The sequence below is a fragment of the Flavobacterium sp. H4147 genome (assembly GCF_029360735.1).
Lineage (GTDB): Bacteria > Bacteroidota > Bacteroidia > Flavobacteriales > Flavobacteriaceae > Flavobacterium > Flavobacterium endoglycinae.
The window spans coordinates 288,358-346,028 of sequence record NZ_JARKNB010000005.1; the positions used below are offsets into that span (position 1 = coordinate 288,358).

Genomic DNA, 57,671 nt, shown 5'->3' on the forward strand with positions numbered 1-57,671 from the left:
ATAACATTCGCGGTGTTTTTTAAAAATATATTCTTTAACCTCAGCTGCATGATTAGAAACCGTATTGACTAGCATTGATTTTTTAGCTTTTCGATAGTAAAACAAAAATTCAGGAATTATTTTATATTTTAATCCTGTTTTTGTTATGGCAATCCAAAACTCCCAGTCTTCAAACCCTTTTTTCATGCTTTCGTCATAACCGCCAACTTCTTCCCAGTTTTTTTTACGATATAGTGAAGTCGCTACCAATTGGTTTACATATAACAAATTGATGCATTCACTTCCTTGAGGTTTCAGTTCGTAAACGACATTTGTTTTCTCTTTTATAAAAAACTTACTGTAACTGGAAACGATTGCTAGTTCTGAATTTTGTTCTAATTCAGGAATTGTTTTACTTAAATATTCCTCATGTAAAATATCATCGGCATCAAGGGGCAAAATATATTTTCCTTTCGCTGATTTGATTCCAAAATTTCTAGCACTGCTTAATCCTCCGTTTTCTTTTTCTAGATAAATAAATCGTGAATCTTTTTGACTCCATTGCTGAACAATTTCAGAGACATTATCAGGACTGCCGTCATTTACAATGATACACTCCCACTCTGCATAAGTCTGGTCTAAAACCGACTGCAAGGATTCTTTAAGAAAATGCGCCTGTTTGTAACATGGAACAATTACTGAAACAAGAGGATTCATTTTTTAATTATTTTTTTTAGAAATCGTATCGGTTCAAAAATGGCATTTCCAATTTTAAAATCAATAGAGTTTTTATGTTTATTCTTGTTAGTTCTAAAAATAGAATTCTGTCTTAAAAGTTCAAGAGCGTAAAACTCAAAATGTTCTTCGAATAGTTCTTTATGTTTTAAAAATATATATTTTTTCAGATTGAAATCATGTTGGGCAGCAGCTTTTTGATCTCTTGATTGTGGTTTAATTCTGTACACAAACAAAGGCTCCTGAATAATATGCATTTTCCAATTATGTTTTAAAATGGCAATCCAAAATTCCCAATCTTCATAACCGTTTTTCATATTTTCATCGTAACCCGAAACCTGTTCCCAGCATTGTTTTCTAAATAATGAACTGGCAATACCATTATTTTTTACAATAAAATCTTTCACGACTCCTCCTAAAGGTTTTTTTATTTCCGTATCGATTCGATTATTGGTTAGCGTTTTTACCAAACAGCCTACTACCGCAATTTCTTGATTATGGTTTAAGATATCTATAGCTTTTTCAAGAAATGTGGGTTCGAAATAATCATCGGCATCAAGATTAAGAATATAATCTGTTTTGGCCAATTGAATAGCATTATTTCTTGCTTTACAAACTCCTTGATTTTCTTGATAAATAATAGTTACTTCATCATTTTTGATGTTTTCTAGAACTTTTTTAGTTTCCTGATTTGATCCATCATCAACAATAATAATTTTATCTGCTTTTACTGTTTGTTTCAAAACTGAATTGAGTGCCTGCATGATATACAAACCGTCATTATAACACGGAATTATTACAGTTACATTACTTTTTGCGCTCATTTGTTTATAGAGTAAATTTAATTTTGATAAAGAAATGGAAAAAGTTCTTTTCTTTTTCGGACTATCGGAAAATATTTAATTGTTAAGATCGAAAAAAGAAACTTTGGGTTTGGAAAAGTCAACTTTGCCCAATACCCAATATACTGAAGCAATGTTTTATTTTGCTTGAATTTTATAAGCCAGATCCATTTAAATAAATCATCAATAATGTAGAAATCGACATTATTATGACTGCACCAAATGGCTAGTTTTTCAAACATTTTAATTGTGTATTCTTTATATATATCCGATTGATCGAATACATTACTGTCATGAACACCTCTAATTGCCAAAGGTTTATCTATTATACCGGTTTCTAAACGAGATTTTATAGCCATTTTCCAGAAAATATCCGTGTCTTCGGCCACAACTAATTCTTTGTTGAACAAACCGGTTAGATTAAAAACTGATTTTTTAACTGTTAATCCGTCAATATGAAAATGTCCGCATTTACCATATAATAATGATTTAAAAAGTTCTTCCGGTTCAACTTTTCTTGTAACTGTATATAATTGATGCCTCTGAAGTTCTTCTTCGGTTGCTTCTCGATAAAAATGAAATCCTACTGCATTGTAAACGCCATCGCAATTACTATCTGCTTCAAACATTATTTTATCATTTACAAAACGATCGGCTAAATAAAAATCATCTGCATCTAAAAAAGCTATGTAATCACCTTCAGCTTTTTGTATTCCTAAATTTCTACTTGCTGAACGTCCTTGATTGGATTGATTGGGATGATGGTATATTTTTACAACTGGATATTTTTTTTGCAGCTCTTCCAAAATGTTTTGTGAACTATCTGTACTTCCATCGTTTACAATTACTATTTCAAAAACTTCAGGTTGTTGTACAGCAGAAAGTACTGCCTTTTCAATGAAACGCTCACAGTTGTAAACCGGAATAATTACAGATAAAAGAAAACTCATGTTTAGGTATTAAATTTTGCCCGATATATTCTTCTTATAAATTTTGCAAAAGAATAAAATAAACCGTTTTTTAACAAGCCTAAGGCAATTAAAAAACAAGTGTCAAAATCAAGTTGTTTTGTTTGTTTCGCTGCAATGCCTAATTCTAGAAGAAATATTTTTTTTTGTTCTAAAGTACATTCTGAAAGATGATTTTTGATGAACTTTTTATAAAACAAAAATTCTGATTTTTCTTTTTCTTCTAAATTATCTTCTCTTCCTGAAATATTATTGAAGGACAATCTAAAAAATACAACTGCATCATTTATCGTATAAATGGGTTTCTTATCTGAAAATTCGAGCCATGCCATGTCATCAGAATACCAAGCGAGCGGAAAGTCATTAAACCCAAATTTATTATAAACTTCTCTTGTAAAGATATACTCTGACAAGGAACTTCGGCTAAGCCATTGGTATTTTCTGTAATAAGAATCTGTTGGTTTTTCCCAAACCGGATGAGTATATATTTCTGACAGCGAATTTAATTCTTGTTTGATAATTTTTGAAGCATATCGAATTACATTCGACTTTTGATTAAAAGCTTCAAAATGTATATAAAATGATTCTACAACATTATCACTCAATACATCGTCGTCACCTAGAATCATTAGATATTTTTCATCATTAGTCAATTCAATACATCTTTGCCATTGTTTTACTAATGAGTTACCTCCAAAATTGGCTTCAAACCGATGATAAATAAAATCGAATTTTTGCTTGTATTTTTCTAACAAATACTTTGGATCTTCAGGGCTTGCATCGTCACCAATATAAACTCTAAAACGCTGATCTGTTTGAGAAGCCAGAGATTCTAAAGTTTCTTCAAAAAAAATAAGTTTGTAAAAAGGGATTATTATCGCAAGCATTATTTAAAAAACTGATTTAAAAATTTAAAATGAAACTTGCTTTTCGGCTTTAGCCAAATTAGTTGAAACCAAAGCGATAATGCTTCTTTTTTCATTTTGTGACTCAACAAATCAAGAATGAATTTACTTCCATTTTTAAATTCATTTTTTTTCATATCGGTATTTGAAAAATTGATCGGAAGTATTTCTTTGTATAATTTATGCAGACGAATAGTCGAACTATACCAATCTTTATTTAAGGTTCCTAATGAATAATGCTCTAACAGGATTTCTTTTGTGGTAACAACTTTATATCCTTTTTTCTGGTATTCAAATGAAAAGTTCAAATCGTAATTATGAAACCCTTTTAATTCTGTACTGAAAGTTATTTCAGCATCTTTTCTTGCAGCCATAAATACACCGTCTATTGCAGCTACACTAGTTGTATTATTTTCAGTTAATCCTTTCTGCCAATGTTCTTCTATTTTATCTGAAAAATGTTGAATGATATTTATTTGAAGATTTTCGTCATTACAATCCCACCAAGCCGAAGGCATTTTGGTTTTTATTTTTGCTCCCGCAACACCAACAAGTCCAATTTTTGAATCGGATTCGAAAATATTTTCAATTACATTTCCCCAATTTTGCGTATGAAAAAAAATATCGTCGTGAATAAAGCATAAATAATTTCCATTGCTTTGAGAGATGCCATAATTATAGGCTTCAAAAATTGAATAGCTATTGAGAGAATTGTCAACAATAATTAATTCATATTCTGTACCGATAGTTTTATCTATATTTTCGGCCAGCTCATGTTTTATTTTTTTTTCTCTACTGCAAATAATTATGGAAATCAAAATTTAAATTTCTTTTTTATCCTTTTTAAAAATAATTTCGGGTTCTTACTATAAAAATTGATTTTTTTGATTGTTACAAAAACGAAATTGCGTGAAACGAAAGCATTATGATAACTCGCTTCTATCTGTTTATAATGTTCTGTAACAACTTTTATCTGTTTATCGATAATAATTTTTTTAACATTTTCATCTTTAATGTATCCAATCATACAGGAGTACATTTTAACATTGTTATTAGCAATATCTATATTTGACATTTTGGATATTACACCAACATTGTATCGGTAAACTGCCATTTTTTCTTCTAAATATTTCAACTTACCATATTGAGCAAGAATTATATAAAGAAAATAATCTCCTATTGGAGTTAATTGAAATTCAAAAGGAAGTTCTGCAATAACATTTCTAAAAACTACCGAAGGAGTATGTATGTAATTACCTAATCTTGCAAGGGTTTCTATTGTTTCATAATCTTTTGGCACATTTGTAATAAAATCATCTACAATAGTTCCATCATTTTTTAAAATACTGATAGGATGAAAAGACAAAACATATTCCGGATTTGCTTCCAAGAAATCAACTTGTTTTTGAAGTTTTAACGGATCTGTCCAATAATCGTCTCCTTCACAAAGTGCAACATATTTTCCAGAACATTGATTAAAAGCAAAAGTCCCATTTGCCTGCATACCAATATTTTGTTTATGTCTGAAATATTTAATTTTATCTCCTTTCGGATGGTTTTTTTTTATTTCTTCAATAATTTCTTGAGTATTATCTGGAGAACAGTCGTCGGATATGATTAATTCATAATCGAAACTAGTTTCCTGCATTAAAACTCCTTCTATAGCCTGTTTGATAAACCTTTCATGTTTATAGGTTATCATATCAACTGAGACGGTATATTGTGGATTGGTATACATTAATAAAAAACTACTATTTACTGTGTATTTATAATCTGAGAATCAATAAAACCATTCTTTCTAACAAAAACGAGTTCTACCAGCCATAAAACTTTTAAGTCAAAAGGTCTATTTAAATCGGTTATTTCAAATAATCTGTAACCGTTTTCATCCATATAATTTATTAGTTTTAGAAAACTATTGTCAAATGATTTATTAACTACTCCAGCTTCTACCATGAATATTTCAGTTTGTCCAAAATAATTGCTAGACCCTTTTAAAACTTCTATATCCAATCCTTCTGCATCAATTTTAATAATATCTGGAACAGGAAATTTGCTTTCAAAAAGTAGTTCATTTATAGTTGTTACTGGTATCTCAATTTGTTTAAATCCAAATTTGGCAGCTTCTTCTGTAGTATATCTAAAAGAACAGCTGTCATCTCGATCGACAATAGTAAAAAGAAAAGAGCCTTTTTTTTCACCTGCACCCACAGGATAAAACTGAACTTGAGAATTTGTTTTTAAAATATCATTAAAAGATTCTTTTAACCATTCTTGAGGCTCTAAAAGTGTATAATATGCCTTTGGAAAATGTTTCAAAGCTTCACGTGTCCACGTTCCTCGATTTGCTCCAACATCGACTATATGCTTAGGCTGAAAATTAAATCTCTTTAAAGTATCATAAAAATTAAACAATAAATAATCTTTATCATTATGATATGAAGGAATATTATTAGCAGTATTTATTTTCGTTAAATTATATCCTAGTTTCTTAAATAGTGACTTGAATATTTGTTTAATTTTTTTCTTCATTTTTTTACTAATTGTTCTCGATTGACCATTCAAATTTTGGTTTTATAAAACCAGGTTCTCTACCCATCCAAGAACCTATTGGTCTTTCTCCTTCCTGAATAATAAATGACATGATATCTTTTTCAATGAAAAGTGCAGACGCTGCATTCTCAATAACATAAAAACTTAAGTAATAAGTTCCAATGTTTAAGAATCCTTTTGGGAGGGAGCACTTTATTTTATTTAATCCTTCTTTTAATGTCAAACCATTGTTAATATGAGAAAAGGTAAAAAGTGGTTCTCCTGTATCGTTATTCAGAACAAATGTCACATGCAGTTTTTTTGAACTATCTTTTAACGTAAATAAAGTATTTATTTCAATTTCTTGATATTCGTCTAATGGTTCTTCAAATAATTTGTCTACTGCATTTAAACTAATTTCATGAAGCGTAAAATCTTTTTTATCATATTCAGAAGAGAATACTTTTCTATTCATAGCTTCAGAATCCTGACTTAAATAATAGTTAACCGCATTTTCGACATTCCCTGTCATAGCAACTTTACCATTAACTAAAACTAGACCTTTGGTACACAAACTTTTTACCGCTGCCATATTATGACTCACAAATAAAACTGTTCTACCACCCTGCTTCGAAATATCCTGCATTTTACCTATTGCTTTTTTCTGAAATTCAGCATCTCCAACAGCTAGAACTTCATCAATAACCAAAATTTCAGGTTCCAAAAAGGCTGCGACAGCAAAAGCGAGACGAACTGTCATTCCAGAGCTATATCTTTTTACAGGAGTGTCGATATAACGTTCACAGCCAGAAAATTCAATAATTTCTTTTAATTTTGAGGTAATTTCTTTTTTTGTCATCCCCAAAATAGCGCCATTAATATATATATTTTCACGGCCAGTCATTTCGCCATGAAAACCCGTTCCAACTTCTAAAAGAGAAGCGATGCGTCCTCGTGATTTTATACTTCCTGTAGTAGGCGTTGTTACTTTAGAAAGAATTTTTAAAAGTGTAGATTTTCCTGCTCCGTTTTTGCCAATTATACCTAAAACTTCGCCACGTTCTACTTCAAAATTAATATCCTCTAAAGCCCAAACATAATCAGATATACCTTTAACCGATCGATCATTAGTATCTCCGATTTTTAAATAAGGATCTTCTTTTCCTCTTATTTTATGCCATAATCTGTTTAAATCATGACTTAAAGTACCGGTTCCTACTTCTCCCAAACGGTATTGTTTAGAAATATTTTCAGCCTTTAAAATTATGTCTTTCAATTTAGAATTATTTATAAGTAGTGATTTGAGATTTTAAATCTTTAAAGAATAAGTCTTGATTAAACTGTATCAATAAATGTTTTTTCGGTTTTATTAAAAATTAATATGCCTCCAAAAAACACTCCAGCTGTTACAATGAATGTATAGATTAATCCTAAAGGTGAAATTTGTCCTATGCCAAGCAGCATATAGCGTGTTGTTTCAATTATATATGCCAGTGGGTTATATTCTACAATCCAGCCGTATTTAGGCAGTTTTGTTTTAATTAATTCCATAGGATACATTACAGCAGATAAATACATTAACAACTGAATTCCAAAACCAACTAAATAAACAAGATCTCTATATTTTGTTACTGTAGAAGAAATTAACATCCCTAATCCCAAACCTAGAACTCCCATTACTATAATTAAAAAGGGAAAAAATAGAAGAGTAATATTTAAACTTAAATCTGCACCTTGAGCATAGTAATAAATATAAAATACAATAAAAATGAAAAATTGGATTCCAAACTTAATAAGATTAGAAATTACAACTGAAATAGGTGTAATCAATCTTGGAAAATATACTTTTCCAAATATTCCTGCATTAGCTTTAAACGTATCTGAAGTACCATTTAAACAAGAGGTAAAATAATTCCAAACTGTAATTCCTGCCAAATTGAATAAAAAAGGTGGAACAGACCCTGTATTAATACCCGCAACATTATTAAAAATGATTGTAAATGTTATTGAAGTAAATAAAGGTTGGATTAGATACCAAAGGGGTCCTAAAACGGTTTGTTTATAAACTGTAATAACATCACGTTTTACGAATAGGAACAATAAATCTCTGTATTGCCAAACCTCTTTAAGATTCAGGTAGAAAAATTTATTTTTGGGTGTTATTTCAAACAGCCAGTCATTTGACGAATTTGTATTGTTCATTCTAATTAAATTATGTTTGAATTTAAAATCCAAAACCTTATCCTTCTAAATTAACAGGATTTTTACTCTTTCAAATACTTCTTAAAATGCAAAAAAGGCGTTTTGAAAAAACACCTTTTTTATTATTCATTTATAATTTTAAATCATTTATCTCTAGAAGATTATTTATCCAAAACTTCAAAAGCAGAATTCATACTTTTAAATTCAGGGACAATTTTTTTCATCTTTGCCACAATATCTTCATTATCATAAAAATCAGCTATACCAATCAGTTCGTCAATATCGGTATGCAGATCTTCATATCCATCTTGTATTTCCTGAGCAATCATAATTTTATTGTGATAAGTTGGCAACGTTTTAGAAGTATCATTTAACAATTCTTCATAAAGTTTTTCACCAGGTCTGAGTCCAACAATTTTAATTTTGATTTCCTTATCAGGAATAAAACCAGCCAGTTTAATCATTTTCTTGGCAAGATCAATAATCTTAACTGGTTTACCCATATCAAATATGTAAATCTCTCCACCGTTACCCATTGCACCTGCTTCTAAAACCAGTTGACAAGCTTCTGGAATCGTCATAAAATAACGAATAATATCTTGATGTGTTATGGTTACAGGTCCTCCTTCAGCTATTTGTTTAGTAAATAAAGGAACAACAGATCCATTTGAACCTAGTACATTTCCAAAACGCGTTGTAATGAACTTTGTTACGCCAGGTATATTTTCTTTTTGATTTTTTAAGAATAAAGACTGTACATACTTTTCGGCTATACGCTTGCTTGCTCCCATCACGTTACTAGGATTCACAGCTTTATCTGTCGAAACCATTACAAATTTCTTAACATGATACTTACAAGCTAAATCTGCTAAATTTTTTGTCCCTTTTATATTAGTCAAAATAGCTTGTGATGGATTTTCTTCCATCAAAGGAACATGCTTATAAGCCGCAGCATGAAAAACTACATGTGGATTGTAGTTTTTAAATACTTTTTCTAATGCTTTTTTGCTTTTTATATCAGTTATTACAGCCACAATTTTAGCTGTTGAGTTCATACTCAAAGTTTCTAGACAAAGATTATGCAAAGGAGTTTCTGCATGATCTAAAATGATAACGGTTTTTGGATTAAAACCCAGTACCTGTCTTACGATTTCACTTCCTATAGAACCTGCTGCACCTGTAATAAGAATGGTTTTATCTTTTAATTGTTTCGAAATTGACTTACTATCTAATACAATTGGTTTTCTTTCTAGTAAATCTTCAATTTGAATATTTTTTACTTTTTGAGAAATCTCTTTTTGATTTTCCCAGTCAGAAATCAAAGGAACCGTGTAAACCCTGTAATTAAATTCAAGACATTGATCAACTATAATTAATTGCTCATCTTTTGTTAAACTTTTATCGGCTATGATTACTCCTTCTGCAGCTACAGAACGCATTAGAGCTGGTAGTTTTTTTCGTAATATCAAAATAGGCAAATCCAGCATTCGCTTAGAGGCATTTTGATTGTTCTTATCTACGAAACCAACAATTTTAAATCGTGATGGTGTTTCAAATTTTAATGCATTAGCTACAGAAATGGCATTGGCGTCAGTTCCGTAAATAACTGTCCTAATAAGTTTTGAATTCGTTTTTTCAGAAAAGTATAATTCGAAAGTTTGTTTTACAATTACACGATACAGAAACAATCCACAGAAAGAAAGCACTAAATTGATAAAAAGTGCCGTATTAAGAAATGCTTTGTGTCCAGAATATAACTCAAAAACTAAATTGAAAAATAAAAAAAACACTAAAACTGACATTTGAGAAAACAACAGTTTTATGGCATCTATATATGAGGAGTGCCTGATAATTCCCGAGTAAGTCCTAAAAAGCCAAAAGAAAAATACATTGACAATTATTAAACTCGCAACAAAATAAAAGTCATGAGAAATAATAATATAACCCAATGCTGTTCCTTCAAACAACATATATGTAAAGGTGAAGGAAAAAATAAGCACCATTATATCAATACCAACAATTATCCATCTAGGTAGATAACTTAGGTTATTAATATTAGCCCTTAAATTCCTTGGCGAAAAGGAATTGTACAACAAAGATGCTAATTTGGTTGATTTATCTGTATCCAATTTGGTTTAGTGTTAGTTTTAAAAACTTGTATAATAAACAAAAATACGAATTAAAGAATTCAAAAAAGTATTTTCAAGGAAAATTAAACTCCTATATTATTTTTCTTTTGTTTTAAAAATTCAATTAAGTACGATCCATATCCAGATTTTACCAATGGTAATGCTAAATCTTCCAGTTGTTTATCATTTATAAATCCTTGTCTCCAAGCTATTTCTTCAATACATCCAACTTTTAATCCTTGTCTTTCTTCAAGAACCTGAACAAATTGTCCAGCCTGCATCAAACTATTAAATGTACCTGTGTCAAGCCATGCAGTTCCTCGGCTTAATATACCCACTTTTAATTTTTTTCTTTCTAAATATATTTTATTTACATCGGTAATTTCATATTCACCACGAGCACTTGGCTTAATGTTTTTTGCAATTTCGACTACAGAATTATCGTAAAAATACAATCCTGGCACTGCAAAATGAGATTTAGGATTTTCTGGCTTTTCTTCAATAGAAATGGCGTTTAAATTTTCATCAAATTCAACTACTCCATAACGTTCTGGATCTGAAACGTGATAGGCAAAAACTACTCCTCCTTGAGGTTTAGTATTTGATTTCAATAATTCCTGCATATTAGATCCGAAAAATATATTATCTCCCAGAATTAGTGCAACATCATCGTCTCCAATAAATTCTTCTCCAATTACAAAGGCTTGTGCCAAACCATTAGGAACAGCTTGTTCTGCATAACTAAATTTGCATCCTAGACTAGAACCGTCACCTAATAATTTTTTAAAATTTGGTAAATCATGCGGAGTTGAAATGATTAATATTTCATTGATTCCAGACATCATCAAAGTTGACAATGGATAATAAATCATAGGTTTATCATATACTGGCATCATTTGTTTACTCATAGCTAATGTCAACGGGTGTAAACGTGTGCCAGAACCTCCTGCTAAAATTATTCCTTTCATAATATTTTTTAATTTTTAAAGATTATTCGAAATCAGTTTATACAAACATTTTTTTCAAACTCTCTTTATAATAAGGAACATCCAAATTATAAATTAATTTTATTTTTTCTTTGTTTAGTAATGAAAACTTAGGGCGTTTTGCTGGTGTAGGATATTCTGAAGTTGGTATTCCTTCAATATTACACTTGTATCCTCCAAATTCTTTTATTGCCAACGCAAATTCATACCAACTTATTTCTCCTTCATTTGAAAAGTTATATATTCCTGGAATCCATTCAGCTGACTCAAATATAGTTACCATCGCCTGTGCTAAATCAGCGGCATATGTAGGTGATCCAATCTGATCATTTACTACATTAAGTTCATCTCTTTGGTCCATTAATCTTTGCATGGTTTTAACAAAATTGTTTCCATATTTACTGTACACCCATGAGGTTCTTATAATAATTGAATCTGGATTTTGCTGCATACATGCAATTTCACCAGCCAATTTACTTTCGCCATAAACATTAATGGGATTTGTTTCAGCTTTTTCATCTAAAGCAGTTGAAGATGAACCATCAAAAACATAATCTGTTGAAACATGTATTAATTTCACATTATTTTCTGCTGTATAGCGTGCTATTACTTCAACAGCAAGATGATTAATTTTAAAAGCCAATTCTTTGTCTGTTTCTGCTTTATCAACTGCTGTATAAGCCCCTCCATTTAAGATAATGTCAGGTTGAATTTCATTCAATTGATTATTCAGAAGTTTTAAATCATCTAAAGTGATTTTAGTTCTATCTGCAAATATCCACTGATATTTTGGGTACTGTGCGGATAATTCAGCTAATTCAGAGCCTAATTGTCCTGTTGATCCCGTTACAAGAATTTTTTTCATTAAAAGAGACTATTACAGTTTTCTATAAAAGGAAGAATTTGGTCTTTTTCAGAAACTATAGCATCTTTCAAATCCATTCCCCAATCAATATTTAAGGAAAGATCATCATACTTAATTCCACCTTCTGAAGCTTTGTTATAAAATTGATCGCATTTATACATAACAGATGCAGTCTCACTTATTACTGAAAATCCATGGGCAAATCCTTGTGGAACTAATAATTGCTTTTTGTTTTCTGATGAAAGTAAAATACTAAAAGATTTTCCGTAAGTAGGTGAATCTTTTCTTAGATCTACAGCAACATCAATAATTTCACCTTCTAAAACTCGTACTAATTTGGTTTGAGCAAAAGGAGGATTTTGATAATGTAATCCTCTCAAAGTTCCATATTTAGAAAATGATTGATTATCTTGAACAAAATCAATATTAATTCCTAGATCTTCAAATTTTGTTTTACTATAAGATTCAAAAAAATATCCTCTTTCATCTCCAAAAACGGTAGGTTCAATAATTACTAAATCTTTTATAAATGTTTCTTCAATTTTCATATGAAATATACTCTACTTTTTTGTTTATTTATTAAAAAAGGTTTTAACCACATTTCCAATTCTATCTTTATCTTCATCTGTGAGATTGGATCCTGAAGGAAGGCAAAGACCACATTCAAACAATTTTTCAGATACTTTATTACCATAATAGGGATATTTCTCAAAAACTGGTTGTAAATGCATGGGTTTCCAAATGGGTCTTGTTTCTATATCTTTTTCTTCAAAAGCTTTCATAAGATTATAATTACTGTATTTAGCTTGATCAGAATTTACCACAATTGTAGTTAACCAATAATTAGAAAAGTAATCTTCACTTTTAGTTTCAAAGAGTTCAACCTCTTGAATGGATTTAAACAGATTTTTATAAAAAGAATGATTATTTCTTCTTGCTGTGATATTTCCTTCGAGTGTTTTTATTTGTCCTAGTCCAATACCTGCACAAATATTACTCATTCTGTAATTATAACCTATTTCGCTATGTTGATAATGAATCGCATTATCTTTTGATTGTGTGGCATAAAAAATAGCTTTTTGTTTTAATTCATTAGAATTAGACACTAGAGCCCCGCCGCTTGATGTTGTTATTATTTTATTACCATTAAATGAAAATATTCCAAAATGACCAAATGTTCCGCATTTTTTTCCTTTGTAACTACTCCCTAATGCCTCTGCACTATCTTCTATAACAGGAATTTCATAACGATCTGCGATAGCATGAATTTCATCTATCTTATAAGGCATTCCATATAAATGAACTGCTATTATTGCTTTGGGCTTTCTTCCTTTTTTTAATCTGTCTTTTATTGCAATTTCAAGATTATCTGGACAAATATTCCAAGTTTCATTTTCACTATCAACGAAAATTGGTGTAGCTCCCTGATACAAAATAGGATTTGCACAAGCAGAAAATGTTAAACTTTGACAAATCACTTCATCTCCAGCTTTTACTCCTAACAATATTAATGCTAAATGAATAGCAGATGTTCCAGAATTTAATGCGGTAACCAGTGAATCTTTTCCGAAATAGTTCTGAAGTTCAACTTCAAAATCATTTACATTAGGTCCTCCGGAAGTGATCCAATTAGACTTCAGTGCTTTTTCAACATATTCCATTTCAAAACCACTTTGCTTTGATAATGATAAATATATTCTACTCATTTAAATTCCAATAATCAGATGGATATCGAGCATCATCTTCTTTTACATTAGCTAATGGCAAAGTAGAAAACGATATTAATTTTGAGTTTTTTTCTAATGATTCAATGGCATTAGCATAGCCCGCAGGAACATGAACGATCTTACTATCAAATTCAGATACAACTACCGTTTCAATGGTCAAATCTTTTGATGGCTTTTCCCAATTATCAATTTTCACAAAATGAATTTTAAAAGAACCACTAACGCAATAAAAATTTTTCGAATCTAATTTATGTCCTTGCCAGGCACGTATTGGATTTTCATCAGAATTACTAATTATATAAAATCTCTCAATATCTTTAAAATTAAAATCATTTACATAAGAAATAGTTCCTCTATGATCAGAAAAATTCCCTCCTTCTATTACTTTCGGATTCATACTGTTACTCTTAAATTATTTTTATTGATTAAATAAAATTTTATTGAGTATATCAAAAGCAGTGGAATAATGACAATAGGAAACAGTATAAAATCATTTACTTTCTGATACAGAAATATCACTAAAATTGACACTCCAATTTGCACCACTGCATAATAAAGCGAAACTAATCGATGCTGTATTTTATATTCATTACTCAGAATCTGGTATAAATGCAGACGATGTGCTTCAAAAATATTTTGTTTCAAATACAAACGATGTAAGATTGTACAAACAGCATCAACTCCATAAACGGCTAAAAATAAAAGCCAAATTAGAGAACTTGTTGATAGAATAAGCTTTAAAATCAAATAAATAATCCAAAATGCAATTGCAATACTTCCTACATCTCCTGCAAAACATTTAGCCTTTTTTCTATAATTAAAAAATAGGAAAACTAAGCTAGCAATCATTCCATATTTTATAAAAGAACCATCAATAAACAATTGAACTTTTGTATTTACATAGAGTAATGCCGCAAGAACAGTTAAAGTATAAAGTCCTGTTATTCCATTTATTCCATCCATGAAATTATACGCATTGATAAGCCCGATAGCCAAAATATAAGCAACAACCACTCCCCATATTTCTACGGAAAGAAACAATCCCAAATCATAAAAAATTAAAGTTATCGCAAGGAAATGCATAGCAATACGAATTTTATTTGACAAACTCCGAATGTCATCCCAAAAGCTTATTAAACTCACTAGTGTTATTCCTGTAAAAAAGAAATAATTGTTTTCAATATGCTGCACAAAATATAGTAAAGAAGAAAACCAGAAAATAATTCCTCCTCCTCTTAAAGTTATTTCGGTGTGCGAACTTCTTTGATTGGGTTTATCAATAATATTGAAATGATCTGCCACTTTGAAATAAAGAAGCATCAATATCATTAAAATCAATGCCAATATTGTATACTGCATTCCTTATTTATTTAAATTTATTTCCACTCAACATCTTTTATTTCATCATAAACTTTTTGGATTCCTTGTTCTAAAGTTGTTCTTGCCTTCCATCCAAAACTATTTAATTTAGAAACATCCATTAATTTTCGTGGAGTACCGTCAGGTTTAGAAGTATCTGTTACAATATCTCCTTGGTATCCTACAACTTTCTTCACTAAAACTGCCAAGTCCAAAATTGAAATATCTTCACCAACTCCTATATTCACCAATCCTGAATCATTATAATTTTCCATTAAAAACAGACAAGCTTCAGCTAAATCATCTGCGTGCAGAAATTCTCTTTTAGGACTTCCTGTTCCCCATATAGTAACAGATGAATCACCATTACGTTTTGCAGTAATAAATTTTCGAAGCATTGCTGGAAGAACATGTGAATTATTGAGATCATAATTATCATTAGGACCGTATAAATTTGTTGGCATAACTGAGATGAAATTACATCCAAATTGATCTCTATAAGCGTCACACATCTTAATCCCTGCAATTTTAGCAATTGCATAAGGCTCATTTGTAGGTTCCAATTCACCTGTAAGCATATATTCCTCTTTTAATGGTTGAGGAGCCATTTTTGGATAAATACATGAAGAGCCTAAAAACATTAATTTTTTAACATTATTTAAATATGCCTGATGAATCACATTATTCTGTATCATTAGGTTTTCATATATAAAATCCCCTCTGTAAGTATTATTTGCAATGATCCCACCAACTTTTGCTGCTGCTAAAAAAACATAATCTGGTTTTTCTTGTGTAAAGAAATCTGCCACAGCTTGTTGATTTTTCAAATCAAGTTCAGATGAAGTTTTCAAAATAAAATTTGTAAATCCTTGAGCTTTTAATTTTCTTAAGATAGCAGAACCTACCATTCCACGATGTCCGGCTACATATATTTTATCATTTAATCTCATAGTGAATTTCTTCTATTTAAGATGTTTTTAAACTTAGTATTTAGCAATTGATCTTGCTTCGTTTAACATTTTTTCTCTTTGAACATATGCAATATCAGATGCCATCATTTCTTTTACTAAACCTGCTAAATCATATTGAGGAACCCAACCTAATTTAGTCTTTGATTTTGTTGGATCTCCAATAAGTAAATCCACTTCAGTTGGGCGGAAATATTGAGGATCAACAGCGATAATTTGTTTACCAATTTCAATCTGATAAGAAGGATGATTACAAGAAGCGACATACCCTTTTTCGTTTACTCCCTCTCCTCTAAATTCTATTTCTATACCGACTTCTGCGAAAGACATTTTCACAAAATCACGTACATAGGTAGTTTCTCCCATTGCAATAACATAATCTTCTGCAACATCCTGCTGTAGAATTCTCCACATTGCTTCTACATAATCTTTGGCATGTCCCCAATCACGTTGTGCATCTAAATTTCCTAGATACAAACAGTCTTGCTCTCCTAAAGCTATAGCCGCTGTCGCCATAGTAATTTTTCGAGTAACAAAAGTTTCTCCTCTACGTGGCGATTCGTGATTAAATAAAATTCCATTACAAGCATACATATTATATGCTTCGCGATAGTTTTTAGTAATCCAAAATCCATAAATTTTAGCTACCCCATATGGAGAACGTGGATAAAACGGAGAGTTTTCATCATAAAATCCTTTCTCATTTTTATTTTCTGCAAGTCCTCCATACAATTCAGATGTTGACGCTTGATAGATACGTGTTTTATTTTCCAATCCTAAAATACGAACTGCTTCTAAAATTCTTAATGTACCAATACCATCAACATTTGCAACATACTCTGGCGAGTCAAAAGAAACTTTTACATGACTCATTGCTCCTAAATTGTATATTTCATCTGGTTGAATCTCTTGAATAATTCTAATAATATTTGTAGAATCTGTTAAATCACCATAATGCAGTTTAAAATTCACATGGCTTTCATGCTGATCCTGATATATGTGATCAATACGTTGTGTATTAAAAGAAGAAGCTCTTCTTTTAACACCATGAACCATATATCCCTTCTCTAATAGTAATTCTGCCAAGTATGAACCGTCTTGTCCAGTGATACCTGTTATAAGTGCTACTTTCATATATTTTATATTGTAAAGTGTATTAATTATATTTTATTAAAGGATTTTATCGTTATAGCTAATCCTTCTTTTGTTGCTACTGGAAACTCTTTTTTTAGAGCTTTTTTAATTTTTGAATTACTTACAACGTAATTTTCAGTTAATTTATTCAGTCTTTCTGAATTTAATGGCAGTGACAGATAGTCTCCCATTCTTGCAATTGCTTTTATTCCAAAAGGAGAAACCTTCCAAATGACACTTTTTTTACTTAAGTTCGCTCCAATTGTTTTAATCAATTCATTTGTTGATAACGAATCATCATCTGCAACATGATAAATACCATTAGGAATTTCTTTAGTTTCTAACAATTCATTTATTACAAAACAAATATTTTCTACACTTAAAAAAGAGCGACGATTGTCAAAAGCCCCTAAAGGCCAAGGCAAGTTTTTTGAAACAAAATTATACAGTAAATTTAAGTTTCCTTTATTTCCCGGGCCATGAATCATACAAGGTCTTAGAATATATAATCTTTTGCCCAAGGGCAATTCTTTGCTTAAAAGATATTCTTCTGCCTGCCTTTTTGAAATACCATAATGTGTTTGGGGATTTGGTACAATATCTTCAGTCAATACTCCATCAATATTATCTGCTACAGCTTTTACAGAACTTAAATAAACAAAAACAGCTGCTTCAGACTTTAAAAAGGAATCAAAAACTTGTTTCGTTAATTCGAAATTGGCTTCATAATAGTCACTAGGTCTTGAAACATTCTTGATGTCATGAGCTTTTCCTGCCAAATGCACAATTGCGTTTTCTTTAAAATCAAAATATTGATCTGGGTGATATCGAAAACTTACAGTTTTTATAGTATTTCGTTTTTTTTCCAAATAAACTCTTAGATAACTTCCTACAAAACCTGTAGCACCTGTCATTAAAATCTCCATCTATGCAATTTCTTTTATCCAATAATTCAAATCTTTTTCTACAAATACGCAGTATAGCCAACCTTCTATAGAAGCTTTGTAATACAATTCTTGATTTACATCTTCATATACCGTTTCAAAGAAACCTTTATCTAAAATAATATTATCTCTATTAATTATATAAACATTATTAGGACTATAAAAACTGTACTTTTCAATTTCTTTATTAGTTGTAATTAATTTTTTACCAGCCCCTAATGCTTCAAATGTTCTCATAGTTAATCCCTTTTGTCCAGGATGATTAATATCTAGAATGACATTTGTTTTTCTGTATAATTCCAAAATTTCATTTTTTGTCAAACTTTTAAAACTTAGCTTTTTAAAATCAAATTTTTTAAAAGTCTGATCATATTTCTTTTTATAAAAATAAACGAGTCTACTATGCATAAAATAATAAGAAAAACATTTAAATCCTTGATTTTCACTCCACTGAATTATTTTTGTACTTATTTCATATCTATCGGAGTGTGCAGTTCCTAAAAAAAGCAAATCATATTCCCATTCATTCTTTTCTTCTTTAATAGATTTGTAAGAGTCTAAGTAAAAAAGAGGCCTAAAATTAATATTATATTTTACAGCATCATCAGAATCAAAAGTGAATTTTTTGTCAAAATACTTCAATATTGTTGTTGGGTGTGTATGGTTTGTAAAAGAATCCCATGTATAAAACACCATTTCACATTTTGGCTGAAGTTTTTTAAATTCTTCAAGAAAAAAACCTGGAACAACCTCTCCTCTATTTACAAATAATATGTCATATTTTTTATGAGCGACTTGATGAAGTATATTTTTATAATACTTATCAATCCTATGTTGGTAGACGCTTCTTTTTAACCTTATTATTCCTTTTGCAAAAATATTATTGGATGGTCTTTCATCATAGTAATCTACAAACGCCCCATATTCTTTAAGCTTTCCAATAATCTCTTTCTCTAAATTAAATGTTTGTACAGAGAAGAAAATTATATTCTTATTATGCAGATATTCTCTAAGTTTCATTTTAGCAATCCCTTCATTTTCATTTCCTCAAGAGATTTAGTTAGTTTATCTTCTTGAATTTCTTGTTCTAGTACCCACGAACTAAATTTTTTTATACCATCAGCGAAAAGGACTTTAGGTTCGAATCCAAGCAATGACGAAATCTTTGTCAAATCAGCGTAATTATGTCTAATATCTCCCAATCTAAACTTACCTGTAATTGTTACTGCAACGTCAATTTTGTATGCAGAAATTAAAGAATTTGCAACTGTCAATACATCCGTTGCTACTCCTGTTCCAACATTAAAAATATTACCATTTGCTTCCTCTTTTTCAATACCTCTAACTGTAGCATCAACCACATCATCAATAAAAACAAAATCTCTTGTTTCTTTACCATCTTCAAAAATTTGAATCCCATTATTGTTTCTAATTTGGGTAGAAAATATTGAAAGAATTCCCGTATAAGGATTTGATAAAGATTGCCCTGGACCATAAACGTTTTGATATCTGAATGACACAGGAGAAATCCCCAAAGTTGGACACACTGTCATAACCATTTGTTCTTGATTTTGCTTCGTTATGCCATAAACAGATGATGGATGTATCTTTGATTCTTCATCAGTTGGTAATAATTTTAGAATCTCAGAATCTTTATATCTTACTTCAAAATCACCTTCTAGCATATTTTTCTCATTTCTATGCGAAGGATACACAATGCCCAATTTAGGATGTTCATACTTCCCTTCTCCGTAAATAGATCTTGAAGAGGCAATTATAACTTTTTCGACTGAATATTTATTATTTGCTAACAAATCAAGCATTATTGCAGTTCCTTTGATATTCACCTCTGTATACTTTTCAATACAATACATTGATTGCCCAGTTCCTGTTTCGGCTGCAAAATGCACTATTATATTTTGGTTTTCTAAAGCTTTTTTCCAATCTTCTCTTGAAGTAACAGTTCCTTCAATAAAAGTAACTTTATCTTTTATACTTCTATATAAAGTTGATGTAATCTCGGGATTGTCTCCATGTATTTGTTTTGAAAGATTATCTAATACTGTAATCTTATAACCTTTTTCAATTAGTTTAAGCGCCAAGTTACTACCTATAAATCCTGCTCCCCCTGTTATTAATATATTTTTCATAATTGTATTTTTAATTTAAAAATGTTCCTTCAGAATTCGTTTTCTCCCATAGTCCACTTTGTGTATTATATCTTTTTATAATTTTAGCAGGTACACCTGCTATTATCGAATAATCTGGAAATATTCCTTTCACAACTGAATTTGCTCCCACAACACAATGATTTCCTAATATTGTGCCTGCTTGTATCGCTGCTCCAATACCAATAAAACAGTTATCGCCTATTTTTGTCTCCTTGATTATCATTCCCTGCTTTAAAATATTCACTCCTATTGTTGTATAATCATGATCAATATTAGTAATGAATACATTTGCTAATATGGTAGAAGATTTACCTATAGTAAGATTCGATCCAGATGTTATATGAACATTTTGAGCTATACCAACATCTTCACTAATTGTTATACTTGCATCCTTACCATGTACTTCCATACGGATATTTGGAAATAACCGAACATTTTTTTCAATAAAAATGTTTTTTATACCATGTAAATAAACAGGCTTTCCAATATATGAAGGCATCAAAAATTTACCAAAAAAAGGCTTATAAAATAAAGCTCTAATTATCCAAAAAAATTTAAAATACATATTTATAGCGTTCTCTTGACTTTAATTTTTCTCCGAAGATATTTAATTTTCGAGAATAGTCTAATCAATTGAAATTCTAAAAAATTTATTTCTCCTAGGCTATACATCTCTCTAATATTTTTATGGACTCCTTCCTCCATTGCTTCTAAATTGGCCGAAAGACCTGAAAATCCAACGGCTGGTTTTCCTCCTCCTGTAAAAACAAGACTTTTATTCAAAATAATCATTTTATTATTTAATGAAATACGCATCCAATAATTTGCATCTTCTGAATATTTTTGATTTTCATCAAAATTCCCAGTATTAGTTAAGATTTTTCTTTTAAATAAAACTGTAGAAGTTTGTCCTACAACTTTAATCAAAAGTTTTTTTAGCTTAATTTCTGCATACTCATCATTAATTACTTTGTAAGGGAAACCTATTTTTTCATCATTTCTACATGTTGCAACAAAATCGAAATCTCTATTTTTTAAATATGGAATTTGGATATCTAATTTATTTTTAAACCATTCATCATCGCTATCAAGTAATGCTATTAAATCTCCCTTTGCTGCATTTAACCCAATATTCCTTGCTGATGAAACACCTCCATTTTTTTTATTAATAATTTTAATAATTTTTTTTGAGTTATTCTCGCTAATTAATTTATCAACGATTTTTTCAGAATTATCTATTGATCCATCATTAACGATTAGAATTTCTAATTGCCCGTCGTAAGTTTGATCTAATACTGACTTAACACATTTTTCGATCGTACTTTCAGAATTGTACATCGGAATTATTACGGAAACATCCATCAATTAAATATTTTTATTCTCTCCAGACTACTCTCTTGATGTAGTCGGTATAACTTAAAATAATTCTAACAATTTTATCGGATACATTTGGCATTGAATAGTCAGCTACTGGTCTAAAATTTCTTTCATTTCCTCTTTTTTGAGTTTGAAGCTGAATTAGTCCTTGCAAGATTCGTTGAGGATTTAAACCAACCATCATTACAGAAGCTTCTTCCATAGCCTCAGGTCGTTCATGCGCATCACGTATATTAAGTGCTGGAAAATTTAATATTGATGATTCTTCAGAGATTGTTCCACTGTCAGATAAAACAGCAAACGACCTCATTTGTAACGCATTGTAATCATTAAATCCCAATGGTTTTAAAAACTTAACATTTTTATGAGTGGTTATACCTTTTTTATCAATCATGTTACGTGTACGAGGATGCGTACTAACAATTACAGGAAAATTATATTTTTCAGCAATTAAATTTAAGCTCTCTATAAGTCCGTTAAAATTCTTTTCGCTATTAATGTTTTCTTCACGGTGAGAAGATACCACAAAAAATTTCCCCTCTTCAAGTTCAAGTCTTTCCAACACATCTGAACTTTTTATATCATTGATATAATGATTTAAAACTTCAAACATTGGTGATCCCGTTTTTATAATTCTATCAGCAGATAAACCTTCACGCAATAAATATTCGCGGGCAATATCACTATAAGTAAGATTAATATCTGAAATATGATCTACAATTTTTCGATTTGTCTCCTCTGGAACTCTTTGATCAAAGCAACGATTTCCTGCCTCCATATGAAAAATAGGAATATGTCTTTTTTTTGCAGGAATGGCACACAAACAGCTATTAGTATCACCTAAAACTAAAAAGGCATCAGGTTGCTCAAGTTCCAGTAATGGATCAATTTTAATCAAAATCTGCCCTACCGTTTCTGCAGCAGAAACTCCCGCAGCATTTAAGAAGTGATCTGGCTTTCTTATACCCAGATCTTCAAAAAAAATTTGGTTTAATTCATAATCATAATTTTGACCAGTATGTACAATAATATGATCAATAGCATCTGATTTATCCAATGCCGCCATTACACGTGAAAGTCTTATAATCTCAGGACGGGTTCCAACAACCGTCATAACTTTTAATTTCTTCATAATAAATTCTTTCTTCTGATATGTCCTAAGAGATTCATAAACATTAATTAATATATTTTATAATTGATTTTTTTTAATAACTTTTTTTATTTTTAGTAGCTTTAAAAAGGAATCAAATTTAATTCAATCTTCCATTACAAAATCTATCTTTTTATTAGACCTCTAATAAATAAGTATCAGGATCATTTGGATCAAAAAATTCATTGATCCAAAAATTAGTATATAGTATATCACTGCCTATATTTTTAATATTGTGAGTATACCATATAGGCATATCTACATAAGCAGGATTATCCCCATCAAGATAAAATTCTAAAATTTCGTCACTATCAATTCGTCGTAATTGAATTAATGCTTTTCCTTTTATTACAGCAAATCTCTCTATTTTTCTTGTATGAAAATGGTTTCCACGAGTTATTCCAGGTACTGTTGTCGAAAAAGAAACTTGTCCTCCTACTCCTAGTCTTATAATTTCAACAAAACTTCCTCTTTCATCAGCATGTTGGGTAAATTTTACTGGAAAATACTCTTTAAAATCAATATAACAACGATAAGTATTGAATAAATTTAACTCAAACTTATTGTCTAAAACAGGTATCTGTCCTTTATCTTGATATTGCTCTTTATATGAATTTAGTAATGACAATAATTTAGAGACAGTACACTCAGAAGTGTGTTTTACTTGTATCAGATGGTTTCCTTCATTTTTCTTAATTTCTTCCAAAATAACTTCTACAAGTTCTCCTACATATATTAATTTAATTGTATTATCAACCTCAATTTTAGGTATTTCATTTCTAGCTATTTTATGACTAAAGGTAGCGACAACAGAATTATAATTCGGATGGCCAAATGGTCCAAAAACATTAGGAATTATCATACCTGTAAATTTTCCTTTTGATCTTTTTGCCCAATTTACAAATAGTTCTCGGCTATCTTTTTTTGATTTACCATACAAATTTTCATTTTCTTCCTGAGTTGAAGAAGAGAAAATAACATGAGCTCTACTATCTGTAAATTCCAGTGACTTGATTATTTTTTTTGCTAAATCAATATTTGTATTATAAATCGTTTGAGGATCGTTGTGTCTATTCATACCTGCAAGATGGACAATAACATCACATTCTGACACAAACTCATTTAATTTAGATTCGTCATCAAAATAATGTCTTTTAAAATCTATTAGAACAAATTCTTTTGGATGAAGTCCAATTGTATTAAATAAATGTTTACCAACAAATCCCGCTTGTCCGGTTATTCCAACTTTTAGCATATTATATTTAAAACTTTAAAATTTAATAATAGATTATCCTAAAATCTATTACTCCAAAACTACACAATACTTATTTTAATGTTAATCGATGCAATTTTTTCAAAGAATTATCCCGGCATCTGAGGAACATCTTCTCCAAAAACTTCTTTTCTTATTAATGGTAAAGTCGATAACAATTTTTTCATCCCCTCAACATTTTGTTGATATGTATTGTGAGAGTGATAATCCTCTATTAAAGAAATGTCTTCTTCACCTTCTGAAAAATACTGTGCATAATTTAAATCTCGATTATCAGCTGGAATTCTATAAAATTCTCCCATATCTTCTGCTTTAAGCATCTCTTCACGAGTACATAATGTTTCGTAAAGTTTTTCTCCATGACGTGTCCCTATTACTTTAATTTCATTATCGGCATTACAAAGTTCTTTCAATGCTTGGGCCAAATCACCAATAGTTCCTGCTGGAGCCTTATTAACAAAGAGATCACCCGGGTTTCCATGTTCAAAAGCGAATAAAACTAATTCAACTGCTTCATCAAGTGACATTAAAAAACGAGTCATTTTAGGGTCAGTAATAGTAATTGCTTTTCCTTCCTGAATTTGACTTAAAAACAGCGGTATTACAGATCCACGAGAAGCCATCACATTTCCATATCTAGTAAGACAAACTGTAGTATTCTGTAAATTTCTTGAAGCAGCTACGGCAACTTTCTCCATAAGTGCTTTAGAAATACCCATTGCATTAATAGGATATGCTGCTTTATCTGTACTCAAACAAATTACTTTATGTACTTTATTTTCTTCCGCAGCATCAATAACATTCTGCGTCCCAATTACATTAGTTTTAGTTGCTTCAAGGGGAAAGAATTCACACGAAGGCACCTGCTTTAATGCTGCAGCATGAAAAACATAATCAACACCACGCATAGCACGTTCAATGCTTTTATAATCCCTTACATCACCAATGTAAAACTTAAGTTTATTATTCTTTAATCGATTACGCATATCATCTTGTTTTTTTTCATCTCGAGAAAAAATACGGATTTCTTTAAAATGATCTGTCTCAAGAAATCTACTTAATACTGCATTCCCAAAAGAGCCAGTGCCCCCTGTTATTAATAATATTTTATTTTTAAACATATTAAAATTTTATTTTGAATTCTGTAACTATTATCCTTATAAAATCACCTGGATAAAAAGTTTAAATATTTATCTGCTACCGTTTCTAATAAGTAATTTTTTAAAATTTCTCTTAATTTACTTCTATCAACTATTTCTTTTCCATTAAAAAAGGTAATCAATTTTTCTAGAGTTATATCATTATTTATTTCACCTGGATAGATACTCAGACTTAAAGGATATTGCTTTAATAATTCTGCAGATGTATCATTCTCTATGGTACAAATATTTAGAATCTTCTTACTTGAATACATATATTCTATAAGTTTACTAGGTTCTTGATACTCATTACTATTTCCTATATTTAAAAGAATATCGGCATTTTTTATAACTTTATTTACTTCTTCTCTAGTTATGAAATTATTAAGATGTATATAATTACTTAGTAATTCCGGATATTTAGCAAATTCATCTTTTGTATCTGTAAAATCGCCATAAAAATCAATTTCTATTTTAATATCAGGATATTTTTTTAGCAAATTATCAAGTAAAACAAGTAAGTTTTTAGGAGATCTTGTGGCCTGAGACAAAGTACCCAAAAACAGTAAACGAATTTTTTCATTTTCAATAGTTTTACTGTAATCAAATTCTACAGGAATAAAAATGTTATTATTAACACCTATCTTATGTTCTAAAGCAGGAAAAAGAGAAACATATTTTTTTTTTATTTTTTCTGTGAGTACAGAATTAAAATCTGCACGTTTAAATATTTTGTTTTCGTATGATACATTTAACCTGTTATACAAGAAAAGGTTATTAACTCTCGCATTAAAGCAAAAAGGGTCAATTGTATCCGCTAGCCAATATAGGTTTGGAAATTTCTTTTTAAGTTTATCTCCTATCCTATGAGCAGAAAAAGTCCATGAAGCTGTAATAAGTTTATCTATATTATGTTCTTCTATAATTTTAGACGCCACCGGTACAGCAGAGAAGGTCCATAAAAAAGAATGATCTGGCCAATAAATATTCGACCATGTAGCATTATAAATTTTACGAATGAGTCCCTTGAGAAAAAATTTAACCCCTTTATTATCAATTTTAGATTCTACTATAGGATTATTGATACTTTCTCTATATTGATATTTCAAATTACCAATAAAATATTCTGTTGTTCTATATATTTTTACTCCATCTATTTCTTCATATGCTAAATACTGATTTTTATCGGCAGTAACAACATAAACTTCGGCACCTTTATTAACCCAACTTTTGGCTATATTAAACCAGCGATAAGTATTAGGTTTTCCTTCTGGATAAAAATCATACGATAATATTAAGATCTTCATGGCAATATTGGTGACTATGAGGCAATGTTATTTATTACTATTATTTCTTTATTTTTTAATCCCCACATTAACATTGCTGCAGACATTAAAGAATATCGCATATCTTCATTACTATAAAACATTATTAAGACTAAAAAAATTAAAACTCTTATTACAAGCGAATTAGATGTTTTTTTTGCAAAACTGAATAACATATAAACAAATAAAAATCCTGTAAAAATACCATACACTGCTAAAATTGTGGTTATGGTGTTGGTATTATTTCCAATATCTAATGATACACCAATTAAGGCTAAAGTAGCCTTCGAAAATGTTAAAGGATATATCTTTATACCTACTCCAAAAAGAAAGTTCTCTAAAAATATATTAAAATTGGCTAAAACAGAAACACCTCTGGCTAAAGAACTACCTTCACCAATAGAATCCTTCCCAATTTTATCAAAGATCATATTGTAGAATTCTGCTGAAGATAAAATAAACAAAACGGCAAGCATAATTAATCCTAAAATTATTGCTTTATTTTTTAATACCACCTTTTTAGTGCTTTTAATAAACAAGTACGCAAATAAGATTGTTCCTAATATTATAAAGGCTGCTGTCGAAAATGTAGAAACAATGGCAAGAATGAATACTAATAAATAACGTCTATTTATTTCTTCCTTAAAAAAAAGTTCTAAAATTACTGCAAAATTCAAATAAATCATAAAAACGCCAGGCTCTCTAAAAATACTCATATTTCTGATATATGTATTCTCGAATGAAACCATACAAATACCTAAATTATAAACATTTGCACCAGCTGAATTTGTTTGCATGGGAAATATTTGAAAAATAGAGCTAGATATATTTGAAATTATAAAAATTAATAACGAAACAAAACTTAAAGTGTAAACTATTTTTAAATAAACATAAATAAATTGTTTACTTGAATAAAAATTGACCACTAGCAAAGCTAAGAAAAACAACCATATTTGATATACATAGCCCCCAGATATATCAAAATTATAAAAAGAGGTCAATATTATAAAAAATACAATCAAATAGAAAACTAAACTACTTTTTGTTAAAGTAGTAAGGAATTTCAAATTGGTAACAGACAACAGATAAACCGTTAAAAGTAAATAAATTATATATTTAGCTAGTAAATACACATAATTTTCATTAGTTCCAAAATTAAATGTATCATCAGATATATATATTATTATAAAAAGAACAATATAATGTGAGAATTTTAAGTTACTTATACTTTTATCTTTTAATCCTTTTATCATTATTTGGTAATACTACTTTGCAGAATTATGACATAAATAAACTATAAATCATATCAGTACAAATGAAATTTATCTTTTAAAATTTATTAATGATTACTTGCACTGATAGATTTTTTTGCATTAATTTTTGAAATGTTTTTTTTGCATTACAACACATTTCACTATACTCAAAATCACTCATGATTGACATATAATTTATTGCGTCTGCCAATTTTTTTGGATGTTTATTATTAAAAAAAATACCATTTGTGTGATTAACAATCTCATTCATTCCCTCAATGTTTGAAACTATAACTGGTTTACTTTTAAAAAAAGCTTCCAGAATTGGCAATGCCGCATGTGGCTTAGAAAATGGAGAAATAACTCCTCTACAATTATTGTAGTAGCTAAAAACATCATCAACCATACCTACGTTTATAATTCTCTGAGATCTTATTAGTTCATTTTCTAAAGAATTTACTTTCCAGTAAAAAGGATCGAAAATAGCAAAAAGTTTATCCAATCTACTTTCTAAATAATTATGATTCCCTCCTAGAAAAAAAATCTTTATATTTTCATTTAGATATGGCAAAGATTTAACAAATTGCTCAAATCCTTTAATTCTTTGACTACCGCCTAAATACAAAAAATATATAAACTGAGGCTGAAGTAAAATCTCTTTATCGTCGGCTCTATTTTTGGATACAATAGGGTCATATATTACAGTTGTTTTTTCCAATAGTCCAATCCTTTTGCTATTGTCCTTAGAAATTGCAATAATCCAGTCGCAATATTTAGAAACATTTCTTTTAATTATATTCTTTCTAAACCCAAAAAGACCTTTAGCTAATGGTTCGCGTATATGAATTATAACTTTTTTATTCAGATTCTTCGCTGCTCTAGACCAGTCTGAAATAAAGGTTGAATTTAAATATACAATATCATATTCAAAATTTAGCCTTTCTAACTCTCTCTGAGCAAAATAATATTTATTTAAAAAGAATGTAACTAAATTTTTAACCATTCTTATAGAACTAGCAACGTTAAAGTATGATGCCTCACTATGTAAAAACAAACTATAATATTTCTTATAATTTATCGAATATGGAAGAAAAACGTCAACTCCTGTGTTTTTTATATAAGTAACTGCTTCGCTGTCAAAAACACAAAAAACCTTGACATTATTTTTTAATTTAAGTTCATCAATTAAACCTAATAATGCTATTAACCCTCCCCCTACACCTATTCCATGATGAATTATAAGAATATTTTTCAAGTTTTTAATTTATAGTTTTACTATTAGTGAAATTTACAGGTACTAAAGTTTTTAAAAATTTAAATAAATATAAAATTTTAGCTGATAATGGAAAGTGTACATTAACTATTATACTAACTCTTTCCTTTAAATACTGTTTGCTAATTCCTGTGGAGATTCCACCAAGAGCAAACGTGGAAATTGATTCATTAATGTACTCAAACTTATATCCTTTTTTAAACATTTTTAGAAAAAAATCATAATCTGATGAAATCTTATAATCAAGAGAAAATGGTGTTTCAACTAAAAGTTTTGTTCTTACAAAAGAACTTTGATGACAAAAATTAAGAAGATAGTTTATTTGATCTAACGGTCTAGCCACATCTACAAAAAGAGAGTCATCTTCCTTTTTAATTATTACATCCCCATATATAATACCACATTTTTCATCTTTCATTACTTCTTGTAAAGAATCAAAATTGTGAATTGCGAACTCATCTCCTGCATTCATGAAATTTATCCACTCTCCTTTCGCCATTCTGGCTCCTTTATTCATTGCATCATAAATACCTTTATCTGGTTCAGAAATCCATCTAGTAATTTTATCTTTATATTTTTCCACTATAGCAACTGTATTATCAGTACTACCGCCATCTATAATGATAAATTCGTAATTTTCGAAATCTTGATTTACTACACTTAAAATAGTATTTTCAATTGTTTTTTCACAATTAAAAACTACTGTTACAATAGAAATTAAAGGACTTATAGATTCCATTTATTAAAACTTGAATTCATTAATTGTTTTATATCATGGAATAATAAAACGTTTTCTTTTACAACTTTATAATCAAAATCCCACCATTTTAATTTTAACAAAAAATCAATTTCATTTTGCTCGAATCTATATTTAATTAATTTACCTGGGACTCCTCCAACTACACCATATGGAGGTATATCTTTAGTAACTACAGCTCCAGCAGCAATTATCGCACCATCGCCAATTTTTACTCCACCAACTATTGTAACATTCTCTCCAATCCAAACATCATTACCAATCTCTATACTCCTATATTCTTCAAAATAAGATTTATCTACAAAGGCAATTTGAGACTGCTGCGATAATGAATAAAATACAGGGTGTGTTGACACAAAAATTTTGCTGGGATGAAAGCCTAAACCACATTTTACATTACTAGCTATTGAACAATAATTTCCTATTTTTGTATAGATAATTGAGCTATTAGCAGCAACATACGTAAAGTCGCCTAGAGTTACATTACTTAAGATCACATTATCATAAATTGTGTTATATTTTCCGAAATAAGTTTTGTCGACTGTTACCATATTCCCTAACCTCAGCTTTTCATTTGCTCTTTCGATTTGGTTTTTCCTAAGGTAATATTTAAACTTAAAAGGAACTATTTTTTTTAAAAGACGTAATACCATTATTAGCTATTTATGTAGTTTTTTCTTTCAAATGCATCAATAAAAGAGTTCTCGGTAGCATTCCAAATTTTAACTTTAAAATAGTCTGCGTATTTTCTTAACTTATGATAACCCTCAAACATCAAAGCGTAATCGCGTAAAATCTCATGCATTTTATATATACTACCATCAACTCTAGTAAAAACATTATAGTTTATTTGTTTAGCGTCATAAAAATGATAGTCTATTGTACAAACATCATTTTTTTCATTAACAAATAATTGTTTTGTCCAAGAGTGATCAGAACCTAAAATATTAATTTCTGAAAAGCCAATATTAATTGAGATGAAGATTGATGATATTAATACATTCTGTATTGGAGGAGCTGCTAAACCTTTTTTAAATAATAAGTAATTTAGATATTCAAATCCTTTCATCGAAATAACCGTTGTATTAAAGTCCACTATCTTCAAAAATTTATTGCTTTTTAAAACATCAGTTAGAATATTATTTTTCAACGCATTAGAAGGAACAAATATTGTCATATTCCAACTTGTGGTATCTCTAATAATTTCTAATATCTTTTTACAATTTCTTACAACTTCACTATTTTCATTAGAACTCCAATATGCTGGATCAGCAAAAACATAATATTTAGGTTTTATAATATTAAAGTAATCAGATGTCGCAAAATTATTTACAACAAAAATATTTTTATCGATAAAAAAGTCACAATTACCATCCAAATCATTCTTTAAAGATGGTCCGTTTCCAAATATATAACAAGTTCCGAAATCATTAATTGAAGGCAGCTTTACAGTATATTTACTAAAAACCCCAACTTTTAATAGGGAAAAACAGCTAAAAATAAATTTATATATTATTTTTAATAGATGAATTATTATGCGTTTAAGCTTAGTTTTCATATTTATTATTCCATTGCATTACAAAATATAAATTTAATGTCGTTAATTTATATTTTGTCTATTTTCAAAATTTTAAACCAATAAACAATTAGGGATGATAAAAACAATAGGGTTATAAAAATTTTATACAAAACATTTAAATCAATGACTAATAAAACTATAATAAGACAAATAATCGTCAAGAAGAACCATATTACAGGTCTAAAATTTGTAATAGCTATTTCTTTATAATCATTTAGAAAAAATGTGCCATAGCCCATTATCAAATAGCTAATAAACAACACAAAAGCAGGAACTTTTATCCCGTAATGGGGAATCAATAATATATTTAATAATATACAAAAAATCCCAGCCCCAAAAGTAACTTTCCATAAATTTTTTGTTTTCTCTCTATAAAATAAAACAGTCGAAATGCCGAAATACATAGGTCTATAATTATGACACATAATAAAAACTGCTGATAAGAAATAGGCTGTCTTTAATTCATCGTTGTTTATCATTAATACAAAAATTTCCTTTAACCAAATACATCCAACTGAAGATATAACTAATAAAAAGAACTGAACCCCCCAAGTAAGATTGCGTACGTCATTATATTTTTTTTGTTTAATTTGTTCAGAAATAATAGGTGAAGCGGCTGTATTTATAGCTCCAACAACCAACGCCATTAATCCTCCAAATGATGCTGCAAAACCATAATACCCAATTTGTGCTGTACTTATCAAGAAAAATTTTAAAAGTAAACTATCTGCTGATCCTAATAAAAAACCGCTATAAAAATGTGGAATCATAGGTATAGAAATACTCAGCCCTTTGAGAATTGTCTTTTTCTTAAATTTATAAATTGGCTTAATTTTCAATTTATAATGTAATGGATACCAATAAGAAAAATGCAACAACAACATTGATAAGCAATTGGCAATAAACCATCCCATATAATGTAAATTTAAAATTACAATAGTATAATAGTTTAAAGAAATTGTTATAAAAGATATTGCTATTGTTCGAATTACAACCTGCTTAGGTTTTTGATTGAGCTGATAATACATTTGTCCTAAAACATCAGCAGGACCAAAGCAAACTATTGGAACAATATTAAGTATTATAATCCATTCTAAATTATCTCTCGCCTCATCAGGGATCACAAAATAAATCACTAATGCTAATAAAATTGAATAAAAAATCATCCAAATATTCAAAAAACCATAAAACTGCCCCCATTTAATTTTGTAATGATTAGTATGATGATAGAATGCATTGCTTAAAGGTAATTGCAATCCTAACATTGCCAAAACACCTATTAATGCCACACTCGAATTCATTAAAGATTGAACTCCATAGTCTTCTGTTGTCAGAACCTTTGTAAAAATAGGTAACATTAATAAACCTATTATTTTAGGCACAAATGGACCAAGTCCATAAATTAGACTATGTGATATTACTTTTTTAAACATCTAAAATAGTTGTAGTATTTTTAAAAGGTTATTATAATTCCAGTTTGTTTAAGTTTATTCTTGATAAATAGATAGAACTTCCTGTAGCTTGTTCATGAGAAGAATAATAACTAATCCATAAGAAATCATCTTTTTGAAACATACCTGGGTAAGAGCAATCCCCACCACTTTCGAATGTCATTATTTTTTTATATTTTTTTACATTTAAATCATAATATCCTAAAATTAATTTATTATTCTCTCTACCAGATAATAATATTCCATCTTTGTAAAAGATAAAATTAGGGCCTCCAAATTGATTTATAGGTATTGTATCTATCCATTTCCAAGTAGCCCCTAAATCCTTAGATATTCCTAACAAAGCAGTTTTATATTCTCTACGTACTATTGTATAAAAAAGACCATCATTATTAACTCTAATTGTTGCTTCGGAAGGGTAGCCTTCAATTGGAGAAATTGAATTTATATGAGTAAAATTGAATCCATCATCACTTAAATAAAAGGTAAATATATTTTGTTGAAAATTATAACCGAAAGAATATGCTCTATTTTTATACCAAGTTATCCTCCATGGGTAGGTCTGATTGCCTTTTATTTTTGCATCAATAGAATTAGAATTATTATCTAAGTAAATATCTTTGAAAGATTCCCATCCTAAATCAGAGTTATAGTCTGCTCTAAAGTCTTTAAATTCAGATGGGTCTGAAACATTCTGCATTTTATATTTTGTGCCATGAGTAATTAACATTAATTTTTTATTATTTATAGAAAATTTTGGATCTCGTAAATCAAAACCATCACTTTTATATATTTTTGCTAAATCCCAATCATCAGCATTTGAGCTAGAAATTATTCTGACTATTCCATTTTCTCCAAAAATATGTTTATCTGATTCCCTATAAGTTAAAAACCATTTATCATCGAAAAACACTAAATCTGTAAAAGCTTTATGTTTTTTATCTATTGGAGTTATTCTTTTTGTTAAAATGACTTCATTTGATTTTTTATCAAAAACTTTAGGTTCTGGCTGATCATCAACATCAGCACATGAAAGGAATAAAACTAGAATGAAAAAGTGATAGTATTTTAGCTCCATATAATCTATGTATCTCCTAATTAGTGTTAAAGTTTGAAAAATAATACTCTAATAATATCCAATCTGCCATTGTATCAACATCAACACTTCTTTCATTTGGCATTATTACTTTTTTAATTCTCTTGAATTCATTCATCGATCCTTTTTTGAGAGATAAAACATTCATTAAATACATTGAGCCATTGAAAGCAAATACATTAGGGCAATCTTGTCTACGTTGAAAATTACTAATTTTACTTTTCACTAAAAGTCCATTTTTGTCTTCTTCAAAAAGTGTAAAATAAGGATTCTCCTTAGACTCTTTTACAGTCACAACCATATCCGTATCATTATCATAGGATAAAATTACATTGTCCAAATCTGTTTTTGCCCTTAATGGAGAAGTAACCTGTAGTAACATAACACAATCAAAAAACTGACCTCTTTCTTCATAAAACTTTAAGGCATGAATAATGACATCATAAGTAGTCGCTGTATCTGTAGCTAATTCAGCAGGTCTCTTAAAAGGAATTTCAACTCCTAAGTCTTTAGCAATTGAAAAAATAATATCATCATCTGTTGATATACATAATTCATCATTCTCTTTAATATTTTTTAACACAAATTCAATAGTATGAGAGATGAGTGGTTTATCTCCTAGAATCTTAGTATTCTTTCCTGGTAGTCCTTTTGATCCAGCACGCGCTGGTATTATATACAGTATTCTCATTTACAAACTTATGAGTTTAACATCTATTTGCGCTTTTTCAAAATCTTCATGTTTACCTACATCTAACCAATAGCCAATAAATGGAAAAGAAATTACTTTTAAATTTTTATTTATGAGCTCTTCCATTAAATCAGTTGCATTAAAAAAAGTATTTTTGGGTATATATTGTAACATATCTTTTTTAAACAGATAAATTCCACCATTCGAATAGTAAGTATATGTAGGCTTTTCTTTAAAACTTTTTACTTGACCTTTAGTCGTTTCTAAAACTGCATATGGAATATTTACTTGGTACGGTATTGTCAAAACTGCTAAATCAGCTTCCTCTCTAATAAATTCCAAAAAAAACTGTTCATAATCAATATTCGTTAATAAATCAGAATTGGTAACTAATATAAAATCATGTTCAAAATTTTTAATTTGAGAAACTGCCCCTATAGTTCCTAAAGGTTCATCTTCCCAAACATATTCAATCTTAACATTTTTTGTTTTACCATCACCAAAATAATTTTCAATTTGTTCACCTAAATATTTAACAGAAATCCAAAAATCATCAATTCCGAATAAAGCTAATCTATCAAGATTATGTTCCATAATTGCTTTGTCTCCAACTTTTAAGAGAGGCTTTGGAGTATAATTTGTAAGGGGTTGTAATCTTTGTCCTCTTCCTCCTGCCATAATTACAGCGTCTATAGGTAAGTATGATTTAATTATTCTAAAATTAATGATATTTACAACCTTCCGATTTTCATCCACTACAGGAATAATTCTAAAATCACCTTTCCGATATTCTATTATTTTTTCTAAATTATTTTCTCCTTTAACAATGAATCTCGGGTTCTCCTGTATAATATCGTCAATTAAACTATCGATAGTAAATCCTTTGATTAATCCTCTTCTAACATCTCCATCAGTAAGAGCTCCAATTAATTTATCATTAACATCTACTACAAATAATATAGCATCTTGAGCCAGTATATTTAATTGCAATAAGGCTTCTTTTATTTTACTTCCAGAAAGAATCAAATGATCTTTATATACTCTCATAATTTTTTAATTCAAACTATTTACCTTAAATTATTTATCGATATATTTCAACAATTGAAATGACTCTGCGTATTTAACACCAACACTTGCTCCACGAAAGTGTGCTAAAGCTTTGATATTTTCTAAGGATCTGGGAAAAGGGTGCTCTGCAATTTCTGATCCAAAAACTTTCATAATTTCAAGTTTTTGATCAATATAATCAGTAATATCAACAAAGTAATTTGGTAAAAAAAGTTTCTCTGCTAATGCAGGGGCAAATTCAGTTTCAGATATACATTCATACATGAGAATTTTTTTTATAAAAGGATATCTAAAAGACTTTGTACAAGCCATTACTGCATCAAAAATGACTCTATGATCCGAATGTGCATCTGATCGATTTAAACAATAAATTACTTCTGGTTTTACCTCACCAAAAATTTCAGAAATTTCAGGAACCATTTTCAATAAACTGCTTGAAGATAAAGTCATTGTTGGATAATCTAGAAAAAAGGTCTTCTCTATTCCCAGTAATTTTTCAACTTGTTTAATCTCTTCTTGCCTGCTATCTACTCTTTCTTTTGAAAAACCTTGGTTTTCAAATACATTTGTAACAATAAGCCAATATACATGGTCTCCATTATTTACGTGCTTTAAGATTGTACCTCCTGCACCTAAAGTTTCATCGTCTGGATGAGCTGAAACAACTATAATATTTTTCATTTTTTTTATTAAAGTATATATGATCCTACTTCAGGTAAGTCAATGAATTCATGTTTTACTAACCAAATAGCAGAATCGCCAGTCTTTACTTTGATTTTATTATCTTTTATATTTAGTACTTTTCCAGGTTCTAAATTATCCCGTTCTCCAATATCTTCGCTAATTTCTACTTCCCAAACAGTAATATTTTTATTTTTATATTCTAAGTGAGCACCTATGTAAGGCTTAGTTAATCCCCTCACTAAATTGCAAATTGTCTTCGTTGCTAGTCTAAAATCAATTATCCCATCTTTAGCAGTTCTTTTACGCCAACTATTGCCTTCACTTTCAGTTTGTTTGATTCTGATAAAAGTGTTATCTTTTAATTTAGAATGAAAATCTTCAATTTGTCCTAAAGCTATATCAATTAATTTAGCATATAAACTAGTTGCATCATCTTCAAAAAGTATTTCAAACTCTTTTTGAGACAATATATCTCCAGTATCAGCACCTTCATCCATAAAGAAAAAAGTCGAACCAGATTTTTCTAGGCCTAGTATTTTTGCCCAAATTAACGGATGCCTTCCCTTATTATTTGGTAGTAATGTGGGATGATATCCAATTACTCCTAGAGGAGCAATTTCAAGAACATTCGATTTAATCAAATTTGACCATCCAAAACAAAAAATTACGTTTGGAGCTAAGTTTTTTATCCAATTTACTGTCTCCTCCGAATTTATATCTAAAGTATAATGAAATGATATCTTATTAATTTCAGCAATGGGTTTTAGGTCAAAAAAATCATTATTAAAATTTGATTCTTTTTTGGTAATTACACCAACAATTTCGGCTCCAATAGAAATCAATTTATCTAAAGCTTTAGCAGAAAAAATCACAGACCCTATATAAACTATTTTCATAACTTATAAATTATAAAATTGCTTTTTAATTATATTTTTAATATCCATATTTTTTATAACCTTTACAATTTCATCCGATGAATTTCTTTCACCGTAAGGATTTTCTGATTTTTTAATTTTTTCTTTAAAATCTAAAGACATTGCAAGATGTATTGCTTTTTCAATTTCAACCTTATCAGCTTTACAATCTATAACAGAAAGAGCTTTTACACGTCCTTGCTGCCTATCCCCAATATTTAATGTAGGTTTTTGAAATGATGGGACTTCAATTAATCCACTTGAAGAATTTCCAATCACAACATCCATAAATTGAATTGCTGAGAGATATCGCAATTGTCCCATAGAGGTAAAAGAAATCGCTTTTTGTGGATTATTTAGAACATATTCATCAATCATTTGAATTATAATACGTCCTTCAGTATCAGCATTTGGTTTTGTAAAAATAATTGTGACATTTTCAAATGTATCAAGAGCACTTAAAAGCTCCTTAAACTGCACTTCTGCTGTAGCATTGTCTAACGTTACAGGATGGAATGTTACCAAAAAATTATTCTGTTTCAGATGAAAATTAATTGATTGTTCAAATTCTTTCCTATTTAATAATTTTAGTTTATTTATATTTTCGATTCCCAAGGCTCCAACATTGAAAACATTTTGTGGCTGTTCGCCTAATTGAATAACACGTGATCTATATTCTTCGGTACTTGTAAAATGAATGTGTGACATTTTTGTAATTGAATGTCTTATAGCTTCATCAATTAATCCTTCAGTTGCTTCCCCTCCATGACAGTGTGCAATTGGTATTTTTGAAACCATAGCTGCAGAACATGCCGCAAAAATCTCAAATCTATCACCTAGTACAACGATTAAATCAGGTTGCAGTCTTTGAAAAGTTTCAGAAAAACTAATAATTCCTAACCCAATACTTTTTGCAATTCCCACCGGAGTATCAGAAGAAAGTAGTGTTTCTACTTTTTCGTTAATATAAAATCCGTCTTCAATTATTCTTTTATAAGTTAATCCAAATTCAGGAGACAGATGCATCCCCGTTACACAGATTGATAAATCAATATCTTTATCATTATTTAAAGCTTTAATTGTCCAATACAACAAGCCGTACTCTGCCCTTGTGCCTGTTATTACGCAAATCTTTCTCATACAAAGTGATTTTCAGACAGTGGCTCATTAGCTTTTGCTGGTGCTGAAAGTTCTTTACCAATAAAATTATATATTTTCATTGGACTTATCCCTGTACCTGGTCTTACAATTAAAATATCATCTTCTTTTAAAATATGACCAATATTCAAATCATGTTTAAAATGAAGACTTTTCCTAACTACTTGAATGTTTTTCCTTTCAGATTCACTAGCTTCCTTAATTCCATTTCCAGAAATTGCCATTTCAACATTTCGAATAGCATCAACCATTGCTTTTAGCTCAGAAGGTTCGAGGGATGCTAAATGATCTGGACCATTTAAGGTTCTATCAATAGTAAAATGTTTCTCAATAACTTTAGCTCCCATTGCAACTGCAGCAATAGGTATTTCGATACCTAATGTATGATCAGAATAGCCAATTCTCACATCGAATTCTTTAGCAATTTCATTCATTGCCTTAAGATTAACATCTTTCATTGGTGTAGGATATTCTGTGTTACAATGCAAAATAGAGATTTTGTTTCTTTTAGCTCCAGCGTGTATCAAAACTTCGATTGCTTCTTTAATTTCAAGAATATTAGCCATCCCTGTTGAAAGAATTATTTCTTTATTTTTTCTAGCAATATATTCCAAGTAAGGTCTATTTGTTAATTCACCAGATGGAATTTTAAAAATTTCTATTCCTAATTTATCTAAAAAGTCAATACTTTCAATATCAAAACCAGTTGACAAAAATTGTATATTTTTAGATTTTGCATAATCTAACAGAAGATAATGCCATTCATCTGGCAATTCAAGTTTTTTAAGCATTGCATACTGGGAGTCATCGTTATCATTAATATTTTTGATCTGATAATCAGCTTTTTTTGCTTCTTTGCTAACAATCTTATCTGCTTTAAAAGTCTGAAATTTGACATAATCTGCTTTAGCAGCAGCAGCAGCATCAACTAATTTTTTTGCTATTTCAAAATCACCATTATGATTAACACCTGCCTCAGCAATTATTATAACTTTTTCCATAAATATCTACTTTTTTTTCGCTGGATTTCCAAACCAAACTTCGTTATCTGGTATATTATTTATTACAACACTTCCTGCACCTATAATGACATCTTTACCAATTATAACACCTTGTTTTATTACTGCATTCGCACCTACAAAACTTCTTTCTCCAATCTTGACATTTCCAGCTAAAACTGCACCTGGTGCTATATGTACCGCATCTTGTAAAATACATTCATGTTCAATTATGCAACTAGTATTTAAAATTGAATTTTTCCCAACTTCTACAAATGCATTAATGGCAACACTTTTATTAATAAAAGTACCTTGACCAATAATTGCAGTTTTAGAAACATGAGCAGTCTTGTGTATAATTGTCTGAATCTTTTTTCCTTTTCTTTCAATTAAATCTGCTATCTTTTGTCTAAGATAATTATCTCCGATTCCTAGCGCAAATGAAATTTCTTTTGACCAACCGATAAAATCATTATCTTTTTCAAAACCTAAATAAACTAAATTATATGGATTAGATATAGCTTCTTCTTTATCTGAATAACCCAAAATTTCATAGTTATTATCTAAAATAGTATCTGCAACTACATATCCATGTCCGGAATATCCGACAAGAATTATTGATTTATCTAACACTACTAGGTATGTTTACTATTCGATCTTCTAAAAATTCTGCATTTAATTGTTCATCCCTTTGACAATTTGAATACATAGGCAGACGATACATTAGTTTCCATATTGGTCTCGTCATTACATTATTTTTATTTGTGCTTTTTAAAAATAAATCTCTTTCCGATTTATTTTCCAACTCTATACACATTAACCAATAATTCGCTTCTGTATCTGGAGTTTCTGTTCTAAATATTATACCATTTGACTCAAAAAAAGTCTTGTATTCATTTGCTAATTTTCTTTTGTTTTGAAGAAAATCATCTAGCTGTTCTAATTGTGCACATGCTAATGCGGCATTTAAGTTTGGCATTCTAAAATTATAACCCATTTCATCATGCACAAATTCATAAGGATGTGGAATTTTCGCTGTCGTGGTTAAATATTTACCTTTTTGTCCTAATTTCAAATCATTAGTAACAATAGCACCACCACCACCACAAGTCACAATTTTATTTCCATTAAACGAAAAAGTACCAAGTTTTCCAAAACTCCCAGTCGATTTACCTTTATATTTACTTCCCAATGATTCAGCTGCATCTTCAACTACAGGAATCTTCCACTTATTGCAAATTTCAATCAATTCAATTAAATGAACAGGAAAACCAAAAGTATGCATTGGTAAACAGGCACTTATTTTTTTTCCAGTCTTTTTATTGTAGCAACCATCTTGCCTTAAATCGCCAAATTCATCTAAAAAAATCTCTACAGCTTTTGGCGATAATCCCATAGTATCCAAATCTACATCTAAAAAAACAGGTGTCGCATTTTGATATGCTATAGCATTTGCAGTAGCCACAAATGTCAAAGCTTGTGTCAACACCTCATCTCCAGTCTTTACCCCTATAAGACGTAAAGCAACTTGAATTGCGGCTGTACCATTTACAACTGCAACAGTTTTTGAGGTCTGAGTGATATTCTCCATCATTAATTCAAACTGATCAACATATGCTCCAACTGAAGATACGTAAGTAGAATCAATAGTTTCAATTAAATATTTTTTTTCATTTCCTCCAAAATAAGGAGTATGCAGAGGTATAGGGTTTTCTGTTTTATATTGTTCTTTTATAAAAGAAATTGTTTCATTTATAGCGTTCATAATCACATTTTTGAGTCTAAATATTTACCAGTTTCCTTATGTTCAAAGTTTGGAATCATAAAATTGAACAAATCAACTATTTCTTCTTTATTCCATGATTTATTAGACTTCATTTTGGCAATTCTTTCTGAAAAAACATCCAATTTACTTTTATCAAAACTGGCCTTGTTTTTTATAACTCCTAAATTTTCAAATCTTTCCATATCTAAAACTTCACTATCGGTAAAAAATTCTTCAAAATCTTTTTCTCCAGTAGTATCACTAATAGTAAATAGACATGGCCATTTTTTTTGTTTAATTAAGCTATCAACATTATCTCTTGCTTCTTGTTCGGTTTTACATGGATAAGCTTCATAGCCTAATTCTGCTAAATACTTCGTTGCAATATCTGCAAACGTAATTAAATGAAGACTTTGACTCAATTTAGGAAAGAAAACATCTCTATTTTCACCAAAAATGCAAGACATTAAACACAGTTCTCCAGATTCTTTAGGAGTAACAAAATAACGTTTAATGTCATTTGGAGCTACAATTGGTTGTTTCTTTATAATTCTTTGATTAAAACCATGCAATAAAGATCCATCAGAAAATGCAACATTTGCAAAACGAGCTGTAGAAATCTTAATTTCCTGACTTTTACGCATCAAATACATTTCCATGATTCTTTTAGAAGCCCCCATCATATTTACTGGATTAGCCGCTTTATCAGTTGATACACAAAAATATTTCTTTGTACCTTTTTTTATTGATTGCTCAAGTGTTTTTTCTGTATTAAAAATATTTACATCAATCATTCTCATTAAAGTAAAGGGATCCTTTTCACTTCTAACATGCTTTAATGCTGATAAATTTAATACATAATCATATTTGCCATCTGAATTTATAAACGCATCATACTCTATAGATCCAATATCCAGTGCAAAAGTTTGGAAATCTCCATCTATGTACCCATAAGAACTTCTCAAATCTCTAACAAGCTCAACCATATTGTTTTCACTTATGTCAACGACATGTAACTTCAACGGATTTCTCTTAAAAATTTCTTTAGTCACTGCTTGTCCTATAGAACCAGCTCCGCCAATTACAAGAAAAGAAGATTTTTTTATAATCTCATACAGATCATTTTCATGCGATGAAATATCATTATCAAATATTTCTATTTGTCTGCCGATTAAATTGAGAACTTTCATTTTTTTTATAATTAATAAATAATATTTGATGCCTTAAACAATAGATCTTAATATTTTTTGAATTATCAAAAATATTATACCAAAAAAACCTGCAAAAAAACCTCCTAAAATTATTCCTTTGCCTTTTCCAAAACGTTCTTTTGTCAATGGCAAAATTGGCTTGTCAATTATTTGAATCAAAGGTGTTTCTTTTCTCAAAGTTACTTTCGCCAATTCTACTTGTCTTAACAATTCTGCTAATATTGCAGTGTTTGCTTGTACATCTACCTGCCTTTTTGCAGATGGGGTTCGACGAACGTTTAACGCAGGATTTAAATTGAATGTATTATCGTTTGCAATAGCAACTCCAGTTATGGCACCATTAAGTTCTCTACGAATAGAATCAACTTGACGTTCTAAAATAACCATGTTCATTCTTGCTCTTTTACTTTTCGTCTCAATGTAAAATTCACCAACTTTTCTAGCCAAATTTTCACAAAAATATTTTGCAAATAATTCATTCCCTGAAGAAACGTCTATATTAACAATTGAAATCTTTTTATCTTTTTGTCCTACGGCTAAACTTGTCGTTGAGAGTCTCATAAACATGACCCCTAAGATACTATCTTGTACTCTTGTAAATTTATCTCGATTAGCTTCAGGCGGAAATTCAATCTTATTTAATTTATCATCATCCATCCAGTTTTTTCTCCAATTTGTGTTTTGAATATACATTTCTGCTAAAGAAATTCGCTTACCATTAAACACAACTGGAGATAGTAATGTTTTCTCAACCATAGATCTTGATTTAAAAAGCTCAGTCAAATTTGCCCCAGCAAACATTCCTCCACCATTTCCTCCTAAATCTAACCCAATTGAACTAGCTAATCCAATAGCACCTCCAAGCCCGCCAGTTCCTTTTTCATCTTCAAGAGCAAAAGAGAGAGTTGCAGTATAAACTGGCTTTTTAATCAATGAATATAAAACCCCAAGTGCTGAACCCAAAATCACAATAAAAAAGATCAGTTTCCATCTGGATAATAAGTACTTAATCCATTCTTTTGCTTTTCCAATTAATTCTTTTAACGATATCTCATCATTCTCAATAGCCATATTCCCCATCAATTATTTAAAGGCTGTTATAATTAATAATGCTAAACTAGTTAATACACTTCCAATACTTACCCATTCTCCAGTAGTCATCTTCTTTGTTTCTGGTTTTTCAGGAACAACTATTTGTGAATCTGGCTCTACGTTAGGATATGATCTAAAAAATAAAAATGATTTAGTTACATCTGCTTTTCCATTAGGATATATTATATAAGCTTTTTTTCTCCATCCTTTACTATCAACACCTCCTACTGAGTTAATATAATATTTAAAGCTTTTACCTTTTCTATAAGGAATTTCAGACGTAAGCAATACATTACCTGTGACTCTTACACCTTCGTTATAAGTCGCAATAATAATTTCATCTCCGGGAAACAATGTAACATTAGAATAATGATTTTTATTTTTTACAATTTTTTCCCAATTAACTGGTATAGTTGAGAATTTCAAATCATTTTCTAATTTTTTGGCTAATTTATCATTTAATGTATCTGTTTTTGATAAATTTAAGTCGATACTCTTTATTTTGTCAATCTGATCTTGTCTAATAGGTCTTTGAATTTTCATTCCTTCAATATTAGCTACAGAAGTAAGTCCTCCAGCTCTCATTACCACATTGTAAACTGTTTCTCTTTTATTTTCCAAAACATATTTTCCAGGATATACTACAGCACCACTTATCGTAACCATTTGAGGCTTTTCATAAACCGCTATTCTTCGAATATTGATTACATCAAAAGGATTTAAAATAAAATTTTTAGCCTGTTCATTACTATCTGAAGAAATTTCAAATTGTAGCAATTCAACACGTTTCGGATCGGAATCATTTATTACATCTGATTTTACCATTCTTGCAATTTCTACACGTTTTGATGCAGATCCTGTAAGTCCACCTGCTTGAATAATCAAATCATTTAAAGTTAAATTTTCAAAGTAATCAAACACTCCTGGGTTTTTAATTTCTCCATCAATAGTAATTTTATACTCTTCTCTGAAATCTAAAATAGAATATACCGTTAAAATATCTTCTCTTTTTAACTCTAAATCAGCGTTTAAATCACCTGATAAAGCTGCGTTTAAATCTACATTTACAATTTCAGTAGTTAAATCAGTTTTTAAGCGAATAATTCTAGCTCTTTTACTATAAGCGTCTTCTTTTAAACCTTCTGCTCTTGTAATAAGGTCAGAAACTCGCATCCCATCATTAAAAGAATAATAATCTGGTCTAAAAACAGCACCTTCAATTTTGATACGATTTTGAAAGCGATTTAATATCTTAGTAATTCTAAAAACATCACCTGATTGAGGTTGGTAAGAATTATACTCTTCTTCCTTTATATCGTGAACCTTAAACTCTTTACCTGTTTTCTGTACGACATTCACTGAAGCAGTATAAGCAAATTCATTAAAGCCAGAAGCAAAATTTAATAAATCTGAAAAATTCTCTCCTTTTTTCATTTCAAAAATTCCTGGACGTTTTACTTCGCCTTCTACAGTAACTCTATTAGTATACGAAGGAATTCTTATTACATCGTTTTCTTTTAAACTAACATTATCTGATTGATCTCCTTTTACTAAAAATCTATAAATGTCAATATTTCTGAAAACTTTATTATTTCGTATTAATTCAATATTTCTATAACTGCCATTTTTACTTGGACCACCTGCTAAATGAAGTGCATTATAAACAGTTGCTAGTGAAGAGATTGAATAGTTTCCCGGTTGTTTACCTCCAACAATAGTTACTTTAATTGTTCGTATTTGACTTAAACTAACACTTACTTGTGATTGACCTGAACGAACAGTACTGTAAACTTTTGCAATTGCTGCCTTAATTTTTTGTGTTGCTGCCTCAATTGGCATTCCAGCCACCGCAATCTGTCCTACGTACTGAATACTAATTTTTCCTTCTGTACTGACGGACATACTTGCATTATATTCTTGGACGCCATATATACTAATTTGAAGTTCATCACCTGGTCCTAAAATATAATTAACAGGTGTTGCTAATTTTAAATCTGGTTCAAAATTTAAATTAGGATTATCGAAAAGCTCGGAACCAAAAATCAATGCGTTTATAGAGTCCTTAACTTTTTCATTAAAAAATTTTTCTTGTTTTCTGCCAGATTCATTTTTATTTTCTTGAATTTTTGGTTTATCCAATCCTTGATTTAATTTTTGCGAATATTCGTTAAGCCTAGCTTTTAGCTTATCAAATTCCAACTTACTCATTCCTTTTGAAAGAGCCATTGGTTCCACCTGTTCTATCGTAGTATTATTACTTCTTAGCTGTGCACTAATTTTAGCCAAATCATCATCCGAAAGATAATCCACTTGTATAGAACTTAAATCTTTTGATTTAAGAATATCTTGTGCTTTTACCGAATATGAAAATAAAAGAGTAAAAAACAAAACAAGAACATACGTTATTTTTTTCATGTCGATTTAATTTGATCAGAAATTAAATTTCTTATAATTTTTTATTTATGAATACTGTTTTTTATAATAATCCATATAAGCTCCTGAAGTCACATTTTGTAACCATTCTGCATTATTCAAATACCAATTAATAGTTTTTTCTAAACCTTCTTCAAAAGTAACAGTAGGTTTCCAGCCTAATTCTTTATTAATTTTAGAAGCATCAATAGCGTATCTTAAATCATGTCCAGGTCTATCTTTTACATATGTAATCAATTGTTCTGAAGTTCCTTCATTTCTACCTAATTTTTGATCCATTAAATTACATAAAAGTTTAACTAAATCAATATTCTTCCATTCATTAAAACCTCCAATATTATACGTTTCATGATTTTTACCTTCATGAAAAACAAGATCAATTGCAGCTGCATGATCTTCAACAAATAACCAATCACGTGTATAATTACCATCTCCATATACTGGAAGCGGTTTATTATTTATAATATTATTTATAAACAAAGGAATTAATTTCTCTGGAAAATGGTAAGAACCATAATTATTAGAACAATTTGTCAAAACATATGGCAGTCCATAAGTTTCTCCATAAGCTCTCACAAAATGATCTGAACTTGCTTTTGAAGCCGAATATGGAGAATTTGGATCATATGGAGTTGTTTCTGTAAAAAGTCCATCAATTCCAAGTGATCCATATACCTCATCAGTACTTATATGATAAAATCTTTTACCTTCAAAGTTAGTCTTCCATTGATTTTTTGCAGCATTCAATAAATTCATTGTACCAATTACATTGGTCTTAACAAAAGCCAAAGGATCTTCAATAGATCGATCAACATGAGATTCAGCTGCTAAATGCAAAATCCCATCAAAATTATGTATCTTAAAAAGCTCATTAATAAAACTTTCATCTACTATATCTCCTTTTACAAAAGTATAATTCGGTTTATCTTCAATATCCTTTACATTTTCTAAATTCCCAGCATATGTCAATGCATCAAGGTTAAAAATTTTGTACTCCAAATATTTAGTAACAAAACGTCTTACCACATGAGAACCTATAAAACCAGCTCCGCCAGTTATAAGAATTTTTTTCATTTATATTGTTGCTATTAATTTAATAGATCTGAATTTTGTTTTTCTAATTCATTATAAATGTCTTTTACATCTTGTGAATTTTCTTTTTGCAAAATTAAGTTTGCTGAATCTGTATGCACAAATATTGTGTTTTTTAATCCTAAAAATGTCGTGTGACTATCACATCCAATAACCATATTACCATTTGCATCAACTGGATGGCCCTTTGTAGTTAAGTATTCATAGACAGATTCAAATGAACCTAAGTCTGACCATGCAAAAGACGCTGGAACAACTTTAATCTTTTTACTTCTTTCCATTACAGCATAATCAATACTTATTGATGGAATTTGTAAAGATAATTCTAAATCAAGAAATCCATTTTTATGAGCTTCCCAGACAGTCTTAGAGGCTTCATACACATCTGGCTGAAATTGTTTCAATTCATCAAGTAAAACTCCAGCTTTAAAGCAGAACATTCCACTATTCCATAGAAAATTGCCTTTTGCTATAAATTCTTTAGCAGTAGTTTCATTAGGCTTTTCTCTAAAAGATAATACCTTATCCCCTTTAGATTCAATGTAACCATATCCTGTTTCAGGCTTTGTGGGAATGATTCCGAAAGTAACAATAAATCCTTCTTTAGCCTTTAAAATAGCTTCTTGTATTGCATTATTATAATCAGACATTTTGTCAATGATATGGTCTGAAGGTGTTACAATTAAAATATCTTCCGGTTGAGAAGCAAAAGCTGCAAAAGCTATAGCTGCTGCAGTATTTCGAGGTGTTGCTTCAACAATATTAAGATAAGATGTATTAGTCTTATCCATTACTTTACCACTTAAATGGTGGTTATCTACATTTCCAACAACCATTACTTTATCTGCTAGATGACTATTACGCTCTACAGTCATTTCAAATAATGATTTGTTTTCAAAAATTTCTAAATATTGCTTTGGTTGGCTTTTGCGAGAAAGTGGCCACAACCTACTTCCAACACCACCAGTTAAAATTACATGTATAATTGAATTGTTATTTTCCATTTTTTTTTAATTAAAAAAGGGTTTTAAATACTAAAGCCTATTATCAGCTAAAGTGCCTAAAACTCCTTTTACATCATATAAAAGACTATTTTCTTTTTGCAATTCAGAAAAATTTAATTTCAAAAATTCATTGTGTGCTACTCCTAAAACTATAGCATCAAATTTTTCTGTTGGCATCAAATTTATAGTCTCAAGTTTGTACTCTTTTTTAACCTCTTCTACATTTGCAAGAGGATCATAAATTGTAACTACTATTCCGTATTCTTTCAATGCTTTTATAACATCTACTATCTTTGTGTTTCTAACATCTGGGCAGTTTTCTTTAAATGTGATTCCAAGCATTAAAAGATTAGCTCCATTTACTGAAACACCTTTTTTTATCATTAGTTTCACGATTTGTGAAGCTACATATTCTCCCATGCTGTCATTTAAACGTCTTCCAGCTAAAATTATTTCAGGATGATATCCAAATTCCTGCGCTCTTTGTGCTAAATAATAAGGGTCTACTCCTATACAATGTCCTCCAACAAGTCCTGGTTTAAAGGGCAAGAAATTCCATTTTGTAGCTGCTGCTGTTAATACCTCCTGAGTATCGATATTCATTAAATTGAAAATTTTAGCAAGTTCATTAACAAAAGCTATATTAATATCTCTTTGTGAGTTCTCAATTACTTTTGCCGCTTCTGCTACTTTAATTGACGGTGCAAGATGCGTTCCAGCAACTATCACTGATTTATATAAATTATCAACTTTTTGACCTATTTCGGGTGTTGAACCAGAGGTCACTTTTAAAATCTTTTCAACCGTATGTTCCTTATCTCCTGGGTTAATTCTTTCTGGCGAATAACCAGCAAAAAAGTCTTCATTAAATTTTAGTCCAGAAACTTTTTCTAAAACAGGTACACATTGCTCTTCTGTCACTCCAGGATAAACTGTTGATTCGTAAACCACAATATCGCCTTTTTTTAGAACTTTTCCAACAGATTCGCTAGATTTATATAATGGAGTAAGATCCGGACGATTATTTTTATCTACTGGAGTAGGAACTGTTACAATAAAATAATTACAATCAGCAATGTCTTCGAGCTGGTTTGTACAATATAATCCGGTTTTGTTATTTGGATTATCAATAAGTACTTTTTTTAGAATTTCGGAATCAACTTCTAAGGTACTATCAATACCAGTATTTAAACTTGCAACTCTTGCTTCATTAATATCAAAACCGACAACAGAATATTTTGTAGCAAAAAGTCTGGCTAATGGCAAGCCAACATAGCCTAAACCAATAACTGCTATTTTTATATTTTCTTCCAATTTCATCTTTTATATTAATTTCAGTCACTAAAGCTCACGGCTTCGCCCTTCTGAATCCCATTATTTTTTAGGTCAGACACACGTAAGCAATTTCGGCAAATATAACACATTAAGTCAATTTATTCAATACAGTTCTCAATAATACAAGCAAAAACAATTATTCATTAAAGGTATTAATTCACAATATATTACTAATCAATAATTAAGGAATTTATTTATTAAAAAAAACAGAGAATAAATTTCAATAAACTGAAATTATATTCTCTGTTTTTAACTTAGATTACTCTATTTTATTTTACAATAACCTATTTATATTTTATTTTTAGCACACAACCCAAAGATTCAAGCACTAATACATAATAATTTTTAGAAACTTCTTTAACAATTGCACTTTGATTACTAAAAGCTCCAGATTCCAATTTAATCTTGTCTCCCACTTGTATTGAAGTAACCGAAATATCTGCTATATTATCGGATTGAAGACTAGTTTTAATGATATTTATTTCTTCATCACGAACTATTGCTGGTTTACCTAGCCAAAACAAATATCTTACAACCCCTGCAATTTGAAAAACAGAATTTCTATCTGAATCTGCCATCTGAACAAAAACATACGAATTAAAAAGCGGAACTTCCACTTTCTTTTTTCTATCTGACCATTGTTTTATCTGAGATATTAATGGGCAGTAACAAACTATTCCCATTTGAGTTAATTTTTCAGCAACTTTTTTTTCCCACTTAGGTTTTGTATATAAAACATACCAATTCATAACTGCAATTTATATTGAAATAAAACTTCTATGTCAACCATACCACTTATCATATTAAGTTTATCTCAACATAGCTTCATTAAGAACCTATCCCATTATATATAAATCCAATTGATTCTAGTTCTTTAGCATTTAGAATATTTCGCCCATCAAAAATAAAAGCAGGTTTATGCATCGAATCATATATTTTCTGCCAGTCATAAGTAGTAAACTCATCCCATTCTGTAAGAACAGCAATAGCATGAGCATTCTTACAAGCGTCATAAGCATCCTCAAAAACATTCAATGAATTAAGATTTTCCTGAGGTGATCTTGTATCTAAATAATCTAGATCACTAAGCATTTTACTTTTAGAAACTTTTGGATCATAAACTGATATTTTAGCCTGCTCATTGATTAAATCATCTGCAACGTATATTGCTGCCGATTCTCTAGTATCATTAGTATCTTTTTTAAATGCCCATCCTAAAAATGCAATTTTCTTATCAGCTACCGTATTGTATAAAGTTTGAACAATTTTACTTGAAAATCTTCTTTTTTGATGATCATTCATTATAATAACTTGTTCCCAATAATCTGCAACCTCATTTAAGCCGTAAGATTTTGCAATGTAAACCAAGTTTAAAATATCTTTCTGAAAACAAGAACCTCCAAAACCTACTGATGCTTTTAAAAATTTTGGACCAATTCTGCTATCCATTCCAATAGCTTTTGCAACTTCATTTACATCTGCACCAGTCTTTTCACACAACTCAGACATTGCGTTTATAGAAGAAATACGCTGGGCTAAAAATGCATTTGCGGTTAATTTAGATAATTCAGATGACCATACATTCGTTGTTAAAATTCTATCTTTACTAACCCAATTTGCATAAACATCTACCAATGCGTTAATTGCAATTTCTCCTTCTGGAGAAGTATCACCTCCAATTAAAATTCGATCTGGATTCAATAAATCACTAACCGCAGTTCCTTCTGCTAAAAATTCTGGATTTGAAAGGATTTGAAACTGCACACCGTTTCCTGTATTGTCTAATATACTTTTAATTGCTTCTGCAGTTCGAACTGGTAAAGTAGATTTTTCTACCACAATTTTATTTTCTTTGGCAACTTTTGCAATTTGTCTGGCACATAGTTCAATATATTTTAAATCAGCGGCCATACCTTTACCTTTTCCATAGGTTTTTGTTGGAGTATTAACTGAAATAAATATTATTTGTGCTTCATCAATTGCTTTTTCTACATCGGTCGAAAAGAATAAATTTCTTCCTCTGGCTTCAGATACAATATCCGAAAGTCCTGGTTCATAAATAGGAATATTATCAGTATTAGGATCGTTCCAGTCTTTAATTCGCTGTTCATTCAAATCAACAACAGTAACTTGAATATCTGGGCATTTTTGAGCAATTACCGCCATTGTCGGTCCTCCAACATAACCAGCACCTATGCAGCAAATTTTTGTAATTTTCATTTATATAATATTATCTTGATTCTTAATTATTTTAAATTATTCCAGTACCAGCTTACAGCTTCTTTTAATCCTTGCTGTAATGAAAATTGAGGATTATAACCTAATAGTTTTTTTGCTTTTTCGATACTTGCTAATGAATGAGGAATATCTCCCGCTCGGTTTTCTCCATAAACAATTTCAACATCGGCAATTTTTGGATTAAATTCAGACAGATACACCTTCAAATATCTTACTAAATCATTCAAGGTATTTCGATCGCCAAAAGCTGTGTTATAAACTGTATTTACAGCTTCGGGATTTTGTGTTATCATTGCTAATTCATTCATTTGAATTACATTATCTATATATGTAAAATCTCTTGAATAGTTTCCATCTCCATTAATTACAGGGCTTTCCAATTTCATTAATTGTTTAACAAATTTTGGAATCACTGCTGCATATGCTCCGTCAGGATCTTGCTTTCTTCCAAAAACATTAAAATAACGAAGACCTATCGTCTCTAAACCATACGTTCGACTGAAAATTTCGGCATACAATTCATTTACATATTTAGTAATAGCATAAGGAGATAAAGGTTTTCCGATTACTTCTTCAACTTTAGGCAACCCTTGCGAATCCCCGTAGGTCGAGGAGCTTGCTGCATAAATAAACCTTTTCACTTTTGCATCACGAGATGCGACTAACATATTTAAAAAACCTGATACATTTACATCGTTGCTTGTTATGGGATCATTAATTGATCTTGGAACAGATCCTAAAGCAGCCTGATGTAAAACATAATCGACATTTTTAACCGCGAGTTTACAATCTTCGATATTCCTAATATCTCCTTCAATCAAATCAAAGTTTGGATTTTCTAAAAAACTTTTCAGATTATGTCTGTGTCCAGTAGAAAAATTATCCAAACAAACCACTTTATGTCCTGACTTCAAAAAATATTCAGACAAATTGGAACCGATAAAACCGGCACCTCCTGTAATTAAAATTGTATTTTGAACTGAAGTCTCCATTAGATTAAATTATTTTCTTCTAAACTTGTTTACAATTACTTTCCAAAAACTAGTTTTCTCTTCTTCTTCATGATATCCGTTTGAATATGCTCCGTATCCATAGCCATATCCGTATACAGCACCATATTTTGCTTTATTTTCAAAGCCATTAAATACAATACTAGCATTGCTTAATTCACCTCTTTTTATTCTATTGTTAAGCAACGTAATCATATCTTTTTTAGTATAATTCTGCCTTACAATATACAATACAACATCAGCAAACTGAACTAATTCTAACGCATCCGAAACTAATCCGACAGGAGGTGTATCCAGAATAATATAATCATACTTTTTCTTTAATTCGTCTATTAATTCTCCCATCGCATCACTTAAGATTAATTCTGATGGATTTGGAGGAATAGGTCCAGAAAGTATTACATCAAGATTGGCAATTTGAGTAGGGTTTGTAATTTCTTCAAGAGTATTTTGTCTGATTAAATAATTTACAACTCCTAACTGGTGATTGGTCAAACAAAATTCATCTGCTAACCTCGGTTTTCTTAAATCCAAACCAACAATAACTGTTTTCTTTTCGCTTAAAGCAAAAACTGTGGCAATATTTATAGAACAAAATGTTTTTCCTTCTCCACTTATTGATGAAGTAATCATTAATGTTTTTGAGCCATTGAGTTGTTGTTTTTTATATAAAAACTGAAGTGACGAACGAATTCCTCTAAAAGCTTCGGATAATGCTGATTTTGGCTTATCAAATACCGCCAAACTTACTGCTTCTTTATTATAGCCTACTACACCAATAATTGGTATATCGGTCAATTTTGAAATATCGTCAGCCGTTTGAATTGAGTTGTTTATAAAGAAAATTATAAATACAAACATTAAAGGAATTAGTATTCCTAGGAATAATGCCAAAATATAATTTACCGAAGTTTTAGGTCCTATTAATCCACCTCCAATATCTTTTGCTGGATCAATAAAATGAATATCCGATAAGTTAGATGCTTTTACAATTTCAGCCTCATTTCTTTTTTGAAGAAATTCAGTATAAATATTGTCATTTAAATCATATTTCCTTTTAATTTTTAACAGCTCTTGCTGTTCTTCCGGAAGTCTTTTAACTGTACTTTCGGCCTGCCCAATTTTTGCATTCACCATTGAAAGATCATACAATAAGGAAGATTTAGCAGATGAAATATTTTCAAGCAATACGTTTTTTACAGCCTGCATTTGATTATCAAAATCCTTAAAAATCTTATCGCTTTTGACAGCATAAGCCATTTCTGATCTTTGTGTAGAAAGCGAAATAAGTTTTGAAACATTTGCAACCACATTTGGATCTTCTATACCTGCAACTGACGGAGCAGGAAGCCTTGAATAATCAACACTATTATTAAGGTAAGCTTTTAAGGAATTATAATAGGCTATTTTTCTGGTTATATGATCTTTCTCGACATCAAAATCCATTATTTTGTCAGAGAATTTAGCTCCGCCTCCTTCAATTTCAAATATATTTTTGTTTTTACTAAAAGATTTTAGTTCACTCCCTGTTTGCTTTAGTTGTGCTTCCATTGCAACAAGCGTACTATCAATAAATTGAATTGTATTAGTTGCAAATTGATTTTTACTATCAAGTTGGATTTTGATCAGCATTCGAACAGTTGCATTTAAGTATTCAACCATTCTTGCTTTGTTAGTTCCCTGAAGCCCTAAAGTTAAAATAGAACCGCCCGCTTTATCACTTTCAACACTAATTCCTCTATAACGAGCAACCGTCCCATTAAAATCATTAAATCTTACAAAATATTCTTTCCCTTTATAAAAACCTGGATTATCAGTGATTTGTAATTTCCAATTTAAAAAAGGCAGAGAGACTTGTTCTCCAACTTTATATTTTTTTACAAATAAAGCAGGCTGAACAGCAGTACTACTGTATGTATTATCAGAATATGTAATTAATCCAACCGAATTACTCTCAAATGGAATTTGAATTTGATATTCGTTCTCACTTAGGAATTTTACGGCAATTAAAGTATTTGCCAGCTGTCCTTTTGTTTTATCAATATCAACATAAAATGGGACAGCTCCATAAGAATCAATTAGATTATATTTCCCTTGCTCTAAATAATCGATATAAAATTGCAACTTATCAACCACTTGCTCATTATGAGATCTTGATTGAAATATCGTAGAAATTCCATTGACTTTATCTGAAACTCCTCCCCAATTAAAAACTAGACTAGTATTTGATGTAAAAAAGGGATTACTTTCTTCTTTGATAGCAATCATTGTTTGCATTCCGTAAATTTTCTCTTTTCGAATATTTACCTGATATGCTATTGTTAAAGCAATTACTAAACTAAGCAGAAACCATTTCCAATAGCTGGCGATTTTCAACAAAAATCCTTTAAAATCAAAGCTTGATTGATTTTCAAAAATGGAAAAATCTTTTATATCTAACATTTGTTGAATTAAATTTTAATTTTTGATAATCAAATAGACTGTTGTTGCTAATGAAAGTAATGTAATGATTGAACCAATAGATTGTATACCAGTTTGTCCTGTACCCCAAGTTTTCTGCCTTAACGGTTTTATATAAACATAATCGTTAGGCTGCAAATAGTAATAAGGTGATTTCATAACATTTATATCTGTTAAATCTATATTATTCATTTGAACGCCAGTTGGCGTCTGACGAATTATGGTCACAGCTCTTCTATCTCCAACAGTGGTAATATCTCCTGCATTTGCGATAGCCTCCATTATATTAACGCGTTCTTGAAATAAGGTTTTTGTTCCAGTGCTTCCAATTTCTCCATTTATTGTATATCTGAAACCTGCTAATTTAACAGTGACGAAAATATTCGCTTCACTTTTAAAGTATTCTTCTAAAAGTTTTTTTTCAATCATTAACCTAACTTCTTCTAATGTATAACCAATAACATTAATTTCTCCCAAAATAGGCATCCTAATATTTCCGTGGTCATCAACGGTAAAACCATCAAAATACAAAGAGGCTTCGGATTTTCCAGAATTTACACCATCCTCGGTTGGAGCAAATATAGAAACCAATTTAGGATCGATTGCTTTTATATTCACACTTAAAACATCATTTACCTGAAGCCTATAAGGTTTAGATTCTACAGCTGCGATATTGCTTTGCTCTCCCGAACTATTTTTATCCTGCAGATAAACAAGATCTTTAACAGGAATACAAGATGTAAATAATGTACTTATTAAGAATAGTATATAAAAACTGTTTTTTGTCATTAGTTTAATTTTACCGCAAATATAGCTTTTCCTTTAATTTTCAGGAAATCTATACGTTATTTACTCTCGCTTAATTATTTTTGAATGTTTTTTCGAAAGGAACACGATGCAGAATACTTCTTCCAAGGGTAACTTCATCCGCATATTCCAATTCATCTCCAACTGCTATTCCTCTTGCAATTGTAGAAATTATAATTTCAGATTCTGCAATTTGTTTATAAATATAAAAGTTTGTTGTATCTCCTTCCATAGTAGAACTGAGTGCAAAAATAATTTCAGTTACTTTTCCTGATTTTACTTTTTCAACTAAACTAAAAATATTCAACTGGCTTGGACCAACTCCTTCAATAGGTGAAATTTTACCACCAAGCACATGATATATTCCTTTATACTGTCCAGTATTTTCGATAGCCATAACATCACGGATATCTTCCACTACACATATAACTTGATGGTTTCTTGAAGTATTAGCGCAAATTTCACAGATTTGAGTATCTGAAATGTTATGGCAATTTTCACAAAATTTAATATCCTCACGCATATTCAATAATGCCTGCGAAAGAAATCCAGTTTGCTCTTTTGGCTGTTTAAGAAGATGCAGTACTAAACGCAATGCTGTACGCTTACCAATTCCTGGCAATTGTGACATTTCGTTAACTGCTTTCTCTATTAATTTTGATGAAAATTCCATAATGACAAAAGTAATCTTTTTAATGGTATCAGAAGCTTAGACCAATTAAAAACAATATGGAATGAGATTATAAATATTTTTTCAGGATTATTTGAATCTCAAAAAATCTTAGAAAAAATTAATATTGATTCGTTGCCAATAAAACTAACGTACATGCAACTTCAACTTCAATATTATTTAATTCTAACAATTGATACAATTCAGGATTCTCTGTTCCGGGATTAAAAATTACTCTCTTAGGTTGAGATTCAACAATATAATTATAGTAATCACGCTGGCGTACAGGATTTAAATATAAAGTTACCGTATCAATATTTTTTACAGGAATGGCTTTTGTATGTATCGTTACTCCTGCAACTTCTCCGGGAGTAATTCCAATTGCAACAACGGTATGTCCCTTTTGCGTTAATGCATTAATAGCTCTAAAGGCATATCGATCAGTTTTTGTCGTTGCACCAAGCAACAAAGTTTTTTTATTTTTCATCATCATAGAATATTGTACAAAAGTAATTAAAAGTAAAAGCTTAATTTGCCTTATCGATTGAGAATATTGACTGTAAAAAATAATATCACGTTATTAATTTCAATGCAGAAATTAAAATTTGACTATTTTTACTTCATTAACCAATCACTTTTATGGATTTATTCATTTACTTATTTGCTGCGCTTTTCTCGGTTTTAAACCCAATTGGAACTGTTCCAATTTTCGTAGGATTAACACAACATGACTCGCAAAAAGAACGTTCGAGAATTTCTCTTTGGACTGCAATTAACGTTTTCATTATTTTACTAGTTTCTTATTTTATCGGTCAATATGTATTAACTTTTTTCGGAATCAGTATCGATGCGCTTAGAATTGCCGGTGGAATTGTAATCGTAAATTCAGGATTCTCACTTCTTTCAGGAAAATTTAATAAAA

The 57,671-nt window shown here is 29.8% G+C and carries 56 protein-coding genes (2 of these 56 only partly in view); 1 reads left to right on the forward strand and 55 read right to left on the reverse strand.

Annotation, left to right across the window (positions count from 1 at the left end; translation table 11 throughout):
- The 55 genes from P2W75_RS21630 to P2W75_RS21900 form a co-directional block, all read right to left on the reverse strand.
- Positions 1–696, reverse strand: partial view of a glycosyltransferase family A protein gene (locus tag P2W75_RS21630; RefSeq protein WP_276382051.1) — the 5' portion only. The gene continues 156 nt to the left of window position 1, outside the view; 696 of the gene's 852 nt are visible here — the first part of the coding sequence; it begins with the start codon at positions 694–696; its stop codon lies off the left edge, out of view.
- Positions 693–1,538, reverse strand: coding sequence for a glycosyltransferase family 2 protein (locus P2W75_RS21635; RefSeq protein ID WP_276382052.1), 846 nt, complete (start codon positions 1,536–1,538; stop codon positions 693–695). Before P2W75_RS21635 ends, P2W75_RS21630 begins: the two co-directional genes overlap by 4 nt.
- 17 nt (positions 1,539–1,555) lie before the next feature.
- The gene (locus P2W75_RS21640) at positions 1,556–2,506 is read right to left on the reverse strand and encodes a glycosyltransferase family 2 protein (RefSeq protein WP_276382053.1); all 951 of its coding nucleotides are present in this window, start codon (positions 2,504–2,506) and stop codon (positions 1,556–1,558) included.
- A gap of 2 nt (positions 2,507–2,508) precedes the next feature.
- Positions 2,509–3,411, reverse strand: coding sequence for a glycosyltransferase family 2 protein (locus P2W75_RS21645; RefSeq protein WP_276382054.1), 903 nt, complete (start codon positions 3,409–3,411; stop codon positions 2,509–2,511).
- Positions 3,411–4,247, reverse strand: a complete 837-nt coding sequence (locus tag P2W75_RS21650) for a glycosyltransferase (protein ID WP_276382055.1) — start codon at positions 4,245–4,247, stop codon at positions 3,411–3,413. Before P2W75_RS21650 ends, P2W75_RS21645 begins: the two co-directional genes overlap by 1 nt.
- Positions 4,244–5,167, reverse strand: coding sequence for a glycosyltransferase (locus P2W75_RS21655; RefSeq protein ID WP_276382056.1), 924 nt, complete (start codon positions 5,165–5,167; stop codon positions 4,244–4,246). The genes P2W75_RS21650 and P2W75_RS21655 overlap by 4 nt, the downstream gene beginning before the upstream one ends.
- A 17-nt stretch (positions 5,168–5,184) precedes the next feature.
- Positions 5,185–5,961, reverse strand: coding sequence for an FkbM family methyltransferase (locus tag P2W75_RS21660; RefSeq protein ID WP_276382057.1), 777 nt, complete (start codon positions 5,959–5,961; stop codon positions 5,185–5,187).
- 7 nt (positions 5,962–5,968) lie between these two features.
- The gene (locus P2W75_RS21665; protein WP_276382058.1) at positions 5,969–7,237 is read right to left on the reverse strand and encodes an ABC transporter ATP-binding protein; all 1,269 of its coding nucleotides are present in this window, start codon (positions 7,235–7,237) and stop codon (positions 5,969–5,971) included.
- A 59-nt stretch (positions 7,238–7,296) separates the two neighbouring features.
- Positions 7,297–8,163 carry an ABC transporter permease gene (locus tag P2W75_RS21670; RefSeq protein WP_276382059.1) on the reverse strand — a complete coding sequence of 289 codons (867 nt, stop codon included), beginning with the start codon at positions 8,161–8,163 and terminating at the stop codon, positions 7,297–7,299.
- Between the two features lie 161 nt (positions 8,164–8,324).
- A complete protein-coding gene (locus P2W75_RS21675; RefSeq protein WP_207294706.1) occupies positions 8,325–10,292 on the reverse strand; it encodes a nucleoside-diphosphate sugar epimerase/dehydratase in 1,968 nt (655 codons plus the stop codon).
- A gap of 83 nt (positions 10,293–10,375) precedes the next feature.
- Positions 10,376–11,260, reverse strand: a complete 885-nt coding sequence (rfbA, locus tag P2W75_RS21680; protein ID WP_207294705.1) for a glucose-1-phosphate thymidylyltransferase RfbA — start codon at positions 11,258–11,260, stop codon at positions 10,376–10,378.
- A gap of 37 nt (positions 11,261–11,297) precedes the next feature.
- Complete coding sequence (gene rfbD / locus P2W75_RS21685; RefSeq protein WP_207294704.1) at positions 11,298–12,143, reverse strand: dTDP-4-dehydrorhamnose reductase; 846 nt, start codon at positions 12,141–12,143, stop codon at positions 11,298–11,300.
- Positions 12,143–12,691, reverse strand: a complete 549-nt coding sequence (gene rfbC / locus P2W75_RS21690; protein WP_207294703.1) for a dTDP-4-dehydrorhamnose 3,5-epimerase — start codon at positions 12,689–12,691, stop codon at positions 12,143–12,145. Before rfbC ends, rfbD begins: the two co-directional genes overlap by 1 nt.
- Before the next feature lie 24 nt (positions 12,692–12,715).
- On the reverse strand, positions 12,716–13,849 hold the full coding sequence (locus P2W75_RS21695; RefSeq protein WP_276382060.1) for a DegT/DnrJ/EryC1/StrS aminotransferase family protein: 1,134 nt from the start codon (positions 13,847–13,849) through the stop codon (positions 12,716–12,718).
- Complete coding sequence (locus P2W75_RS21700) at positions 13,842–14,267, reverse strand: WxcM-like domain-containing protein (RefSeq protein ID WP_276382061.1); 426 nt, start codon at positions 14,265–14,267, stop codon at positions 13,842–13,844. Before P2W75_RS21700 ends, P2W75_RS21695 begins: the two co-directional genes overlap by 8 nt.
- The gene (locus P2W75_RS21705) at positions 14,264–15,229 is read right to left on the reverse strand and encodes a glycosyltransferase family 4 protein (RefSeq protein ID WP_276382062.1); all 966 of its coding nucleotides are present in this window, start codon (positions 15,227–15,229) and stop codon (positions 14,264–14,266) included. Before P2W75_RS21705 ends, P2W75_RS21700 begins: the two co-directional genes overlap by 4 nt.
- A gap of 17 nt (positions 15,230–15,246) precedes the next feature.
- On the reverse strand, positions 15,247–16,179 hold the full coding sequence (locus tag P2W75_RS21710; protein ID WP_276382063.1) for a GDP-L-fucose synthase: 933 nt from the start codon (positions 16,177–16,179) through the stop codon (positions 15,247–15,249).
- Between the two features lie 33 nt (positions 16,180–16,212).
- Entirely contained in the window at positions 16,213–17,331 is a 1,119-nt protein-coding gene (gmd, locus tag P2W75_RS21715; protein ID WP_276382064.1) for a GDP-mannose 4,6-dehydratase, read from the reverse strand.
- Between the two features lie 26 nt (positions 17,332–17,357).
- On the reverse strand, positions 17,358–18,257 hold the full coding sequence (locus P2W75_RS21720; RefSeq protein WP_276382065.1) for an NAD-dependent epimerase/dehydratase family protein: 900 nt from the start codon (positions 18,255–18,257) through the stop codon (positions 17,358–17,360).
- On the reverse strand, positions 18,258–19,295 hold the full coding sequence (locus P2W75_RS21725) for a hypothetical protein (RefSeq protein ID WP_276382066.1): 1,038 nt from the start codon (positions 19,293–19,295) through the stop codon (positions 18,258–18,260).
- Positions 19,292–20,425 (reverse strand): SDR family NAD(P)-dependent oxidoreductase, encoded by a 1,134-nt coding sequence (locus P2W75_RS21730; protein ID WP_207294695.1) that lies wholly within the window; start codon positions 20,423–20,425, stop codon positions 19,292–19,294. Before P2W75_RS21730 ends, P2W75_RS21725 begins: the two co-directional genes overlap by 4 nt.
- A gap of 10 nt (positions 20,426–20,435) precedes the next feature.
- Positions 20,436–21,011, reverse strand: coding sequence for a DapH/DapD/GlmU-related protein (locus P2W75_RS21735; protein ID WP_276382067.1), 576 nt, complete (start codon positions 21,009–21,011; stop codon positions 20,436–20,438).
- Positions 21,012–21,013: 2 nt separating this feature from the next.
- Positions 21,014–21,808, reverse strand: coding sequence for a glycosyltransferase family 2 protein (locus tag P2W75_RS21740; RefSeq protein ID WP_276382068.1), 795 nt, complete (start codon positions 21,806–21,808; stop codon positions 21,014–21,016).
- 13 nt (positions 21,809–21,821) lie between these two features.
- Positions 21,822–22,955, reverse strand: coding sequence for a non-hydrolyzing UDP-N-acetylglucosamine 2-epimerase (wecB, locus tag P2W75_RS21745; protein ID WP_276382069.1), 1,134 nt, complete (start codon positions 22,953–22,955; stop codon positions 21,822–21,824).
- Positions 22,956–23,109: 154 nt separating this feature from the next.
- Entirely contained in the window at positions 23,110–24,228 is a 1,119-nt protein-coding gene (locus tag P2W75_RS21750; protein WP_276382070.1) for an NAD-dependent epimerase/dehydratase family protein, read from the reverse strand.
- 107 nt (positions 24,229–24,335) lie between these two features.
- Positions 24,336–25,367 carry a polysaccharide biosynthesis protein gene (locus tag P2W75_RS21755; RefSeq protein WP_207294690.1) on the reverse strand — a complete coding sequence of 344 codons (1,032 nt, stop codon included), beginning with the start codon at positions 25,365–25,367 and terminating at the stop codon, positions 24,336–24,338.
- Between the two features lie 44 nt (positions 25,368–25,411).
- On the reverse strand, positions 25,412–26,692 hold the full coding sequence (locus P2W75_RS21760; RefSeq protein WP_207294689.1) for a hypothetical protein: 1,281 nt from the start codon (positions 26,690–26,692) through the stop codon (positions 25,412–25,414).
- Between the two features lie 14 nt (positions 26,693–26,706).
- Positions 26,707–27,963, reverse strand: coding sequence for a hypothetical protein (locus tag P2W75_RS21765; RefSeq protein ID WP_276382071.1), 1,257 nt, complete (start codon positions 27,961–27,963; stop codon positions 26,707–26,709).
- Positions 27,964–28,039: 76 nt separating this feature from the next.
- A complete protein-coding gene (locus P2W75_RS21770; RefSeq protein WP_207294687.1) occupies positions 28,040–29,218 on the reverse strand; it encodes a glycosyltransferase family 4 protein in 1,179 nt (392 codons plus the stop codon).
- A gap of 4 nt (positions 29,219–29,222) precedes the next feature.
- The gene (locus P2W75_RS21775; RefSeq protein WP_207294686.1) at positions 29,223–29,975 is read right to left on the reverse strand and encodes a glycosyltransferase family 2 protein; all 753 of its coding nucleotides are present in this window, start codon (positions 29,973–29,975) and stop codon (positions 29,223–29,225) included.
- Positions 29,963–30,646, reverse strand: coding sequence for a CatB-related O-acetyltransferase (locus tag P2W75_RS21780; protein ID WP_239023074.1), 684 nt, complete (start codon positions 30,644–30,646; stop codon positions 29,963–29,965). Before P2W75_RS21780 ends, P2W75_RS21775 begins: the two co-directional genes overlap by 13 nt.
- A 2-nt stretch (positions 30,647–30,648) precedes the next feature.
- Entirely contained in the window at positions 30,649–31,551 is a 903-nt protein-coding gene (locus P2W75_RS21785; RefSeq protein WP_207294685.1) for a hypothetical protein, read from the reverse strand.
- Between the two features lie 47 nt (positions 31,552–31,598).
- Positions 31,599–33,005, reverse strand: a complete 1,407-nt coding sequence (locus tag P2W75_RS21790) for a lipopolysaccharide biosynthesis protein (protein WP_207294684.1) — start codon at positions 33,003–33,005, stop codon at positions 31,599–31,601.
- Positions 33,006–33,036: 31 nt separating this feature from the next.
- The gene (locus P2W75_RS21795; protein WP_207294683.1) at positions 33,037–34,101 is read right to left on the reverse strand and encodes a sialidase family protein; all 1,065 of its coding nucleotides are present in this window, start codon (positions 34,099–34,101) and stop codon (positions 33,037–33,039) included.
- 16 nt (positions 34,102–34,117) lie between these two features.
- A complete protein-coding gene (locus tag P2W75_RS21800; protein ID WP_207294682.1) occupies positions 34,118–34,810 on the reverse strand; it encodes a cytidylyltransferase domain-containing protein in 693 nt (230 codons plus the stop codon).
- A complete protein-coding gene (locus tag P2W75_RS21805; RefSeq protein WP_207294681.1) occupies positions 34,811–35,857 on the reverse strand; it encodes a nucleotidyltransferase family protein in 1,047 nt (348 codons plus the stop codon).
- Positions 35,858–35,887: 30 nt separating this feature from the next.
- Positions 35,888–36,559: a PIG-L deacetylase family protein gene (locus P2W75_RS21810; protein WP_276382072.1), complete on the reverse strand. Its 672-nt coding sequence runs from the start codon at positions 36,557–36,559 to the stop codon at positions 35,888–35,890.
- 8 nt (positions 36,560–36,567) lie between these two features.
- The gene (locus P2W75_RS21815) at positions 36,568–37,458 is read right to left on the reverse strand and encodes a formyltransferase family protein (RefSeq protein ID WP_207294679.1); all 891 of its coding nucleotides are present in this window, start codon (positions 37,456–37,458) and stop codon (positions 36,568–36,570) included.
- 3 nt (positions 37,459–37,461) lie between these two features.
- Entirely contained in the window at positions 37,462–38,616 is a 1,155-nt protein-coding gene (gene neuC, locus P2W75_RS21820; RefSeq protein WP_276382073.1) for a UDP-N-acetylglucosamine 2-epimerase, read from the reverse strand.
- Positions 38,613–39,635, reverse strand: a complete 1,023-nt coding sequence (gene neuB / locus P2W75_RS21825) for an N-acetylneuraminate synthase (protein ID WP_207294677.1) — start codon at positions 39,633–39,635, stop codon at positions 38,613–38,615. Before neuB ends, neuC begins: the two co-directional genes overlap by 4 nt.
- 6 nt (positions 39,636–39,641) lie before the next feature.
- Positions 39,642–40,265: an acetyltransferase gene (locus P2W75_RS21830; RefSeq protein ID WP_207294676.1), complete on the reverse strand. Its 624-nt coding sequence runs from the start codon at positions 40,263–40,265 to the stop codon at positions 39,642–39,644.
- On the reverse strand, positions 40,255–41,397 hold the full coding sequence (locus tag P2W75_RS21835) for a LegC family aminotransferase (protein ID WP_207294675.1): 1,143 nt from the start codon (positions 41,395–41,397) through the stop codon (positions 40,255–40,257). Before P2W75_RS21835 ends, P2W75_RS21830 begins: the two co-directional genes overlap by 11 nt.
- A gap of 2 nt (positions 41,398–41,399) precedes the next feature.
- Entirely contained in the window at positions 41,400–42,587 is a 1,188-nt protein-coding gene (locus P2W75_RS21840; protein WP_207294674.1) for a UDP-N-acetylglucosamine 4,6-dehydratase, read from the reverse strand.
- A gap of 33 nt (positions 42,588–42,620) precedes the next feature.
- Positions 42,621–43,679, reverse strand: a complete 1,059-nt coding sequence (locus P2W75_RS21845; protein ID WP_306801552.1) for a Wzz/FepE/Etk N-terminal domain-containing protein — start codon at positions 43,677–43,679, stop codon at positions 42,621–42,623.
- 12 nt (positions 43,680–43,691) lie between these two features.
- Positions 43,692–46,115, reverse strand: coding sequence for an SLBB domain-containing protein (locus tag P2W75_RS21850; protein ID WP_276382074.1), 2,424 nt, complete (start codon positions 46,113–46,115; stop codon positions 43,692–43,694).
- Between the two features lie 45 nt (positions 46,116–46,160).
- Positions 46,161–47,207: a dTDP-glucose 4,6-dehydratase gene (gene rfbB, locus P2W75_RS21855; protein WP_207294672.1), complete on the reverse strand. Its 1,047-nt coding sequence runs from the start codon at positions 47,205–47,207 to the stop codon at positions 46,161–46,163.
- Between the two features lie 14 nt (positions 47,208–47,221).
- The gene (locus P2W75_RS21860) at positions 47,222–48,229 is read right to left on the reverse strand and encodes a mannose-1-phosphate guanylyltransferase (RefSeq protein ID WP_207294671.1); all 1,008 of its coding nucleotides are present in this window, start codon (positions 48,227–48,229) and stop codon (positions 47,222–47,224) included.
- 30 nt (positions 48,230–48,259) lie between these two features.
- Positions 48,260–49,549, reverse strand: a complete 1,290-nt coding sequence (locus tag P2W75_RS21865; RefSeq protein WP_207294670.1) for a nucleotide sugar dehydrogenase — start codon at positions 49,547–49,549, stop codon at positions 48,260–48,262.
- Between the two features lie 299 nt (positions 49,550–49,848).
- Positions 49,849–50,313, reverse strand: coding sequence for a UpxY family transcription antiterminator (locus P2W75_RS21870; RefSeq protein ID WP_276382075.1), 465 nt, complete (start codon positions 50,311–50,313; stop codon positions 49,849–49,851).
- A gap of 79 nt (positions 50,314–50,392) precedes the next feature.
- Positions 50,393–51,784: a UDP-glucose 6-dehydrogenase gene (locus P2W75_RS21875; RefSeq protein WP_276382076.1), complete on the reverse strand. Its 1,392-nt coding sequence runs from the start codon at positions 51,782–51,784 to the stop codon at positions 50,393–50,395.
- A 26-nt stretch (positions 51,785–51,810) separates the two neighbouring features.
- On the reverse strand, positions 51,811–52,794 hold the full coding sequence (locus P2W75_RS21880) for an SDR family oxidoreductase (protein ID WP_276382077.1): 984 nt from the start codon (positions 52,792–52,794) through the stop codon (positions 51,811–51,813).
- A 9-nt stretch (positions 52,795–52,803) separates the two neighbouring features.
- Positions 52,804–55,254 (reverse strand): polysaccharide biosynthesis tyrosine autokinase, encoded by a 2,451-nt coding sequence (locus P2W75_RS21885; RefSeq protein WP_276382078.1) that lies wholly within the window; start codon positions 55,252–55,254, stop codon positions 52,804–52,806.
- A 15-nt stretch (positions 55,255–55,269) separates the two neighbouring features.
- A complete protein-coding gene (locus P2W75_RS21890; RefSeq protein ID WP_276382079.1) occupies positions 55,270–56,061 on the reverse strand; it encodes a polysaccharide biosynthesis/export family protein in 792 nt (263 codons plus the stop codon).
- Positions 56,062–56,131: 70 nt separating this feature from the next.
- The gene (gene recR / locus P2W75_RS21895; RefSeq protein ID WP_207294664.1) at positions 56,132–56,752 is read right to left on the reverse strand and encodes a recombination mediator RecR; all 621 of its coding nucleotides are present in this window, start codon (positions 56,750–56,752) and stop codon (positions 56,132–56,134) included.
- Positions 56,753–56,870: 118 nt separating this feature from the next.
- Positions 56,871–57,236, reverse strand: a complete 366-nt coding sequence (locus tag P2W75_RS21900; RefSeq protein WP_207294663.1) for a CoA-binding protein — start codon at positions 57,234–57,236, stop codon at positions 56,871–56,873.
- 152 nt (positions 57,237–57,388) lie between these two features.
- Here P2W75_RS21900 and P2W75_RS21905 point away from each other — a divergent pair, with 152 nt between their 5' ends.
- Positions 57,389–57,671 carry the beginning of a MarC family NAAT transporter gene (locus P2W75_RS21905; protein WP_276382080.1) on the forward strand. Its footprint extends 347 nt past the window's final position, so only the first 283 of its 630 coding nucleotides appear in the window; its start codon is at positions 57,389–57,391; the stop codon falls past the right edge of the window.

Coding starts and splice junctions, on each gene's coding strand:
- P2W75_RS21635 (WP_276382052.1), bottom strand. CDS start 1,538: ATGAGCGCAAAAAGTAATGTAACTGTAATAATTCCGTGTTATAATGAC.
- P2W75_RS21640 (WP_276382053.1), bottom strand. CDS start 2,506: ATGAGTTTTCTTTTATCTGTAATTATTCCGGTTTACAACTGTGAGCGT.
- P2W75_RS21645 (WP_276382054.1), bottom strand. CDS start 3,411: ATGCTTGCGATAATAATCCCTTTTTACAAACTTATTTTTTTTGAAGAA.
- P2W75_RS21655 (WP_276382056.1), bottom strand. CDS start 5,167: ATGTATACCAATCCACAATATACCGTCTCAGTTGATATGATAACCTAT.
- P2W75_RS21660 (WP_276382057.1), bottom strand. CDS start 5,961: ATGAAGAAAAAAATTAAACAAATATTCAAGTCACTATTTAAGAAACTA.
- P2W75_RS21670 (WP_276382059.1), bottom strand. CDS start 8,163: ATGAACAATACAAATTCGTCAAATGACTGGCTGTTTGAAATAACACCC.
- rfbA (WP_207294705.1), bottom strand. CDS start 11,260: ATGAAAGGAATAATTTTAGCAGGAGGTTCTGGCACACGTTTACACCCG.
- rfbD (WP_207294704.1), bottom strand. CDS start 12,143: ATGAAAAAAATTCTTGTAACGGGATCAACAGGACAATTAGGCTCTGAA.
- rfbC (WP_207294703.1), bottom strand. CDS start 12,691: ATGAAAATTGAAGAAACATTTATAAAAGATTTAGTAATTATTGAACCT.
- P2W75_RS21695 (WP_276382060.1), bottom strand. CDS start 13,849: ATGAGTAGAATATATTTATCATTATCAAAGCAAAGTGGTTTTGAAATG.
- P2W75_RS21700 (WP_276382061.1), bottom strand. CDS start 14,267: ATGAATCCGAAAGTAATAGAAGGAGGGAATTTTTCTGATCATAGAGGA.
- P2W75_RS21705 (WP_276382062.1), bottom strand. CDS start 15,229: ATGCAGTATACAATATTGGCATTGATTTTAATGATATTGATGCTTCTT.
- P2W75_RS21710 (WP_276382063.1), bottom strand. CDS start 16,179: ATGAGATTAAATGATAAAATATATGTAGCCGGACATCGTGGAATGGTA.
- gmd (WP_276382064.1), bottom strand. CDS start 17,331: ATGAAAGTAGCACTTATAACAGGTATCACTGGACAAGACGGTTCATAC.
- P2W75_RS21720 (WP_276382065.1), bottom strand. CDS start 18,257: ATGGAGATTTTAATGACAGGTGCTACAGGTTTTGTAGGAAGTTATCTA.
- P2W75_RS21725 (WP_276382066.1), bottom strand. CDS start 19,295: ATGAAACTTAGAGAATATCTGCATAATAAGAATATAATTTTCTTCTCT.
- P2W75_RS21730 (WP_207294695.1), bottom strand. CDS start 20,425: ATGAAAAATATATTAATAACAGGGGGAGCAGGATTTATAGGTAGTAAC.
- P2W75_RS21735 (WP_276382067.1), bottom strand. CDS start 21,011: ATGTATTTTAAATTTTTTTGGATAATTAGAGCTTTATTTTATAAGCCT.
- P2W75_RS21740 (WP_276382068.1), bottom strand. CDS start 21,808: ATGGATGTTTCCGTAATAATTCCGATGTACAATTCTGAAAGTACGATC.
- wecB (WP_276382069.1), bottom strand. CDS start 22,955: ATGAAGAAATTAAAAGTTATGACGGTTGTTGGAACCCGTCCTGAGATT.
- P2W75_RS21750 (WP_276382070.1), bottom strand. CDS start 24,228: ATGCTAAAAGTTGGAATAACCGGACAAGCGGGATTTGTTGGTAAACAT.
- P2W75_RS21755 (WP_207294690.1), bottom strand. CDS start 25,367: ATGTTTAAAAATAAAATATTATTAATAACAGGGGGCACTGGCTCTTTT.
- P2W75_RS21760 (WP_207294689.1), bottom strand. CDS start 26,692: ATGAAGATCTTAATATTATCGTATGATTTTTATCCAGAAGGAAAACCT.
- P2W75_RS21765 (WP_276382071.1), bottom strand. CDS start 27,963: ATGATAAAAGGATTAAAAGATAAAAGTATAAGTAACTTAAAATTCTCA.
- P2W75_RS21775 (WP_207294686.1), bottom strand. CDS start 29,975: ATGGAATCTATAAGTCCTTTAATTTCTATTGTAACAGTAGTTTTTAAT.
- P2W75_RS21780 (WP_239023074.1), bottom strand. CDS start 30,646: ATGGTATTACGTCTTTTAAAAAAAATAGTTCCTTTTAAGTTTAAATAT.
- P2W75_RS21785 (WP_207294685.1), bottom strand. CDS start 31,551: ATGAAAACTAAGCTTAAACGCATAATAATTCATCTATTAAAAATAATA.
- P2W75_RS21790 (WP_207294684.1), bottom strand. CDS start 33,005: ATGTTTAAAAAAGTAATATCACATAGTCTAATTTATGGACTTGGTCCA.
- P2W75_RS21795 (WP_207294683.1), bottom strand. CDS start 34,101: ATGGAGCTAAAATACTATCACTTTTTCATTCTAGTTTTATTCCTTTCA.
- P2W75_RS21800 (WP_207294682.1), bottom strand. CDS start 34,810: ATGAGAATACTGTATATAATACCAGCGCGTGCTGGATCAAAAGGACTA.
- P2W75_RS21805 (WP_207294681.1), bottom strand. CDS start 35,857: ATGAGAGTATATAAAGATCATTTGATTCTTTCTGGAAGTAAAATAAAA.
- P2W75_RS21810 (WP_276382072.1), bottom strand. CDS start 36,559: ATGAAAAATATTATAGTTGTTTCAGCTCATCCAGACGATGAAACTTTA.
- P2W75_RS21815 (WP_207294679.1), bottom strand. CDS start 37,458: ATGAAAATAGTTTATATAGGGTCTGTGATTTTTTCTGCTAAAGCTTTA.
- neuC (WP_276382073.1), bottom strand. CDS start 38,616: ATGAGAAAGATTTGCGTAATAACAGGCACAAGGGCAGAGTACGGCTTG.
- neuB (WP_207294677.1), bottom strand. CDS start 39,635: ATGGAAAAAGTTATAATAATTGCTGAGGCAGGTGTTAATCATAATGGT.
- P2W75_RS21835 (WP_207294675.1), bottom strand. CDS start 41,397: ATGAACGCTATAAATGAAACAATTTCTTTTATAAAAGAACAATATAAA.
- P2W75_RS21840 (WP_207294674.1), bottom strand. CDS start 42,587: ATGAAAGTTCTCAATTTAATCGGCAGACAAATAGAAATATTTGATAAT.
- P2W75_RS21845 (WP_306801552.1), bottom strand. CDS start 43,679: ATGGCTATTGAGAATGATGAGATATCGTTAAAAGAATTAATTGGAAAA.
- P2W75_RS21850 (WP_276382074.1), bottom strand. CDS start 46,115: ATGAAAAAAATAACGTATGTTCTTGTTTTGTTTTTTACTCTTTTATTT.
- rfbB (WP_207294672.1), bottom strand. CDS start 47,207: ATGAAAAAAATTCTTATAACTGGCGGAGCTGGTTTTATAGGTTCTCAT.
- P2W75_RS21860 (WP_207294671.1), bottom strand. CDS start 48,229: ATGGAAAATAACAATTCAATTATACATGTAATTTTAACTGGTGGTGTT.
- P2W75_RS21865 (WP_207294670.1), bottom strand. CDS start 49,549: ATGAAATTGGAAGAAAATATAAAAATAGCAGTTATTGGTTTAGGCTAT.
- P2W75_RS21870 (WP_276382075.1), bottom strand. CDS start 50,313: ATGAATTGGTATGTTTTATATACAAAACCTAAGTGGGAAAAAAAAGTT.
- P2W75_RS21875 (WP_276382076.1), bottom strand. CDS start 51,784: ATGAAAATTACAAAAATTTGCTGCATAGGTGCTGGTTATGTTGGAGGA.
- P2W75_RS21880 (WP_276382077.1), bottom strand. CDS start 52,794: ATGGAGACTTCAGTTCAAAATACAATTTTAATTACAGGAGGTGCCGGT.
- P2W75_RS21885 (WP_276382078.1), bottom strand. CDS start 55,254: ATGTTAGATATAAAAGATTTTTCCATTTTTGAAAATCAATCAAGCTTT.
- P2W75_RS21890 (WP_276382079.1), bottom strand. CDS start 56,061: ATGACAAAAAACAGTTTTTATATACTATTCTTAATAAGTACATTATTT.
- recR (WP_207294664.1), bottom strand. CDS start 56,752: ATGGAATTTTCATCAAAATTAATAGAGAAAGCAGTTAACGAAATGTCA.
- P2W75_RS21900 (WP_207294663.1), bottom strand. CDS start 57,236: ATGAAAAATAAAAAAACTTTGTTGCTTGGTGCAACGACAAAAACTGAT.